The organism is Pantoea sp. YU22 (genome assembly GCF_003970755.1).
GTDB classification, from domain to species: domain Bacteria; phylum Pseudomonadota; class Gammaproteobacteria; order Enterobacterales; family Enterobacteriaceae; genus Pantoea; species Pantoea piersonii.
The window spans coordinates 1-57,671 of sequence record NZ_RYDU01000006.1; the positions used below are offsets into that span (position 1 = coordinate 1).

Here is a 57,671-nt window from a genome sequence, read left to right on the forward strand (position 1 = left end):
AACAGATGTCACCGACAGAATATGAAAACCAGTATTATCAACGGCTCGGAAGTGTCTAGATTATCCGTGGCGATTCATGCTGCTTCTTAACCGGAAGGTTAAAGCAGGCTCCAGAAGAAAAGGAGCCTGCTGGTGGCATCACGTTGGCGAGGACATCGCTTTAACGAAGCGGCGCGTAATCTGTTGCGGACGTGTTATTGCTCCGCCAACCACAACCGCATGCGCGCCCAGCTTCAGACAATCCGCCGCCATCTCTGGCGTCGCAACATTACCCTCTGCGATGACAGGAACCTTAACGGCCTCGATAACCTCCTGAAGAAAGGCATAGCCCTTGTCCGCCAGGCTCTGTCCCTCTGTCTCCCGGGTATAACCATGCAGCGTAGTGCCTATACAATCAAAGGCAAGCGATGCCGCATGGCGGGCTTCTGCGACAGTCGCGATATCGGCCATCAATAACAAATCTGGATAACGTTCGCGTATGGCAGCGACCAGTTCGGATAACTGCAGCTCACCCGGACGCCGACGCATGGTTGCATCCATGGCGATCATCGGTGGGTTCGCCGCCATCAGCTCATCGACTTCTTGAAGAGTGGCGGTAATAAATACCTCACTTCCGCTGTAATCCCGCTTGAGGATAGCAATCACTGGCAAGTCAACCGCCTCCTGAATTTGCTGAACGTCAGGCAGGCTGTTTGCTCTGATAGCCGCTGCGCCTCCCTCAGCTGCTGCCACGGCCATGCGCGACATAATCCAGGGACTGTGCAGCGGTTCATTTTCCAGCGCCTGGCAGGAAACGATCAGCTGACCCTTAATTTTAACCAACATGTCTGCTTTCATAGCGCAAGTAACTCCTCAACTTCATTTTTAATAATGGTGACGTGAGGACCATAAATTACCTGCACGCCATTTCCGTGCTGAACGACAGCGCGTGCACCTGTCTCTTTCAGAGCAACTTCATTCATTTTCGTGACGTCGACCAGCGTGATGCGCAGACGGGTGGCGCAACAATCCAGCTCCGCGATATTCTCTTTGCCCCCCAATGCCGTGATGACCTTTTGAGGACGTTCTCCTGTCTGCATCTGCGCGCTTTCTGTTTCTGCTGTTGCATCTTCGCGCCCCGGCGTTTTGAAATTGAATCGCGTAATCACAATACGGAAAGTGAAGTAGTAAAGGAGAAACCAGGGAACGCCGACCAACGGCACGTACAGCCAATGCGTTTTGTCCTCGCCCTGCAGTACGCCGAACAGAATGAAATCGATCAGGCCGCCAGAAAATGTCTGACCAATCGTGATATGGAGGATATGCGCGATCATGAACGCCAGACCGTCAAACACAGCATGGATCACATACAAAACCGGCGCGATAAACAGGAAAGAAAACTCAATAGGCTCAGTGATACCCGTCAGGAACGACGTCAGCGCAGCTGACAGCAGCAGCCCGGCCACCCGCTTGCGGTTATCCGGTCTGGCGGTGTGGTACATGGCAAGGCAGGCACCGATCAGGCCGAACATCATGGTGATAAAACGCCCGGACATAAAGCGCGAAGTGCCGATATAGAATTCATGCGTAGCAGGGTCGGCAAGCTGTGCAAAGAAGATGCGTTGCGTACCTTCAATTAATTGACCGTTAACCATTTCGCTGCCGCCGAGCGCGGTAGTCCAGAATGGCAGATAGAAAATATGATGCAGGCCAAACGGGCCAAGCATACGCAGTACAAAGCCGTAGATGAAGGTGCCGAGGTAGCCGGTAGCATCGACCAGATTCCCCAGTCCGAAAATCAGCTTTTGAAAATGCGGCCAGACCACCGTCATTGCTGCGCCAACCAGAATTGCGACCAGTGAACTGATGATAGGCACGAATCGCGATCCGCCAAAGAAACCCAGGAACTGTGGCAGCTTAATCTTGTTATAACGGTTATGCAGCCACGACGTGATTAGGCCAATAACCACACCACCGAACACGCCCGTTTCCAGTGTCTGAATACCGAGCGCCATACCCTGGCCCACAGCGCCGATATTCGTCGTCGCCAGCACACCTGTCAGCGAGAGCAGGGCATTAATGGTGGCGTTCATTACCAGGTAGGCCAGCAGCGAAGCCAGACCCGCTGTGCCTTTATCGCTTTTCGCCAGACCGACACCAACACCAACAGCAAACAGGACCGCGAGATTAGCAAAGACCACCGAGCCCGCGCTCGCCATGATGGTAAAGATCCCCTGCAACCATGCCACGTCCAGGAAGGGATAAGCCTTGATTGTATTGGGATTAGAGAGTGCGCCACCCATGCCGAGCAGTAATCCTGCGGCGGGTAACACCGCGATCGGCAGCATAAACGATTTTCCAAAGCGCTGCGCTTTTTCGAACCAGCCGCCTGATAAAGCACCACTGAAGATCGACATAAATTTCCCCGATGTATTGTTGTGATGAAAATTATTATCACAAATACATTTATTAGGTGAAAATTATCATCATTATTGTGATAGCGATTACTTATAATGGAATCTTCTGGCTTAAACGAGGGGCTTTACGCACACTATGCGCAATGCATATCGGGTATAGGGACAGGTCCAATGACGGAAAACGAGAATATCTTGCTGCACCTGCGACAAGGCCTGCCGGGCTTTAGCCCGACGCTGCAAAAGCTTGGGGATTTTATTCTCACTGAGCCGCAGAGGGTGCTGTATCTGACCATTACAGAGCTGGCTAAGGAGAGCGAAACCAGTGAGGCGAGCGTTACCCGTTTGTGTCGTCATCTGAGATGTAAAGGCTATACAGAATTCAAAATGGCGCTGGCGCTCGATATTCAGCAGAGCCATCCGGACACGCCTGATGGCGGCGACAACATTGATATTTTGGTAGAAGAATCGGTACAGGCGCTGAGAGACACCGGAAAGTTCATTAACCGCGAGGTGCTTCGTCAGGCAGGCCTCGCTTTGCATCAGGCTTCTTCGATTCAAATCTACGGCGTCGCGGCCAGCGCGATTACCGGTGATTACCTGCACTACAGGCTGCTCCGGTTGGGTAAATCCGCGCTGCTGTTTAATGATATGCATCGGGCCGCAATGAATGCATCTACTGTGAAGGAAGGCGACCTGGTGATTGCCATCTCCAGCTCTGGCTCAACGAAGGATCTGATGTATGCGGTAAAACTTGCCAGCAAGCAAAAGGCTCGCGTACTGATGTTGAGTAATACGCTGAGCAGCCCGTTAGGGAAACTTGCCGATATGCTGCTGGTTGCTGCAAGGCCGGAAGGGCCGCTAAATGCCGGATCACTGAGCGCCAAAGTAGGGACCATGCTGCTGGTTGAGGTGCTTATACGGGAGCTTATGACGCACGACAGTCGGTATTCTACATTGAGCCAGCAGACCGCCAGCGCGACACTGCCGATGCTGATTTGATACAAAGAACCGACCGGCATCCGCCATTCCACTGACTGAGACAGGCCGGGAGAATATCGTTAAAACACGATATTTCTCATCAAACAGAGCGCCTGTCATCGCTGTGTGCCGCGGCTGCGTACGGGCAAAGTGAGAAGGGGTTTCGAAGGACATGAAAAGCAATTGCTACAGGGGTTAACCTTTTATGAGCAATGTGATTACTGGCTTTATAATGGCCCTTCGATTCCTTCTCAAATAATCATTTCAAATTCACTGAGTCAGTCATGGCACTGGATTAATGTGTAATGGTGCGCACAATGTCATTAACGATCCTTTGCCCATCAATGTTTGTGCAAACTCGAACATTAGCAGGCTTATTCCGTAATGGAACGGTCTGGCCAACCGTTAAATGACCGGTTGTTTCAATTCCGATCGCCATCTCTTCGAAGACGCCAGCCGACGCATCCGCTGCAACGACTACTGCCAACGGATCGTACAGGACGCATCCTTCTGACCAGTCAAACATTGGGGCGTCGAAATAGCTGGCGCAAACCTGTTTAAACAATGTATTGAGCGGCTTATCTTCTTTAACGCGGGCAAGATGTTCATGCGTCAGTACTAAACCGGTCGCAGCATTGGTCACATCAAGGCTTACCATAGAAAGTGGGATACCGGAGCGAAAGACGATATCTGCCGCCTGCGGATCAAACCAAATGTTGCATTCTGCCACGGGGGTAATGTTGCCACGCCCCCATGTCGCATCCATACCCAGCGCGCCGGCCATCATCACGACTTCTTTAATCAATGGCGCAATTTCCGGCGCTTTGATTAAAGCCAGCGCCAGATTACTTTGCGCGCCGATGCAGACCAGCGAGATCTCCCCTGGATACTTGCGCACCATGTCAATAATCAGCTCGCTGGCATGTTGACCGCAATGCGACGCTTCCGCCTCAGGCAGAGTAATACTTCCTTCGCGTCCGCGTGGGCCTTGATACGCTTTTTGCAACAGTTCAGGCAAGGTACCGCTCAGGGGAAGCGCCTGGCCCACGGCAACCGGTATATCGGTCCGTTGCGCCACCTGTAATATACGCGTGGCGCAACGTGCGCCCAGCAGCGGTGGGCAATTGCCAAATACGGTGGTAATTGCCACCAGCTCCAGTCGCGGATCCTGAAGGGCCAGCATAATGGCGATGGGGTCATCAGCGTCAGTACCGGGAATGCCTGTCGCCGGATCGGTATCAATAATGATTTTACGTGCGCTCACATCGCCTCCTTACAGGCCCATTTTTATCAACTTTTTCATGTTGTTTTTATCCAGGCTCTCCAGGCTGTCGCCAAAAAGCGTATGGCTGGCGCTATCAACACGTAGCTTGCCCATCCCTTCAATTTGAGTGCCTTGCTGGATGGGTTGGTTTTCCGCCACCCTTTTTCCGATACGTACAAACAACTCACCAGCTGTCATGGGGTTCCAGATATAGCCGCCTTTGATATTGTCGCTGCGCACCAGCGACGCGGCCTGGCTTGGGCTATAAGCCCCTACCACACAGACTTTGTCTTTGGCTCGACGGTTTGCCACAGCACGCCCCGCACCGACCGGGCCAGGCGATCCAAACGCCATCATGCCTTTGAAATCAGGATACTTATTCATCATCTCGTTGGTCACGCGCATGGATTCATCCACCGACTCGCCTGTACCAAAGAGATCCCCCACTTGTTGCATGTTGGGATAGTGCTGTTTTTGATAATCAATCGCCGACTGTGCCCATACACGATGCAACGGGATGGTAAGGCTACCGACAATGATGGCGTATTGCCCCTGCTCATGCATGCACTGCGCCATAAGCTGCATGTGTCGTTCGCCAAAGGTTTTGGCATCGACGAGTTCAAAATCCCAGTCGGCATATTTTTGCGACGGGGACTCATGAGTGATCACTTTAATGCCTGCCTGCTGGGCTTTCTTCAGCACGGGTTCGAGCGCCGCCGGGTCGACAGGCACGACACCGATGATATCGACCTTTTGAGCGATAAGATCTTCAATAGCCTTGACCTGTTGCGCCGGATCCTGTGCGGTCGGCCCGACCTGCCAGGCATTGATTCCCTCTTTTGCCGCCTCTTTTTTAATCCCTTCTTCCATGGAATTAAACCAGGCGTTGCCGCCTACTTTGACAACTACCCCCATTTTAAGAGGTTCGGCTGCCAGCGCATGGCCGCATAGCGTCAGAGAGATCAGGGCAGCAGCAATTCTTTTCATTTTTATCTCCGGTTTTTATTTATATAGGGTAGGGTGAGGGCGGATGCGCGCACCGTTACAGCTGTTACGTTGCTTCGGCGCTAACCTGTTCAACGAAGGTAACCGCCAGTTCCGGATATTGCTGCATGCGTGCTATCGCATCGGAGTAGAGCGGCATCGCATTGGCCGCGCCTGCCCGTTCAACACAGACCGAGGCGTAGGCGGATGCAAAGAGTGCCGCTTGTTCCAGTGGCTCCCCGGCCGCAAGCCTTGCCGCCAGCGCGCCATTAAAGGAGTCGCCCGCGCCGGTGCTGTCGACCGGCTGCGCCGGATAAACAGGAATGTGGGCAAGATATTTTTCGGTCGATAACAGCGCGCCCTGCATTCCCAGGGTAATGATCAATTGACGGACACCCGTTGCGTGCAGCGCTTCCGCTGCACGCTGTGCGCTGGCGTAATCCTTTACCTCAATGCCGGTAAGCTGAGAGGCCTCCGTGCTGTTTGGCGTCAAGAGATCGATGTTTTTCAAAAACGCCGCGCTCACTTTTTGCCAGGGCGCAGGATTGACGATTACATAGGTTCCTGCCTGACGCGCGTTTCTCACCATGCGCTGGATGGCGCTAAGGTTATTTTCCAGCTGCACCAGCAGAATATCCGCGGCGGCCACGGTTGGCTGACAGCGGTTAACTTCGGCGGTGGTTACGGTGAGGTTAGCGCCGGGATAGACTGAAATCATATTTTCTGCATCGTCGCCGGCCACATAGATCATCGCATTGCCGGTGGGCTTCTCTTTGCAGGTAAACAGAGTGATAGCGTCGAAGCCGGTTTTCTCCAGATGACGTCGCGCAAACTGCCCGAAATCATCATTGCCCACCTTACCAATATAATGAACGCGGGCGCCGGCACGCAGCGCGGCCGTGGCCTGATTTGAACCCTTACCGCCGGGGCCCATCATACTGCTATGGGCCACTAAAGATTCACCGGGCAGCGGAAAGCGCGACATTTTGGTGACAATATCCAGGTTAAACGAGCCAAAAACACACACTTTTCCTTTCATTATTGCCTCCCGAACCGGCGCGCGGCGGCCAGACAGGCGCCGCGGCCCCCGGTCTGGTCGGTGGCGTGGCTGATGATAATTTTCAACTCGCTTCGCGTAACCGGTGGACGCAGATAGCGCTCAATCTGGCTTTGCAGCCACGCCAGTGGGAAATCGTTCATTGCCAGCACGCCGCCGCCCAGAATCAAATACTGCGGGTCCAGTATGTTCATCTCGCTGCCGATAATTTTTGCCAGCCGGGTAACAAACTGCTGTAACTCGGAATGATTGCCATACAGCGTAAATAATTGCGACATATCGGTATGGGGAACGTTGCGCTGCGCCCACTGACTCAACCAGTGGCCAGAGGTCAATGTTTCAGCGCAGCCCTGGTTGCCGCACGGGCAAGGCAGATCGTTATCTGCCCATGGAATGTGCCCAATTTCTCCTGCGCCGCCGTGTTCACCATGATAAAACTGGCCATTAACCCACAGGCTGTTGCCCATTCCTGTACCCAGATAGAGTCCGACCGCGTTATCCGGCATCTGCTCCAGCTGGAGCAGATCCCACAGCATGAGGTGATTCACATCCTTATCCATCGCAACCGGAACGCCTGTCATCTCGCTAAGGCGGGCTGCGACATGAATGTTATTTAGCGCCTGGATAAAAGGGAGTGAGATCACCTGCTGTCGATTTCGGCTGAGAATGCCGGGCAGTCCCAGCATCACGCCAGAAACTTTTTGCTCAGCCAGTACCGCTTTTATCAGGCCCGCCAGCGCACCTAACGCATCGGGCATCGTCGCCCAGCTTGCGGTAGGAACTTTTTGAAATCCTCCCCACTCATCACCTCGAAGCGTCAGCAAGCGGGTGCTGGTACCGCCAATATCTATCCCCAGCCAGGTTTCACTCATGCTGACTCCTGTAACGTACCTTTCGCCTGTTCGAGGTGATTCACCATCATGTCCCAGCCTGTCTCCAGGTTTTCATGGAGGTTAAACAGTCCGGACGTCCCGACAATCAGCACTTCCGCGCCCGCGCCCAGTAACAGGTTGTAAGTGCGTTGGTTGCAGGAGCCATCAATTTCAATCAGGTAGCGATAGTCGTGACGGTTTTTAAGATCGCGTAGCTCTTCAATCTTTTTGAGCATCTCCACAATAAAGGGCTGGCCGGCATAGCCTGGATCAACCGTCATCACCGTGATCTTGTCCAGCAGGTGGATGTAACTCTGGATAAAGGACACCGGCGTGGCGGGATTTAATACCACGCCCACCTTTTTACCCAGCGAGCGAATCTGGTTAATCACGCGAAAAGCATCACGGTTAATCGTTTCCGCGTGAGGGCAGATATAATCGGCGCCCGCTTTGGCAATGACCTCGATAAAATCGGTAGGCTCTTCCACCATCAGATGCACATCCAGCGCCACCTGGGTAAAAGGCCGTATTTGCTCAATAAAGAACGGCGAAAGCGTAAGATTTTTAACGTAGTGACCATCCATGATATCGATATGCAGAAAGTCAGCGCGTGCGTCGAGTACGGCCAGCTGCTGCTTGATTTCCATCAGGTTCATGCACATCAGAGAGGGAGATATAAGAGTACGCATCAGACTTCCTTCTTTTTTGTCAGGCCGGCCTGGCGCGCAAGTAAGGTACTGCGACGCACTGCACGGGAATGGAAAAATCGGGTTTTAAAGAATTTCAGGCCCAGCACCACAATCAGCAGCGCCCCCCACATCGCCAGACTAAAATGCTGGCTGATGTTCAGGAGGTTGAAGCCGGTAGAGAGGATTTGCAGGGTAATTAACGACAGCACGACGCCCGTGACGCGGCCAAATCCGCCGTTGGGATCGGTACCGCCCAGAATAATCGCCAGTACGGTAATCAGCAGGTATGAATCGCCATAGCCAACACGGGCAGAATTGAAGCGCGCCATCATGACCAGACCCGCCAAAACACAGAGCAGGCTGGAAATGACATACACCAGAATCATCAGGCGGTGGGTGTTCACGCCACTGAACCAGGTCGCATTAATATTGCTGCCGCCCATATAGATATATTTACCGGCCCGGGTTTTACCCAGGAACAGCGCCATCGCGCCGGCGGTAAAAAAGAACAGCCACATCGGCAAAGGAATGCCAAGGAAGATATCTGCACCCAGCGCGCGCACCACGTCCGGCATGCCGCTGACGGCCGCACCGCGCGTCAGCCAGATACCGATGCCGTTGACCGTCATCATGGTCGCCAGCGTCACCAGAATGGGATGGGCGCCAACCCGGCTTACCATCAGACCCGTGATCACGCCAATCAGGGTGGCAATCAAGGCCGCGCCCGTCAGTGCGATAAACAGCCACAGCAACTGCATGCCGGTTCCGGCATCGGCAGGCATCCACCGCAGCAGCACCCAGGCGATAAAAAGTGCCGTCAGGTTCGCAGTGGCGATGATGCACAGATTCAGGCCGCCGCTCAGGATGGCGATAAACATGGCCAGGGTCAGCAGCCCCAGTTCGGGTAACTGAAATGCCATACTCATAAAAGTGGAGCCGGTCAGAAAGCGACCCGGTAACAGCAGGCTAAAGGCGGCTATCCCCAGCGCAATCAGCAGCAACAGGCCAGGATGCGCCTTTTCGCTGGTCAACAAATGGTTCAGTTTCATGGCACTCTCTCTCGTTAGACAAAGCTGACATCGGTCTCTTTGCGCTTTTTGTAATGGGTGACGGTGATAGCAACCATGATCACCACGCCTATTACGATGTTCATGAAATAGCTGGAGACACCCACCAGGTTGAGGCCGTTTTTCAATATGGCGATCAAAAAGACGCCCATCAGCGTACCGGTGACAGTGCCTTTACCACCCATCAGGCTGGCGCCGCCCAATACAGTGGCTGCCAGGACGTCCAGCTCTCCGCCGACTAAGGCGTTTGGCACGACTTCTCCTACGCGATAGACTTGAACCAGACCGCCAATAGCGGCCAGCGCGCCAAGGTAGCCATAGGCAAGAATATGAATCAGTCCTACTCTGATACCGATGCGGCGCGCCGATTCTTGATCGCCGCCGGTGGCGTAAAGCTGGCGTCCCAGGTGAGTTTTGTTGAGCAGAAGCCAGGTGAAAGCGGCAATGATGAGCATGATGGTCAGCGGCAAACCAACCTGGTAAGTCTGGCCGCCAACGCTGAAGGGCAGCACGTTATGCAGCGTTGTCCACCATTCCGGCAGGTTATAGAGGCTGCGCCCTTCGGTGAGCCACATCAGCATGCCGAACAGCAGCGCTTGCATACTGATAGTGATGATGATGGAGACGATCCGCAGCCAGTAGATCAGCACGGCGTTAATCACCCCGAACAGCATGCCGCAGGCGATAGCCAGCACAATACTGAGCGGCGCATTATCGAAACCGAACTGGATAAACAGCGACGCGATAATGTACTGCACCACTGAAGCCACGGCCGCAAAAGAGATATCGATGCCGCCTGTCACCAGCACCACAAACAGCCCGAGAGCGAAAATGCCCGTCACCGCATAGGTTTCTGTGAGATCGAGCAGGTTTTGCAGCGTCATAAACTGATCGCTGGTAAAGGAAAACAGCACGATAAAAAACAGCAAAACCCAGGCCAGCCAGCCCTGACTGGAGCGGGGTTTGAGGAAAGAGAGGTTAAGCATTGATCACCTCCGCCAGTTGCCTCTGCTCGACCAGCTGCGGCTGGTATTCGGCGTGGACCGTCCCGTCCCGGAAGTGCAGGATGCGGTCGCAGTTGTAATAGACTTCCGGGATCTCATCAGAGATCAAAATGATGGACATGCCCTCTTGCGCCAGCTGGTGGATCAGGCTGTAGATACTGGCCTTGGCGCCGACGTCAACGCCAACGGTGGGGGAATCAAGAATGAGGATTTTCGGATTCGTAAGTACCCATTTTGCCAGCACGATCTTTTGCTGGTTGCCGCCTGAGAGCGTAGAAATAGCATGCTCTGGATCGGCGACACGGACGCCGAGTTGCTGGATCCAGTTATGGATTAACTTGTTTTTTCGGTATTCATCAATCAGGTGGAAACGGTTGCGAAGCTGGTCGAGAATTGACAACACCATGTTATCCGCCACCGATTGTTGCTGAATTAGCCCCAAAGTCAGCCGGTCTTCCGAAACGTAACCAATACCGGATTTAATCGCGTCCTCGTGATTGCGAAAGCGCACCGGTTTGCTGTCGAGCCAGATTTTGCCGCTATCGGGTTTCGTCATGCCAAACAGCGAAAGCGCAAGCTCGGTACGGCCTGAGCCCAGTAAGCCACACAGGCCCAGCACCTCTCCTTCACAGAGTGAGAAGTTCACGTCGTGATACTGTCCTTTACGGCTGAGGTTCTCCACTTCCAGCATTTTGCGCTGGGGGTTAAAGCAGGGGGTTTTGAGGTGGTAATCCAGTTTGAGGCCGGTCATTAGTTCAGTCAGGCGATGTCCGTCCATTTCCCGGGCGGGCCAGGTACCAATCTTGCGGCCATCACGGATCACCGTCACACGGTCGGAGATTTCGAGTACTTCATCCAGACGATGGCTGACAAAAACGACGCAGATGTTCTTTTCTTTCAGGTAACGTACGGTGCGCAGAAGCTGGTTCACTTCGGTACGGGTCAGCGATGCGGTAGGCTCATCCATAATCACCAGGCGCGCGTCTGCCACCAGCGCACGGCAGATCGCTACCTGCTGTCGCTGGGCAATCGACAGCTCTGCCAGTCTGGCATCAAGTTGCAGATCAAACTTCAGTTCGCTGATGATGCGTTCTGCGCTTGCACGCAGCTTTTTTGCGCTATACCAGCCAAACAGGCTACCGAGGTTCTGTTCGAACGCGATGTTTTCGGCCACGCTGAGGTTGGGAAACAACGACAGATCCTGATAAATCACCTGTACGCCAAAATCGCGCGCCTGTTTTGGCGTCAGGCGCGGAAACACATCGCCATTCTCCAGCGTAATAGCGCTACCGCTGTCCGGGGCATGCACCCCGGAAATCACTTTAATCAGGGTGCTTTTACCACAGCCGTTAGTCCCGGCGAGGCAATGCACTTCGCCTGCCATTAGCGTTAATGAGATGTTGCTTAATGCCCGATTGCCTGCGAATGTTTTAGAGAGGTTGTCGACAGCAATCAGCCTCTTTTCTTCAATAAGTTGCATATTACAGCCCCAGTTTGACCAGCCGTGGCAGATTGGTTTTGTCCAGGCTTTCCGTGTTGTTGCCAAGAATGGTGTGGGTGCTTTCATCAACCTTCACCTGACCGAGGCCCTCTATCGACATACCGTTGGTGATGGGTTCGTTTTTCTGCAACATGCTGGCCAGACGGACAAAAACTTCGCCTGCTGTCATCGGGTTCCAGATATAGCCGCCTTTGATCGCGCCACGGTTGACTAACATCTGTCCCTGTCCAGGACTGAAAGATCCAATTACGCAAACCGCGTTAGTTTTATTACGCGACAGCACAGCGCGGCCTGCGCCGATGGGGCCTTGTGAACCGAAGGCGATAACGCCTTTAAGGTCGGGGTATTTGGACATTAATTCGTTGGTGGTTCTGATGGAGTCATCCAGTGATTCGCCGACGCCAAATTTGTCGCCCACCATTTGCATGTTGGGGTAGTGCGCTTTCTGGTAAGCAACTGCGGAATCCACCCAGGCGTTATGCAGCGGTACGGTTAAACTGCCCACATAGGCGGCATATTTACCCTCTTCATGCATGCACTGAGCCAGCGCTTTCATATGGTTTTCGCCATGTGTTTTGGCATCGACCAGTTCAAAATCCCAGTTGGCATACTTTTGATCAGGCGACTCATGCACCAGCACTTTGATACCCGCATCGCGGGCGCGCTTGAGAACCGGCTCCAGCACTTTTGGGTCATTGGGGACAACGCCAATAATGTCCACTTTCTGGGCGATAAGATCTTCAATCGCACGAACCTGTAAAGCCGGGTCGGAAGAGGTCGGCCCGACCATCCATGCATCAATTCCCTCTTTTGCTGCTTCGCTTTTGATGCCCGCTTCCATCGCATTAAACCAGGGAATGCCTCCGACCTTAACAACCACACCCATACGCAGTTTGTCAGCAGCATGAAGAGAAGCCGTAGAGAAGAGGGCAAGCAGGGAACAGACGAGAAGTGTTTTTTTCATTATCACGATTCCTGATGATTTATTAATTGCATCGTTTGTTGACGTTGAGAACAGTCAATAATATTGACGCCGTTCCATGCCAGTTCCTGACGTAAAGCCTCATCCTTAAATGTGTCCGTTATTAAAAAATCAACATCCCGGTAGTGGCATATCCGCGCAAAAGAAGGGCGCAGGAACTTACCCGCATCAATCAGGAAATATTTCCTTTCTGACGCCAGCAGCATTTGCTGTTTTAAATGTGCGTTATTTTCATTTGTGGCGCGCAAATAACCATCGCTTCCTAAACTGCTACAGGAAAAAAAGATTTTATTGATCAGGAAATCTTTTAGCGGTTGCTCTGCCACAACGCCGTTGAAATCTTCATTGTGATCTGAATATTCACCTCCTAAACAGATGGTACGGATGTTTTTCTTCGCTGCCAGTATCTGCACCACCCGCAGCGAGTTCGTTAAGACTGTCAGCTCGATATCAGGCAGTTGCCGCGCCAGAAACCAACAGGTTGTGCTGCTGTCCAGCAGGATACAGTCACCGGGGCTGATAAAATTCAGCGCGCGTTTGGCTATCAAGGTTTTCGCCTGCGTATTTTCATTCATTCTCAGACGAAAGGGAGATTCATGTTCACTGGCTTTATTATTTTTGCCAGGTAAGTTTCCCTGATGCCTGTGGGCCAGTATTGCGCCGCCATGACTACGCTGAATTAACCCTTTCTTCTCAAGTTGAGATAAATCCCGACGAATTGTTTCTTGTGAAACACGACAGGATTTTACTAACTCTTTTACCAGGGCTCTGCCATTAAGTGTTATTTCCTCCAAGATCTGTTTTTGGCGCTCAACAGGTAACATGATGACCTCCGATGTAAATAAATTAGGGGATTAACGAAATGTAAAATGTGCACCAGACTGAAATGTGACAAGGCTTTTTAACATCATGGAAAAGAGTGATTTAAATCACCTTGTTTTTTGCAACGCCCAGAGAAGTAGAGAGCTATGTGTGATCGGTGCATCAATTTAAAGTGGAAAGTTGAAGGGATGAGCCAAACACACATTTCTACCATACCTGTTTTCCCACTCAGCCTTAATGACCGAAGTTGACCGTTTCTGTGGGAATGACCGTTTTGCGCGCGTGCAAAGGCTGTTTTTCGGAAAATGACCTCTGTTCTGTTAACACCGCGCAGCAGTAACTCATCCTTACTTTCCTTCAGGCGCTCATTAATGATCCGTTTTCGGCAACCACCGGCCGTTGCGCAGTAGATGCGGGCAGGCTACTTACTTTCACTGAGGAACGTTAATGGCGCGCTGACAGCTAACCGGTTGCGGTTGCCTGCGGTATGTTGGGGGACGTGGCGTCAAGAGGAGTAAATCATGAAGGCGCTGTGATAGCAGTTATACACCCAGCAGAAAGTGGCCCCAAAAGGGGCTTTTTTATCTCAGCCATTGGGCACGACTTTCGCTAAGGCTACTTATTTAAACCGGAGCTGCCCGGTTAAACAGCGCTGATGACCTGTAAAAATCCGTTATCTTACGGGGATGACGGATTTATCAGGCTGTTTTACAGTGGCGCCCTTTATGAGGACTACATGACTTCGCGAAAGTAGGTCGTCTCGCGCATATCCTGCAAGAGTCCCGGTCCGCCTGGCTGCCAGTTAAAGGCCTGGCGCGTCCATGCGCTGGAAGCCGGATTATCCATCGAGGCAAAGAAGGCCATCCAGCCCAGCCATTCTCTGGCTTCCTCCAGCGTCAGGCTTTTTACCGGTAGTGCTAAACCGGCACCGATGGTTTCCGCAATGTGGCGAAATGGAATACCTTCTTCCTGCACCGCATGCAGAATCGTACCCGCTGCGGCATGTTCAGCGGCCAGGCAAAACAGCTCGGCAGCATCGTCACGATGCACCGCAGGCCAGCGGTTTGCGCCATCGCCAATATAGACCGCCGCGCCTTTTTCCTTTGCCATATTAATAATCATGGGTACAAAGCCGTGATCGCCCGCGCCGTGCACCGTGGGGGGCAAACGCACCAGCGAAACGCGCACCCCGCGATCGGCCAGCGTCAGCGCAGCCACATTGGAATTTGAACGCGGATGTGGGCCGATAGCGGGGCGCGTCTGCTCAACGGCGAGCTGACCTGGCGATACCAGCGCGGTGCCGCTTGTCACTACCAAAGGACGATTTGAACCCGCCAGTACCTCGCCCATCGTCAGAATCGCGCGTTCATCAACCTCTGCAGCATGATCCATACGACTGAAATCATGAATATAACCCACATGAATCACGCCATCGCTCTGTTCAACGGCGCTGCGCAAGCTGGCGGTATCTTCAAGATCCCCACGAATCACCCGCACCTCTTGTTGTTGCAGCTTCTCCGCCGACGCATCGCTACGCGCCAGACCCAGCACGTCATAACCGCGCGCCTGCAATTTTTTCACAATGGCGGAGCCAATAAAGCCGCTCGCCCCGGTCACAAAAATTCGCATATTCGTGCTCCTGTCATTGGGTGTAAAAGCACTATGATAAAAAGCGAGCGCGGCGAACAGCCGAGATCTTATACAGGTATACGCACTAACAGGCTCACACTATGACCATTCAGGACGACAATCTGCTCGGCAGCTTTCTGCGTGAGCGCCGCCAGCGACTCGACGCCGCTAAACTTGGCTATCAGCTGCTGCGCCGCCGTACGCCGGGATTACGGCGCGAAGAAGTGGCAGTACGTGCCTGCGTCAGCACGACCTGGTACACCTGGTTAGAGCAGGGCAGAGGCGGCGCGCCATCGGAAGAGGTACTGGAACGTCTGGCCAGAGCGCTGGAGTTAAGTGCTGCCGAACGCGATCACCTGTTTTTGCTGGCGCAAAATCGCCTGCCGGGCGTGACCTGGCAAGCGGGTGCTGATGTGACGCCTTCGCTGCAGCGCGTTCTCGACTGCATGACGCATACCCCTGCGCTGGTGAAAACCGCCGAGTGGCATGTCGTCGCCTGGAATCGCGCAGCGACCAAAGTATTTGTTGATTACGCTGAATTGCCGCCGGAGCAGCGCAACATTTTGCTGATGATGTTCCGCGATGAAAACATGAAAAAACGCCTGCCGGACTGGCATAACGTGACGCGACACATGGTGGCCAATTTTCGTGCCGACGTCGCGCGTACCGGTGCCAGCGAGCATGTGCGCGCGCTGGTGGAGGAGCTGAGTAACATGAGCGAAACCTTCCGTCAGCTGTGGCAATCGCAGGAAGTCAGCCAGCATGGCGAAGGAATTAAAACGCTGTGGCTGCCGGATGAAGGCGTACTGGAACTGGAATACAGCACCTTTGCGGTAGAAGGTAAGCCAGGGTTGAGTCTGGTGGTGTTTAACCCGCGTCAGTCGCAAGATCGGGAGAAAGTGGCGCGGTTGATGGCGCGTGAGTAGCCGGGTTCGCTGACAGTAGATCGCTACGCACCGTTTAATGCACACTTCTCAGCTTCTCTGAGGTTCAAGAGGCAGTATCACCGCGGCTGAGAGCTTCTGCCTGGTATTAATGAAAAGGCAACAAAGAGGGCCTCTCGCAACGTTCTCTGTGGTGACATCGTTATACGTAAAGCTCGCCTTACACTATGTAGATCTCTGTTCATTATGTGTAAAGTCTCCTCGTTAATATACGGAACTGCTTATTACATTAACTGCCCATAAAAAGCTTGCCTGAAGTATCAGCGTGCATCTTTCTCACCCTCCTTAATTTATTAAGATGCGATTAATTCAATTACAACCTGCTGCATTAAATCAGTGCGATATTTGCACTGAAAGCAATCATACGTAATATCAATAAAAAATAATTTTCATTAATTACCTTATAAAACAGGTGATTATACATTTGGCATGCTTTATGCCTTATGAATTCCATCTTGTATACCAGATGGAATTTATACATGGCTTACACGTTCGGTTTTACCCTTCAGGACTGGCAACGCTGTTATCAGCAAGATCCGCACTCTATTTCTTCACTGCTGGCGGCACATCTTGACGCTATTGATCAGCAGGATAATGCCTGGATTTACCTCGCTACACCTGAACAATTGCAGGCGCAAATCGAGCACTTACTGCCGAACTACCTGCGCAATCCGGCTGCACTGCCGCTGTTTGGCGTACCCTTTGCAGTAAAAGACAATATTGATGTGGCAGGCTGGCCCACCACTGCAGCCTGTCCTGCTTTTGCCTATACCGCAGAAGAGGACGCCTTCGTCGTCGCGCAGCTGAAGGCAGCGGGTGCAGTCGTCATCGGTAAAACCAATCTGGATCAGTACGCAACAGGACTGGTCGGTACACGCTCTCCATTTGGTGAGGTAAGCAATACCTTTAATCCCGCCTATGTCAGCGGTGGATCAAGCTCTGGTTCCGCCTCGGTGCTGGCGCGTGGGCTGGTCGGATTCTCTCTCGGCACCGATACTGCCGGTTCTGGCCGTGTGCCTGCTGGTTTCAATAACATTGTCGGTCTTAAGCCAACGAAAGGCTGGTTCTCTGCCAGGGGCGTGGTTCCCGCCTGTCGCCTGAACGACACAATTTCAGTGTTTGCCTTAACGGTAGAAGATGCCTTTACTGTCGCTACTGCCGCAGGCGGCTACGATGCCGATGACGCCTATTCACGCAATAACCCGCAAACTGCGCCCGCCAGTTTCAAAACAAAACCAGACTTTGGTATCCCGGCAACGCCGGAGTTTTTTGGTGACAAGCAGGCTGAAGCCGCCTGGTATAGCGCCCTCGAGCAGCTAAAGGCGAGCGGCGCTACGCTGCACCCTGTCGATTTTACTCCCTTCCATCAGTTAGCTGAGCAGCTTTATTACGGTCCGTGGGTTGCCGAGCGCACCGTGGCGGTAGGCGAGATGATCAACCGCCCGGAAGAGATGGACCCAGTGGTGTACGGCATCGTCAGCAACGGCCTGAAATACACAGCAGTAGAGGCCTATCAGGCGGAATACCTGCGAGCCGAACTTACGCGTCAAATCCAGCAAACGATGGCGCAGTTTGATGCCGTGGTCGTGCCAACGTCTCCCACCATCCATACGCTGGAAGAGATGAAGCAGGAACCGGTCTACTACAACTCTCAGTTCGGCACCTACACCAACTTCACCAACCTTGCCGATCTCAGTGCGCTGGCATTGCCTGGCCCGTTTCGTGCCGATGGACTGCCTGCCGGGATCACGCTGATTGCGCCAGCCTGGCAGGATCGTGCTCTGGCCTGTTTTGGGCTGCGCTGGCAGCAGCAGATGGCACTGCCTCTGGGTGCGACTGGCAAACCACAGCCCACACAACCGGCCGCGTTACCCGATTCCAGCGATCATGTGCGTGTAGCGGTCGTGGGCGCACATCTCACCGGCATGCCGCTTAATTTCCAGCTTACCAGCCGCAACGCCGTTTTGTTGGAAGAGACATGTACGGCCAGCCATTACCGCCTGTTTGCCTTGCTCGACGGCCCAATTAAGAAGCCTGGCCTGCTGCGCAGTGATAGCGGCGCGGCGATTACCGTAGAGCTATGGGATATCCCCCTGGCGCGTTTTGGCGAGTTCGTGGCGGAAATCCCGGCCCCGCTCGGCATTGGCTCACTCACGCTGGCAGATGGCCGCATTGTAAAAGGCTTTATCTGTGAGCCAGCGGCGCTGTCGCAAGCGCTGGAAATTACTGAGTCTGGCGGCTGGCGCAACTGGCTGGTCTCACAAGGGAGTAAATAATCATGTTCAGCACCGTTCTGATTGCTAATCGTGGTGAAATCGCCTGCCGCGCCATTCGTACCCTGAAGCGCCTCGGCGTGAAAAGCGTGGCCGTCTATTCTGATGTTGATCGCAACGCGCGCCACGTCAAAGAGGCCGATGTGGCGATCGCGCTCGGAGGGGAGAAAGCCAGCGACAGCTATCTGTGCATTGATAAGATCCTTGCCGCCGCTCAAGAAGCCGGTGCGGAAGCCATCTGGCCGGGCTACGGTTTCCTTTCTGAAAGCCAACCCTTTGCCACCGCCTGTGAAGAAGCGGGTATCACCTTTGTTGGTCCAACAGCCCAGCAGATAGGTGAATTTGGTTTGAAACACCGCGCCCGCGAACTGGCCGCCAGCGCAGGCGTACCCATGACACCAGGCACACCGCTGCTGACTTCACTAGAAGAGGCGATTAACGCAGCAGAAATTATCGGCTATCCGGTGATGCTGAAAAGCACAGCAGGCGGCGGGGGCATTGGTTTGAACCGCTGTGCGGACGAAGACGCACTGCGCAACGCATGGGAAAGCGTGCGCCGTCTGGGCGAGCAGTTCTTTAGCGATGCCGGCGTATTCCTTGAGCGCTGTATCGATCGCGCCCGTCACGTTGAAGTGCAAATTTTCGGTGATGGCCGCGGCAAGGTGGTCGCCCTGGGCGAGCGTGACTGCTCGCTACAGCGCCGTAACCAAAAAGTGGTGGAAGAAACCCCTGCGCCCAATCTTCCGGCGGCCACGCGTGCAGCGCTGCTGGCTTCCGCGGTACGTCTCGGCGAACGGGTCAGCTACCGCAGCGCAGGCACCGTTGAATATATTTATGATGCTGAACAGGACAGCTTCTATTTCCTCGAAGTAAACACCCGCCTGCAGGTAGAACATCCGGTGACGGAATGCGTGACCGGTCTCGACCTGGTTGAATGCATGCTTCAGGTCGCGGCGGGTGATGCCATTGACTGGACGCGCCTGCAAAAAGCCCCAAATGGCGCCTCTGTTGAAGTTCGTATCTATGCCGAAGATCCGCTGAAAAATTTTCAGCCGAGTCCTGGCGTATTGACCAACGTTACGTTCCCCGATGACGTACGCATTGATAGCTGGATCGACACCGGTACCGAGGTCTCTGCATTTTACGATCCGATGATCGCCAAAGTGATTGTTCATGCCGACACGCGTGAAGCTGCCCTGAAGAAGATGCAACAGGCGCTGGCTGCCACGCAGCTACACGGTATCGCCACTAACCTCGACTACCTCCGCCAGGTTGTCGCCACTGAGGCCTTCCACACAGGCGATGTCTGGACGCGTTTCCTCGACAGCTTTACCCCTTCCGCCAGCGTGATTGAGGTGCTGCAACCCGGGACTTTCAGCACTATTCAGGATTTCCCTGGCCGTCTCGGCTACTGGGATATTGGCGTACCGCCTTCCGGCCCGATGGATGATTTAGCCTTCCGCCTTGCCAACCGCATTGTCGGTAACCACGAAAGCGCTGCCGGACTGGAGTTAACTTTGCAGGGACCGACGCTGCGTTTCCATAGCGACGCCGTAATTGCCCTTACTGGCGCGGATTGCCCTGCTGACCTGGATGGAGAAAGCATACATTACTGGCAGCCAGTTACAGTCAAAGCCGGTCAGACGCTGACATTAGGCCGCGCACGAAGTGGCTGTCGCACCTATCTGGCTGTGCGTAACGGCTTTGACGTACCAGAATACCTCGGCAGCCGCTCAACCTTTTCACTTGGCCAGTTTGGCGGCCATGCCGGACGCACTTTACGTGTAGCCGACATGTTGCCGATCTCCCAGCCGCAGCTGCCTGCCTGCACCACGCCTGCGCCAGTCAGCGAACCGCAGGCGCTCGATGATGCGCTGGTTCCCCATTACGGCACAGTATGGCGCATCGGGGTAGTGTACGGACCACATGGCGCGCCGGATTTCTTTACACAGGCCGCTATCGATGAGTTTTTTTCCAGCGACTGGCAGGTGCATTACAACTCTAACCGACTTGGCGTACGTTTAGTCGGGCCTAAGCCTGGCTGGGCGCGCGCCGACGGTGGCGAAGCCGGGCTGCATCCCTCCAATGTGCACGACTGCGAATATGCGATTGGGGCAGTGAACTTTACCGGCGATTTTCCGGTGATCCTGACGCATGATGGCCCAAGCCTTGGCGGTTTCGTCTGTCCGGTGACCATTGCTAAAGCCGAACTGTGGAAAGTCGGTCAGGTGAAGCCAGGCGACCGCATCCGTTTCCATCCCATCAGTGTTGAAGAAGCGGTGGCGCTGGAGAAAGCGCAGACGCACAGCGTGGAGACCCTGCGCAGCACCCACGTACCCGCTTTTGAAGTGCCGTCGCTGACCGCAAGTCCTACTGGCTCTGCCGCCTTGCTGGCTGCCTTACCGGCTACTGCCGCCACGCCTGCCGTCGTTTACCGCCAGGCCGGTGACAAATATGTGCTGATTGAATATGGCGATAACGTGCTGGATCTGGCGCTGCGTCTGCGTGTGCATCTCCTGATGAATGCGCTGCGCGCGCGTGCGGTTCCGGGTGTTGAGGAGTTATCGCCTGGCGTGCGCTCGCTGCAGGTACGCTATGACAGCCTGCACCTCAGCCAGCAACAGTTAATGCGCTTGCTGCTGGAGCTGGAGGCGGGGCTGGGCGATGTCAGCGAGCTGAAAGTACCGTCACGCATTGTCTGGATGCCGATGGCATTTGAGGACAGCGCCACGCTCGGCGCGGTGCAACGCTACAAAGAAACCGTACGCGAAAGCGCGCCATGGCTACCAAACAACGTCGATTTTATTCAGCGTATCAACGGGCTGGAGAGCCGGGAAGCCGTACGGGATACCCTTTTCGATGCCAGCTACCTGATCCTCGGTCTGGGTGATGTTTATCTTGGCGCGCCATGCGCGGTGCCGGTCGATCCCCGCCATCGCCTGCTCAGTTCTAAATACAGTCCGGCGCGAACCTTCACAGCGGAAGGTACCGTGGGCATCGGCGGCATGTACATGTGCATCTACGGCATGGACTCACCGGGCGGTTATCAGCTGGTCGGCCGTACGCTGCCTATCTGGAATAAATTCCTCAAAAACGATCAGTTCCTGGCGGATGAGCCATGGCTGCTGCGCTTCTTCGATCAGGTACGTTTCTATCCGGTTAGCGAAGAAGAACTCACACAGCTGCGCGACGACTTCCGTGAAGGGCGTGCAGCGATACGCATTGAAGAAACGGTATTCGACTTCGCCGCACATCAGCAATTTCTCACCGAGCATGCCGACTCAATTGCTGCCTTTCGACAGCGCCAGGCCGCTGCGTTTGAGCAGGAAGTCACGCTTTGGGCGCAGGAAGAAGAGAGCACGCCACCTTCTGCTACAGAGACGCTGGTGGCCGTTGACGAGGATGAAGATGCGCAGGGAGTGTGCGCTGACATGAACGGCAACATCTGGAAAGTGCTGGTTCAGCCGGGCGATACGGTGGAAGCGGGGCAGACGCTGATCATCGTGGAAGCCATGAAAATGGAACTGGCAATTGTTGCGCCTCAAGCCGGCACAGTAAAACGCATCGCCTGTCAGGCCGGACGTCCCGTCAGCCCGGGCGACACCTTGCTGTGGCTGGAACAGGGGGGTGCATGAAGCAGGGGCCACGTAGCAGAAACCGTCCGGAAGCACTGGCGGAAAAGGTTTATCAGGCACTGAAACAGGACATTTTTGCGTTCCGTTTAATGCCGGGCGATCGCTTCAGTGAAAACGAGATCGCCGAGCGGATGGAGGTGAGCCGCACGCCTGTACGCCAGGCGCTCTTCTGGCTGGAGCGAGAAAACTATGTGGAAGTGTGGTTCCGCAGTGGCTGGCAGGTGAAGCCGTTTGACTTCGAATATTTTGAGGAACTGTACGACTTGCGCACCGTACTGGAGCGGGAAGCGGTACGCCGTCTGTGCGCACTGCCACCGAGCGCCTGTGCCGAAGTGCTTGCCGCCTTGAAAAGGTTCTGGATTGACGCGCTACGGCTGGAGGATGGCCAGGCGATGTCGGCACAGGACGAAGCATTTCACATAGCGCTGGTAACGGCCGCTGGCAATCAGGAAATGGCGCGTATCCACACTGAGTTAACTGAAAAGATCCGCATTATCCGCCGTCTCGATTTTACGCGTGACGATCGTATCGATGCGACCTACCGGGAACACGCTCAAATTTTACAGGCAGTTTTCCAGCAACAGACTGAGGAGGCGCAGCGCATTTTAACCAGCCACATTGCCGTAAGTAAGGCAGAGGTCAGAAAGATCACATTGCATATGTTGCAGCAGGCCCGACTTCAACCTGTTGAATAAAAAAACCAACACACTTAGGGAGTTAATAATGGAAAGACGTTCGTTGCTTAAAGCTTTAGCGCTCTCTGCTACCCTGGCCACTCTTGGCTTTACCTTTGGCGCGCAGGCTGCCGACACCATCAAAGTGGGCATTTTGTCTTCGCTGTCCGGCACCATGGCGATCTCGGAAACACCGCTGAAAGATGTGGCTTTAATGACCATTGATGAGATCAATGCTAAAGGCGGTGTCCTGGGCAAAAAGCTGGAACCGGTAGTGGTCGATCCGGCCTCTAACTGGCCACTGTTCGCTGAAAAAGCCCGCCAGCTACTTACGCAGGATAAAGTCGCCGCGGTGTTTGGCTGCTGGACTTCAGTTTCACGCAAGTCGGTGTTGCCAGTGTTTGAAGAGCTAAACGGACTGCTGTTCTATCCGGTGCAGTATGAGGGTGAAGAGATGTCGCCCAATGTGTTTTACACCGGCGCCGCGCCAAACCAACAGGCGATCCCGGCGGTGCAGTATCTGATGAGCGAAGAGGGTGGCAGCGCGAAACGTTTCTTCCTGCTCGGGACCGATTATGTCTACCCACGCACCACCAATAAGATCCTGCGTGCCTTCCTGCATACCAAAGGGGTTCAGGATAAAGATATTGAAGAAGTCTATACCCCGTTTGGGTACAGCGATTACCAGACTATCGTGTCCAACATCCGGAAATTCTCAGCCGGTGGTAAAACTGCGGTGATCTCCACCATCAACGGAGACTCCAACGTACCTTTCTATAAAGAGCTGGCCAACCAGGGCATTAAAGCTACCGACATTCCGGTGATCGCCTTCTCGGTAGGTGAAGAAGAGTTGCGCGGTATAGACACCAAACCGCTGGTCGGTCAGCTGGCAGCATGGAACTACTTTGAATCAATCGATAATCCAGCGAATACCCAGTTCGTTGCTGATTATCGCGCCTATGCCAAAGCACATAACCTGCCGAATGCAGATACGGTGGTGACCAACGACCCGATGGAGGCGACCTATGTAGGGCTGCATATGTGGGCACAGGCAGTCGAGAAGGCAGGCACGACCGATGTGGATAAAGTGCGGGCGGCGATGGCCGGACAAACCTTCAATGCGCCAGATGGCTTCACGCTGACCATGGATAAGGTCAATCACCACCTGCATAAGCCGGTAATGATTGGTGAAGTGCAAGAGAACGGCCAGTTCAATGTGGTGTGGCAGACCGAACAGCCAGTACGCGCTCAGCCGTGGAGCCCGTACATCGCCGGTAATGATAAGAAGCCTGATTATCCGGTGAAGACGTCGAATTAAAATGATGCCCCTCAGGATCCTGAGGGGCACTGAGCCATACACAGAAGGCCGCAATAATGAATTTTAAACGCTACATCTGTTGTTTGCTGCTCCTGCTCCTTCCCTGGCTTACTCACGCTGGCGATGGCGCTGATTTTGCCGCCGCCAGCCGCACGCAGCAGGCAACGTTACTGCTACAGTGGGCCGCTGCGCCTCAGACCAATCGCCTGCCGCTGTTACAGGCGCTGCGTAAAGAAAGCGTAGTAATTGACCAGAACAAGCAGCCGTTCAGCAAACAAGACGGCAGGCTTATTCCGCTGGACAGCGCTCTGCAACCCAGCGGCGATACGAAAAAGCTGTTTATGAATAACCGGCTGCGTCTCCTGATTGCCAGCGCTCTGGCCGCACACCAGTTGGTGAGTGACGATCCTGCAATCCGATTAAGTGCCGCACAGCAGCTACAGAATGACGGCGCTGCCGATCAGCTGCCGCTGATTGAACAACGCCTTGCAGTAGAAAAAGACCCGCAGGTGCATAGTGCGCTGATCATGGCAGCCGCTAACCTGCAACTTGCCAGCCCCGATGCGGCAGTGCGTCTCAGAGCCGTTACGCTGCTTGGCGGATCTACCGATCCCACTATGCAGGCCAGCCTTAATCGTTTGACCCAGACCAGCAACGAACCTGACGCCAGGGTGCGCGCCGCTGCCGCTGACAGCCTGCAACAAATCAGGCACCGACTGATGTGGGGTGAGCTGTTTGGTCAGGCCTTTACCGGCCTCTCACTGGGTTCCATTCTGCTGCTGGCTGCGCTCGGTCTGGCCATCACCTACGGTCTGCTCGGCGTGATCAATATGGCTCACGGCGAGATGTTAATGCTGGGGGCTTACGCCACCTGGTTTGTCCAGCATCTGTTCCAGCAGTTCGCACCTGAGTGGCTGGCGTGGTATCCGCTGCTGGCGCTTCCGGTGGCGTTTACTGTGACCGCCGGGATGGGCATGCTGCTGGAGCGCACCATTATCCGGCATCTGTATGGTCGTCCACTGGAAACGCTACTCGCCACCTGGGGCATCAGCCTGATGCTGATCCAGCTGGTGCGCATGCTGTTTGGCGCGCAAAACCTTGAGGTAGCCAATCCAGGCTGGCTCTCTGGCGGGCTTCAGGTGCTGCCCAACCTGGTGCTGCCGTATAACCGTATTGCGGTGATCCTGTTTGTGTTTGCTGTACTGGCGCTCACCTGGCTGCTGCTGAATAAAACGCGCCTGGGCCTCAATGTCCGGGCCGTAACGCAAAACCGGGCGATGGCGGATTGCTGCGGCGTCCCGACCGGACGCATTGATATGCTGGCATTTGGCCTCGGTTCAGGAATTGCCGGGCTTGGCGGCGTGGCACTGTCACAACTTGGTAATGTGGGGCCTGAACTCGGCCAGGGCTACATCATCGACTCTTTCCTTGTGGTGGTTCTGGGTGGCGTAGGGCAACTGGCGGGCACCGTAGTAGCAGCCTTTGGGCTGGGCATTCTTAACAAAATACTGGAGCCACAGATTGGCGCGGTACTGGGAAAGATCCTCATCCTTGTGTTGATTGTGCTGTTTATTCAGAAACGCCCACAGGGCCTGTTTGCCTTCAAAGGGAGGGTAACTGACTAATGAGCCAACCCATAACCTTAACGCTGGCGCGTAAAATGCCGCGCCTGAGCATCAGCCTTGGCGCAGCCTTCACCGTCCTGCTGCTGGCGCTGCCATTCTGCGCACTGTTACCCGCCGCGCATCCGCTGGCTATTTCAACCTATACGCTGACGTTGTTCGGCAAAATACTGTGCTATGCGGTTGTTGCCGTGGCGCTGGATTTAGTGTGGGGTTACGCCGGTTTACTGTCGCTCGGACATGGTCTGTTTTTCGCGCTGGGTGGCTATGGCATGGGCATGTACCTTATGCGTCAGGCTTCGGGCGAGGGCTTACCCGCTTTTATGTCCTTTTTGTCATGGAGCGAGCTACCGTGGTTCTGGGCAGGTACTCAGCATTTTGCCTGGGCACTGTGTCTGATCATCCTTGTGCCTGGCGTGCTGGCGCTGGTGTTTGGCTTCTTTGCCTTCCGCTCGAAAATCAAAGGGGTGTACTTCTCAATCATGACGCAGGCGCTGACTTATGCGGGCATGCTGTTGTTCTTTCGCAATGAAACCGGCTTTGGCGGCAATAATGGCTTTACCGGTTTCACAACCTTGCTCGGCTTTAATGTCACCGCCACCAGCACACGCATTGGGCTGTTTATCGCCACGCTGTTGCTGTTGTTGTTCAGTCTCGGTATTGGCTTTGCCCTGGCGCGCAGCAAGTTCGGCCGCGTGCTGACAGCGGTACGTGATGCAGAAAACCGGCTGATGTTTGTAGGCTATGACCCCAGAGGATTCAAACTTTTTGTCTGGACACTCTCTGCGGTGTTATGTGGGCTGGCTGGCGCGCTCTATGTACCGCAGGTCGGCATCATCAACCCCAGCGAAATGTCGCCGACCAACTCCATTGAAGCGGCCATCTGGGTTGCGCTCGGTGGCCGCGGCACGCTGATTGGTCCGCTGTTGGGCGCGGCGATAGTGAACGGTGCTAAGAGCTGGTTCACCGTGGCTTTCCCGGAGTTCTGGCTGTTCTTCCTTGGCCTGATGTTTATCCTTGTCACGCTGTTCCTGCCGCGTGGGGTAATTGGCCTGCTGCGTCGGAGGCGTAATGACTGAAAAACTTTTTACTCAACCTCACCCGGCAGATCGTCATCGGGGGAAGACAGACCCCGTTTTACAGCTGAACAACGTTAACGTCTCTTTTGATGGCTTTCGGGCGCTGACCGATCTGTCACTGGAGATCGGGGTTGGCGAACTGCGCTGTGTGATAGGGCCTAATGGCGCAGGCAAAACCACGCTGATGGATGTGATCACCGGAAAAACATGTCCTGACAGCGGGCTGGTGATCTATGACCAGGACAAGGATCTGACCAGAATGTCGTCAGTCGAGATTGCGCGTGCCGGCATCGGCCGCAAATTCCAGAAACCCACGGTATTTGAGGCGTTAACGGTGTTTGAAAACCTGGAGATCGCGCTGAAAAACGATAAGTCTGTGTGGGCCAGCCTGCGCGCCAGGCTGGATGGTGAGCAGCAGGATCGCATTGATGAGGTGCTCAAACTGCTGCGCATCGGCGGCGAACGCCAGCGCAAAGCCGGGTTGCTGTCTCACGGTCAGAAGCAGTTTCTCGAAATCGGCATGCTGCTGGTGCAGGAGCCACATCTGCTGCTGCTCGACGAGCCGGCTGCTGGCATGACCGATGCGGAAACCGAATACACAGCCGAGCTATTTCGCAGTCTTGCAGGCAAACATTCGCTAATGGTAGTCGAGCATGATATGGGCTTCGTGGAAGCCATTGCCGATCATGTCACGGTACTTCATCAGGGCCAGGTGCTGGCTGAGGGGTCGTTACGCGAAGTACAGGCGGACGATCGGGTTATTGACGTTTATCTGGGGCGCTGAAATGCTGCAAGTATCAAAACTGCATCAATATTATGGTGGCAGCCATATTCTGCGTGGTCTCACTTTTGAGGCGAAGCCAGGCGAAATTACCTGTCTGCTCGGACGCAACGGCGTAGGCAAAACGACCCTGTTAAAATGTCTGATGGGGCTAATCCCGGCTAAATCGGGTGAGATTCGCTGGCAGGATAAGGTGATTAACAGCCGTAAGCCGCACCAGCGCATGCAGTCAGGCATTGCCTATGTTCCGCAGGGACGCGAAATTTTCCCACGCCTGACGGTAGAAGAAAATCTGCTGATGGGCCTGGCACGCTTCTCCGGCTCAGAGGCTAAAAAAGTGCCGGAAGAGATTTATCAGCTGTTCCCGGTGCTGCGGGAGATGAAAGCGCGACGGGGAGGGGATCTGTCCGGAGGTCAGCAACAGCAACTTGCCATTGGTCGTGCGCTGGCCGGAAAACCAGAGCTGCTTATTCTGGATGAGCCTACAGAGGGTATTCAGCCCTCTGTTATCAAAGAAATCGGTGAAGTTATTCGCCAGCTGGCAAAAAAAGGCGATATGGCAATTCTGCTCGTGGAGCAGTTTTACGATTTTGCAGCCGATCTGGCAGATAGCTATCTGGTAATGTCGCGGGGAGAAATTATCCAGCGAGGGAGAGGCGAGGATATGGAAAGCGAGGGTGTGAGAAATCTCGTAGCAATCTGACTCGTCTGGCGGGTGATTACCCCGCCTTACAACGGGAAGGGGGGCCTATCCCCCGCTTTGTACCAGAGGCGGGGGTTATGACAGGGGCTGATTAACGTATTACGCTTCCTGTATCTAATGCCCACGTAAGGCCAGATCTATTAAAGAGCGTTGCTCTGTTCAGCAATGATTCATTTTTATATGATTTGAAAACCTGAATCCTCACTGCACAGATGCCCTTATGGAACAGATATCTATTGAGCGACTGACAGGCCTTATAGCCTTTACTCGCGCGGCATCACTTGGCAGCTTTTCCGCAGCCTCCAAAGCCCTGGGTATTTCTCCTTCAGCCGTCAGTAAAAGCATTGCCCGGCTGGAAAAGCAGATGAACCTGTCGCTTTTTACCCGCACGACGCGCTCCCTGCATCTGACTCAGGAGGGCAGAGTACTCTATGAAAAAGCCCTGCAGCTTTTGCAGGAGGCCGAAAATATTCAGCAGGCAGTTATTTCTGCCAGAAGCCGGCCCTCTGGCTTGCTGCGAGTGACGGCGCCCTGGCCCATTGCAGTCCATATCCTTGCCCCGGCTCTCCCCGCTTTTCATGAACGCTATCCAGATATTTTTATAGATATTCGTATCAACGATCAGGTCAGCGATATGACGGCAGAGGGCATTGATGTGGCTCTCAGGGTAGGGAGTATTCCGGATTCACGGTTAATTGCTCGACGACTGGGCCACCACCGTATTTGCGCATTTGCCTCTCCCTCTTATCTGAAACGTAAAGGCACGCCTGTGCATCCTGACGAGCTAAAAGATCATGACTGCGTTAATTTCCGCTTTCAAAGCACAGGCCAGGTATTTCGCTGGGCATTCAGTATCGATAATGAAATAGAGGAATATCCCGTTAATGCCTGGATGATGGCGGACGCCAGCGAGATCGTTTCGGGCGTTGTCATATCGGGCGGCGGAATCGGATTTTTGCCCACCTATATGAGCGCGCAGCATGTAAGAAACGGAACCCTTGTTCCTGTGATGCCAGCCTTTGCTTTCAATCGCGCCTGGATCACCGCCTTATGGCCTGAAAGCCGGCGTAACAGCATAAACGTGAGGGTATTTATCGATATGCTGAGCGAAATTTTCGCCTCCCCGACACCCTGGGAGAATGACCTGAAAACAGTGGAAGAAATAACAAACCCGCCACGCTAAAGCTGCATAGCTGCCATGCTGAAAGTGAGATTCACGATGATTACTAAACACGTCAGCCTGTAAGCCTGCAATTTTTTAGTGACCTCTCTGCTTTGTTACCTGAAAGTTCCAGGCTTTTGCTGTTATTTGTTCCATCATGGCACTTACAGAGTGAGCATTAGCGCCATTAAATCAGCAAATGAAATCCCCTAGTATGTTCGTGAACGGTCATTTACCGAATCCAACTTTCCCGGAGTTAATCATGAACACAACAGAAGCGCTGTCCGTCACGTCCAGACCAAACGGCATCACAGGTAGTCACGTAATGATTTTTGGCGGAAGCTCCGGCATCGGCCTGTCTACAGCGATTCAGGCAAAAGATGCCGGAGCAAGAGTCACCATCATCGGCTCAAATCCTGCTCGTACTGCCAGCGTCGCGATGCAATATGGTTTTAACTGGCGCAGTGCGGATATTACCGACAGGGAGGCCGTCAACGCAGCCTTGTCAGACGTTGACGTTGTTGATCATCTGGTACTTCTGGCAGGCTCCTTTGTGGCAGGAAAGATAATGGAAGCCGAACCCGACTATTTGCGCCGCGCTTTTGACGAGCGCATCTGGGCCTCAGTCGATATTCTTCGAGCGCTTGGCGACCAACTCAGCGAAACTGCATCCGTCACGTTTATCTCCGGCGTCCTGGCTGACCGCCCCAACGCAGCGGGCACCGCTGTGCTAGCCGCGGCTTCTTCAGCTATGGAAGGCTTTGCCCGCGGTCTTGCCCTGGAGTTAGCGCCACGCCGCTTTAATACCCTTTCACCAGGCACCACAAATACTGTTCTGCTCGGGCGTACGCTCGGTGCAGCGCGCGACGGTTACATCGCTTCCTTAAGTGCGCAGCTTCCCTTAAAGCAAATTGTTTCCGCAGATGCGGCGGGCGCCGCCGTGTTGTTTCTGATGCAGAACCCTTTTATGAATGGCGAAGTAGTGCATATCGATGGTGGACAGCGACTCGTCTGAGCCGACCAGCCTTTAACCAGGAGGAAGAGAATAATGAGTATGCTTTTTGAGCCTCTGCAGCTGGGCGCCATTATGGCACCGAATCGTTTCATCATGGCGCCAATGACGCGCGCCCGTGGCACAGAAGATAACGTGCCCACCTCGATAATGGCCGATTATTATGCTCAGCGCGCTTCTGCTGGTCTGATTATCAGCGAAGCTATTGGTATTTCCCGGCAAGGTCTGGGCTGGCCCTATGCCACAGGCATATGGAATGCGGAACAGATAGCGGGCTGGCAGCGCGTCACCTCAGCAGTGCATGCCGCAGGCGGGCGGATCATTGCGCAGCTCTGGCATATGGGCCGCGTGGTGCACTCCAGCATGGGTGGGGAACAACCTGTTTCGGCGTCAGCCACCACTGCGCCCGGACATGCTCATACCTATTCAGGAAACACGGCATATGAACAGGCGCGCCCGCTCGAACTCAGCGAAATCCCGGTGATTATCAACCAGTACCGACAGGCAGCCAGAAATGCCATAAACGCGGGTTTTGATGGCATTCAGCTTCATGCCTCGAATGGCTATCTTATCGATCAGTTTTTACGCGACAGTGATAATCACCGAACAGACAACTATGGCGGTTCAAAAGAGAATCGCATTCGCCTGCTGGCCGAAATTACGCAGAGTGTTTCAGATGAGATTGGCGCAGACCGCGTTGGCGTACGTCTTTCCCCCAATGGCGAGACTCAGGGCATACGCGACTCCGATCCTGTTCCACTTTTTCGCATGGCGCTGGGCATGCTTTCAGAAATAGGGATTGCTCACCTTGAGTTAAGGGAACCACCGGTTGATGGCACCTTCGGCGTGGGGGAGCAGCCTCCGCTGGCTGAGGAGCTGAGACCTTATTTTCGCGGCCCCTTAATCCTGAACTCAGACTTTAGCGTCGCTCGGGCTGAGCAGGCTCTGAAAAAGGGAATCGGTGATGCAGTAAGCTTTGGCCGACCCTTTATTTCAAACCCGGACTTTCCAGAGCGGGTCGCCCGGGCGATGCCGCTAACCCCAAACGATCGCAACACCTGGTTTACTCAGGGTGCAAAAGGGTATATCGATTACGTCTGAAATTAAGCCTGGCCTGAACAGCAACGACTTATTGTAGTGAAAACTAAAACATATCCTCGTGCAGCGGTACCGGCAGTGCCCTGCAAAGGGGTATTCAGGCGGCAACGTCGGCGGTGCAGGGTCTGGCGGGTGGTAATATTGGGCAGGCTGTGACCGGCGCGGCTGCGCCTTATCTTGCCGAAGTCATTCACAACATGACCACCACGAAAGGCCCGGACGGCAAAGAGGTGGTGAACACCGAAGCGAACCTGATGGCACACGCGGTGGTGGGTGCGGTCACGGCGTATGCAGCAGGAAATTCAGCGCTGGCGGGTGCATCGGGCGCAGTAATGGGCGAGTATATCGCGCAGCAGCTTTACCCAGACGTTAAGCGGGAAGACCTGAGCGAGGAGCAGCGGCAGACGATAAGTGCGCTGGGCACGCTGGCGGCGGGTCTGGCAGGCGGCGTTGCCGGAGACAGCATGGCGGATGCGGTTGCCGGAGCGCAGGCGGGTAAAAATTCGTTGTAAAACAACAACCTTTTATTACTAAGGCCAGCGCCGGTACTTGTTCCGGGGCTCCCGCTGAGTCCAGGCGATAAAGTTGTTCAGGATGCGAATAACAACATCGCATCGGAGCTGGATAAGGCGCTGAAAGGAACGGGAACGAAGGCAGATACGCCGCCGATCACGGATGGCCCTTCGATCGTTGAAGCGCGCGATGAAGCTGCAAAATCCCGCGATCCGAATGTGTCGAAAGATCTGACTGACGCAGAAAAAGCGGAGCTGGGCGGTTCAGGATCGGGAACGCCGGGCGGCTGGGAACCTCAGGATGAGGAGAATGCGAGAAATAATGAACAAAAGACGACTGTTGATGAGCTGATGTCTTCATCATCAAAAGGTCAGGAAACGACAGGTCGATCAAAACTTTTTGAAAGAACAGGTGGGAGTGAAGCTGCTAACAAAGAGTTCGATCTGTTAAGACCTACTGAAATTAAAGATATTCCTGGTGGCCGAGTTGGTAAACTTACTGATGGAAGAACTGTAGTTGTCAGAGAGCGTAGTACAGATGGTAGGCCCACTTTGGAAATACAATCTGGTAAGAATAGAGTTAAGTTTAGATATGATGAGTGATGCCATATGACTGAGAAAATTTTAAGTATTGATATCGGAGTTCATTCCTTTAAAAATAGTTATTTAAAGGATGTTAAGTATTTTTCTGGAGCGCTCGAGCTGACTTTTTCCTTATTTGATGGGGGTGTTAAAAGTGATTTTCTGGTTACTTTTGAATGGATACACTCTTTTCGTGTAACAGATGAAGGCGACTTGCTAAAAATGCAAGATGACCTGAACGGTCAGATGATTACAGGAATTTATACAGTAGAAGGATCTCATTATTTATCATGGTTTAATGAGCAAAGCGCCAATATCCATGATGAGGGTTCTATAAATCATTACTTAATAGTTACAGGTGATGATGTTATTGAAGTACTGTCTTCTGTTAGTCCAACAATAATATCTTGTTAATAGAAAGCCCAGCTTCCACGGCTCGGTTTTGCTTTATAACCAGTCAGTTACCTGATAAGGGCCGCTATTTTATTAACCTTATCATCACCGCCACCGACAGCACCAACACACCAACAGCAGCAGGGGCGGCAGTGTCGGCATCGGTATCGGCGTGGGATCGGGTGGCGAGCGTCAACGCGGCGAAGGGCAGTGAAAAAGGCAACAGGCTGACACACAGCGAGACCACGCTGGATACGGGCAACCAGCTCAGCCTGACCAGCGGGCGCGACACGACGCTCACGGGCGCGCAGGCAAACGGCGGAAGCGTGAAGGTTGACGCGGGCCGCAACCTGACGCTGCCCTCAGAACAGGACAGTGACCGCTACGACAGAGCGCCAGCGTGGGCGGCAGCTTCACCTTCGGTTTGATGACCGGGGCGGCGAACGTGAACGTGAGCCGGGATAAGATGCACAGCAACTGGTAGAGCGTGGCGGAGCAGACCGGTATTTTGCAGGCAGGGACTGCTTTGACGTGAAGGCCGGTAAGCACACGCAGCTGAACGGTGTGGTCATCAGCTCGACGGCGACGGGTTGCAGCGGGAACATGGCAACCGCTCGGGAAAAGCCATTCCAATAAATCCGATGAAAACCGGAGTATTGAATGATGACGGGAGTGTGCAGGGAGCAGCCAGTAAAGTTATAGTAACTAACAATAGCAAGGGGTTAACTATTGCAGAAAAGATAGGGATATTACGTGATGCAGCTAAAAGTAATAAAGGTAATTTTGGTTTAGGAAGTGCTACGGCTAAAGAAGCAAATACTCTTGGTGAGGCAGGGTTGGGCCTGGGTATAGAGTATCAAAAGACGGAACATCATGGGTCAATGTTGATGGACTTAGAATCTATCGACTGCCCTCAGCTAAACCAAACAGTACTAAAGCTACAACAGGAATGCAGGCAAATTTTGAGCAAAAAATTGAACCGGGAAACGTCCCATCAGTAACGGTCATTTGGATATAACTCAATGAAAGCGATCTTAAAAGAAATCCGATCATTAGAAATAGAAGATATTCTTATTAATTATTGGCCAGAAGATCCTGAAGTTTTCGGTAGCTGGATCAGAGCAATTATTGGACCAGATGATCAAGAGGGAGGCGAGTTTTTTGATATGTTAATTTGTACGCCCAAATGGTTACAAGGTGAAGTCGAAAGAAATGGCATTTTTTTAGGTAAAGGAACAATTATTATCGATGAGTATAATTTTGATAAAATTATTGTTTTTATAAAACAACAGATCAGTAATAGCTGTGCAGATGATTGGCTTGGCATAACACAAAAACTGAGCCGCATTAGTTTTTGGGAATATGAAGATTATGATTCTAATTGAATGAATAAAGTTAAATGATTACTGAGAATGAACTCCATGAATTTAAGTAGTCAATATTTACCGGAGTTACGGTGGGGATAGGATCTTTGGTTCTGCTTTTCTCATCAGGAACACGCATACTGATCCAGCGCCACATTTAAATGTGGGGAGGGAAAATATTTCCACATCGGACATGGCGAGGATTTATCAACATGTAATCTTCTTTTTCCATATCTTAATCAAGAAGTTGAGTTATGATCTTTATTAAATGGAGAAATGCTAAAATTGTTTTTTGGTGACAAGAAGTATATATGTTATCCCTGAAAGGAATAGTTTTGAGTCGTATGTAATTACTACAAGTCAAGGTGATTGTCCCGTAATCGCTTATTGATAAAATCCTGGTCAGCAATCCGATCTTTATGGAAGAGGAAAAGCAGTTGCTCTTTTTTACCGTCACTTAGATTTGCTGGCCGGTTCTGAAATCTGCCTCGGCCAGCCAGTTTCCCTTAAAGTTCTTGTATGTGACCCGGGCTGAGCAGACCCTAATAAATGGAACCAGTGATGCAATAAGTTTTGGTCGGCCCTTTATTTCAAATCAGGACTTTCTAAGCAGATCGCTCAGGCGATGCCGTTAACCCCAAACGATCGCGACACCTAGTTTACTCTGGGAACAAAAGGTATACCGATTACGTCTGAAAATAAGCCTGGTCTGAACAGCCGCGCCTCATTGTAGCGAAAGCCAACACATCTCATGCAGCGGTACCGCTAGTACATGAAAATAAAAATATAGTGCTATTAATCGTTCAGGGAGAAAAGGAGAGAAGGAAGTATCCAGAACAGCCCACGCTACGTATTACTGATATCTAATTTAACATAATCATGATTATGCGCACTTAAGCTATCCGAAACCACTCTTAAGGATAGCCGTTAATATTAAGCTTCACATCAGCAAAACGCCTTGCAGCCGCACCAGATTAATCCTTGCGTCCTGACTACCTCAGTATGAAAATGAGAATCATTACTCAACAAAATAAGGATGTTGCCGTGAGCAGAGTTTTAGCCCGCCGCTGGTTGTTGTTCCTCACTAGTTTGCTTTTCATTCATAACGCCGTTGCCCAGGATGAAGCCTGGCCGCGTCAGTTTCAGGATCGCCACGGCGCCCATACCCTGACAAAGGCTCCGCAGCGTATTGTTTCAACGAGCGAGACCCTGACCGGCTCGCTGCTCGCCATTGATGCTCCGGTTGTCGCCAGCACGTCCACTACGCCTTCCAGCCAGATTTCCGACCCACAGGGCTTTTTCCGTCAGTGGGGAGATATTGCGCATCAGCGCGGAGTCGCCAGGCTTGGCTGGGGCGAAATCAGCGTGGAAAGAGTTGCGATGCAAAGGCCGGATCTTATCTTGATAAGCGCCACGGGCGGCGACTCTTCGCAGGCGCAGTACGATCAGATGGCAGCCCTGGCCCCGGTTCTGGTGGTCAGGTATGACGATAAAAGCTGGCAGCAGCTCTTAATGCAGCTGGGCAGGATCACCGGCCATGAAGAGCAGGCGCAGCAGCGCATTCAGGAAGCAGAAAAAGCGTTTGAGAAAATGAAGCAGGAAATTAGCCTGCCTGCGCAGCCGGTAAACGCCATGGTCTGGGATGAGATAACACAGTCGACCAGGGTTTTTACAGCGGATTCAGCGCAGGGGCAGTTCCTGATCAAGGCGGGGTTCAAACTGGCGTCGCTGCCGGAAAATGTTCAGCCGCGCGCCACGCAGGGTAAACGCCAGGATATCGTCCAGCTTGAGGGAGAGAGTCTCGTCAACGGCCTGACCGGAAAAACGCTGCTGCTGTTCGCCGCTGACGAAAGCGATAAAAAAGCCCTGCTCGCCAGCCCCCTGCTCGCCCACCAGCCCGCGGTGAAGGCTAAACAGGTTTACGCCATGGGATCGGAAACGTTCCGCCTCGACTATTACAGCGCGATGGGGCTTATTGCCCGGATGAACGCTTTGTTCGGCACAAAGCCCTGATTTGCGCGTCGTCGAACAGCATGGCTGAAGCCGGCCGCGCCCGCGTAAAGCGACCCTTTAGTTGAACGCAGCGGCCTTAGGATCCGGCTGGCGCGTCTGCATGAGATGCTGTCCGAGCAGCCAGCAAACGCCATCAGTTAAGCCTCCGCGCCAGCACAGCACGTCATGACCGCCGTGGTAGCTGCGGTAATGTACTTTATGCCCGGCCTCAAGCAGCGCCTGACGCATTTGCTGATTCACAAAAAGAATGTCCTGCTCAAGCAGCCCGGCTTCCTGAAATATGCGCAGCGGAACGGCGTTCGGCCGCCGTGAAACCTGCTGAGTGAGATAACCTTTCTCGTGCTGCTCGCGCGCTTCGTAGTGGGTCATAAACTTCATGTTTGGCCACCAGAAAGAACCTGACTGAGTGAGCACGCAGCCGAACCGCTGCGGCCAGTTAAGCCCGGCGTACAGAGCAGCGAGACCGCCATAGCTCTGCCCGGCCACCACGGTTGACGCGGGATCGTCAGTAAAGGGAGCGATCTCTTTGGCAAGAGGGAGAAGCTCTTCCTGTACCGCCAGCCAGAAATCAGCGTTGCAGGCCAGCTCGCGGGAACGAGTGACGTCGTCAATAGCGTCAATCATCAGCCACGCCGCCGCAGGCAGATCCCCCTGCCGGGTTTGCTGTTCCAGCACCGGAAGCAGCGACATGCTGATTGCCCAGTTCTGCCCGTCCAGCACCACTACCAGCGGCAGATCTGCCTCTTCTGCCTCTTCGGGTCGCCAGAGCCAGCAGCGTCGCCGATTACCCAGCCGCGTGCTGTTCCATTCAAGGCGAAAACGTTTTTCATCAACCTCAGGCGCGCGCCCGGCATCAACTGCAAGCCATGCCTGCTGGCTGAGAGCCTCAGGCAGATGAATGCCGGACAAGCGCACCCCGCGAGCGTTGCCATGCGGCGCGCAAGGATTTAGCGGGTCAGCAATTGCGAAAGGAAAAAGCGAGCGCCACCACGCGCGCTGCTGGTTGCACTGCTGTTCGGGCGTCCCCTTCGGCTGCGGCGGAAGCTGCGCTTCACCGATCGGAATCAGGCTGTAGCTGCCGCGCCAGTCACTGGCTTGCTGAACCGACCCGGTCCAGATATCGCTACCGGGCAGACGCTTAAGACTAACGGGCGAAAAACTGTGATGATTTGTTACGCCGTTTATATCGAGGTAGACCCGGCAAATGGAAGAGGCAATTTTATTGCCCTGCGGATCGCGCCAGAAAAAGGTCAGCTTCAGGCGTGATGCATCTGACGTCTCTTCTACAATCGGCGTGCCGATCTCCGCTATCAACTGCCACCACGCCTGGCTTCCTGCCTCGTTTTCTGCCAGTAAAGCGGCGGCCGCTCCAGCTGAAAATGGCACCATATTCCCTCCTGCTATGTCTGCAAAACGCGTTACTTGTCGGTGTTAAATAACGAATGTATTGGCACCAGATAATAACGCAAATGATATTGATAATAATTTACTCTTACAATATGGTTGTTGACGTTTCGGACAGGAGCGCCGTTTCAGTTCAATGCATTACCGATTGGTTTCGCTCAGAGAAGCGGCAAAAAAGCCCCGCCGACTCATCATTACGCACTGAGTTTTAGAGCTTCTTCAGAAACGGATACTTCAAGAGACAATGATGATGATAAAAAACAAACAGCTGGCGGCGGCAAGCGCCTCGCCCTACACCAGTAAGCGTGGTTTTACCCTGCTGGCCACGCTGCTGGCTTCCTCTTTCCCTCTGTACGCAGCCGATAAGCAGGATGAAACGCTGGTAGTGACGGCGACTTCGTCTGAGGTTCCCTCCGCGCCGCTTAAGGGCATCGTCGCCAAAAGCAGCGACGCTGGCACCAAAATGGCGGCCCCGCTGGTCAAAACGCCGCAGAACATTTCGGTTGTGACGCGTGACCAGATGGATGCGCAGGGCGCCAAAACGGTTGCCGATGCGCTGAACTATTCCAGCGGCGTGTTCACCAATTACCGTGGCTCCTCCAACCGCAACGATGAGGTGATAGTGCGAGGCTTTCGCTACGCCCCAAAATTTCTTGATGGATTAAGCTACGGGCTGGCTGGTCAGGGCAGCACAACCGGGAACATCGACCCGTGGCTGCTTGAGCGCGTGGAGCTGGTGCACGGCCCAGCCTCTGTGCTCTACGGCCAGGTTAATCCGGGCGGGATCATCAATATGACCAGCAAACGCCCAACCGCTGAGCCAATTCACAAAATTCAGGTGCGCGGCGGTAATAAGCATCTCGGCGAAGCGGCGTTTGATTTCGGCGGCGCGCTGAACGATGAACGCACCCTGCTCTACCGCCTGAACGGGATCGCCAGCACCCAGCACCAGTTCGTTAAGGACTATAAACAACAGCGGCTGGCGATTGCTCCCGCCCTGACCTGGCTGCCAAACAGCGATACCAGTTTTACCCTGCTGGCCAGCTACCAGAACGATCCTAAAGCGGGCTACCGTAACTTCCTGCCTTCCCTCGGCACCGTCACCGCGTCCGCTAACGGTCAGTATATTCCCTATGATATGAACGTTAGCGATCCCTCATGGAATCAGTCGAAGCGCGAACAAACGTCGGTGGGTTATCTGTTTGAGCACAGCTTCAATGAAAACGTTACGCTGGTGCAGAACCTGCGCTATTCGAATATAAACAGTAAATACAAATATCTGGTCTACACCTGGAACAACCCGGAAATCTCCGACACCAATATCGGCCGCCGCGCCCAGCGTGAAAAAACCAGTACCGATGAGCTCGCCTTCGACAATCACCTGAACGCCAGATTTGATACCGGCGCCCTCTCCCATAACCTTGTCGCCGGGCTCGATTACAAGTGGAATAAAAGCACCAGTGAACTGTGGCGCGCAGGGGGAGATAAATATAACTTCGACTGGGCTAACCCGGTTTATGGTATCTCTGTCGATGAAAGCGAGCTTTCCAAAACCACCGACAGCGTGAAAAAGCTCGACCAGATAGGTCTCTACCTGCAAGACCAGCTGGAGTGGAAAAACTGGAATCTGCTGTTGTCCGGACGTCACGACTGGAGCGAAGTCCGCACCCTGGATCGCACCGACAGTAGCCTGTCTCAACAAAACGACAATAAATTCACCGGCCGCGCGGCGTTGCTCTATGCCTTTGACTTTGGCCTGTCGCCTTACGTCAGCTACAGCACCTCGTTTGAGCCTAACCTCGATTCAGGCGCGCCGGGTTCCGCGGCGTTTAAGCCGACAACCGGCGAACAAAAGGAAGTGGGCCTGAAGTTCCAGCCGAGAGGCAGCGACACGGTGTTGAGCCTGGCGCTGTTCGACATCGATCAGAAGAACATTACTTCGTACAACAGCGTGACCGGCTATAACGAGCAGATTGGGAAGACGCGCTCAAAGGGTGTGGAAACGGAACTGCACTCGCAGCTGACGCCAGAAATCGCCGTCATAGCCAGCTACACCTTTACCGACGCGGTAATCAAAGAGAGCAATACCACCGCTCAGATCGGTAAAGCGCCCGCCGCGATCCCGCGCCATATGGCCTCGCTCTGGGGCAGCTACACCTTCCAGCAAGGGCCTCTGAAAAGTTTCACCCTGGGCAGCGGCGTGCGCTACACCGGCACCAGCTACGGCGACAATACCGAAGCGTTCAAGGTGCCTGCCTATACCCTGTATGACGTGATGGCCCGCTACGATCTGGGCGAAGCCAGCTCCGCTCTGAAAGGCACTACCGTTCAGTTCAACGTCAACAACCTGACCAACAAGCACTACGTCTCTTCCTGCAGCGGCACGACAGCGTGCTTCTACGGCTCCGGCCGGACGCTGTTCGCGACGCTCAGCTACAGCTGGTAATGCTTTGCGCCCGGACTTCTCAGCCCGGGCGCACCTACTCCGCCTGGCCTCTATTCATTTGTGCTCAGCTAAAAAAGTGGTGAACCGCAAAGTTAATCAGCCCCCCGCCCAGGATTAACCAGATAAACAGCATCAGGCCCAAAAGCAGCGGGCGCAGCCCTGCTTTTTTCAGCTGACTGATGTGGGTCGTCAAACCCAGCGCCGCCATCGCCATCGCCAGCAGCACATTGTCGGCTTGATTAATGACGGCAATTGTCGGGGCTGAAATCAGATGAGCAGAGTTAAACAGCGCGACCAGAATAAATCCGAGCGCGAACCACGGGAAAATAAGCGGCTGTTTTGCGCCGTTTTGCGCAGACGAACCGCGACGCACCATCAGACCGATAATCACCAGGAACGGCGCCAGCATTAATACGCGCAGCATCTTGGTAATCACCGCTGCATTTTCGGTTTCACCGCTAATGGCATGGCCTGCCGCCACTACCTGCGCGACCTCATGCATAGTTGAACCGGTGTAAATACCAAATTCCGTCAGGCTGACGCCCGGCAGAAGCGGCGCAACCTGATGCCAGATAAACGGATACAAAAAAATGGCGGCGGTACCAAAAATAACCACCGTCGCAACGGCGACGGCAACTTTTGAGGCGGCGGCTTTAATGACCGGCTCAGTAGCCAGTACGGCAGCCGCGCCACAGATGCTGCTTCCGGCGCCGATAAGCCATGCGGTTTCGCGATCCAGCTTTAAGATCCGGCGGCCCAGGCAGCAGGCGAGCATAAAGGTGCTTGTCAGGGTCAGCAGGTCAATGATGACGCCGCTGATACCCACATCAAGCACCTGCTGAAAGGTGAGGCGAAAACCGTACAGAATGATCCCAAGGCGCAACAGCTTCTGTTTGGCAAACTGCACGCCTTCATCGCAGTGCGAATGCAGAGCGGGATAAAGCGTATTACCGAGGATAATCCCGCCGATGATCGCCAGCGTCAGCGCACCCAGCCCCAGCTGAGCCACAGACGGCAGGTTGCCAAGCCAGGCCGTAATCAGGGCGATAGCCGCGGTAAGCAGCAGACCGGGGGCAACATGCCTTAACCCGTTTTGGCATTTATGTAGCGTTAAAGTAGTCATATCTTCTCCTCTGTCCACTGATCATGGAGAAAAACGGCTACTAAGAAAAATTCATTATATTGTTAGAACAAATCTGAATAAGTGGTAAAGCGCGTCAAAAAGGGTGATATGGACTTCAGACCAGGTTAAAAATTATCTGAACGACCACTATTCTGAAACGCGCGTCTCCGGCCACGCAGTGCCGCAAAGCGCTTTCACAAAATCCAGGGAGAACAGAATGCGTTCCGTTGTCATTAGCGCGATCGTTGCCGTTGCAGGCGGCATTGCTGGGGCAGCTCTGACCCAAAGCGATATGCTGCGGCCTGCAAAGCCGACGCTGTCGAGGTCAGTTGATCCGGATCTGGGCTGGACGGCGCCCGCGGTGAGCGGCTATGGCAAAATCCACTACGAAGCGAACGCCGCGTTTCAACCGAACGCCGCGCTCAGCAACAAGGTGGTTTTCAAGGTAAGCCGCGGTGCGGAAAAGCGAGACCAGGTTAACCCGGCGCTGGAGCAGGTTGCGCAAGTGGTGAATACCTACGTAGCGGCGGGCGTACCGGTGCAGCAGTTGAAATTTGTGGTGGCGGTAAACGGCGAGGCAACCCCGGCGATGCTGGATAACGCTCACTTTAAGGCGCGTTTTGGTATGGATAACCCCAACCTCCCGCTTATCTCTGAACTGAAAAAACAGGGCGTTCAGGTCACCGTATGCGACCAGGCGCTGGCCTGGCACCGCTATGACCCGCACTGGATTGCCGAGCCTGTGATCCACACTCTTTCGGCGCTCACAACGGTGACCACGCTGCAAAACCAGGGCTACGCACTGCTGAGCATGTAATGACTTCCAGGCGATCACGCGCTACAAACGGATCGCCTGCGCATTCGGCTGGCTGGCACGCGTGGAGGCGCTTTAGCCTCTGCAGTCAAATGCACCTCCCTGGCTAATAACGCCTGTAAAACGCCTTATTACACTCTTTTCGTTAAGTGACCTTATTCCCGCTACCTAATAGCAGGTGAAATAACGTGCGGCTTATGTGGTTATGTTTTCTATAAGCAATTATCCCACTCCGAAATAAATGTACCCCCCTGTTGACGATGAATTAATCGAATAACGTAAGTAAAACCGCGGGTCATCATTAACCGCAGTAATAGTGGAAAATTTAATGCCGGGTTACGCGGATAGAGAGCAGAAAGCCATTATCAGAATCAATGAACTGTGTTATCTAAACAGGGTTAAATTTAGAAAAAGGTAACATCTATGTTGTCGCACAACCTGGCCCACAGAGTTAAACACCTGCAATCATCTGCAATACGCGAGCTGCTGAAGCACAGCAAAATGGAAGGCGTTATATCCCTTGGCGGCGGTATCCCCAATCCGGATCTGTTCGATACCGAGGGGCTACAGATAGCGATGGACCGCCTGATGACAACAGAGCGGCGCGACGCGTTTCAGTATGGACTCAGTGAAGGCGATCCGAAATTAAGAGAGGCGATCGCTCAGATTATGTCTGAACGCGGCATCGACTCGACGCCCGATGATATCGTTGTGACGTCTGGCTCTCAGCAGTCGCTGGATTTACTGGCGAGAGCGTTAATCAACCCAGGCGATACAATCGTTGTTGAGCGCCCAACCTATCTGGCCGCGCTCCAGGTCTTCCAGCTGGCCGAAGCCCGTCTGGCCTCTGTCGGCACCGATGGCGAAGGGATGATCGTTGACGAACTCGAAGAGCTGGTGAAACGGCAAAAGATTAAAGCCGTCTATATTGTGCCGACTTTTGGCAATCCGAGCGGGGTGACCCTCTCCGCCTCCCGCCGTCAGAAGCTGGTTGCGTTAGCGCAAGAGCACGATTTTATTATCTTCGAAGACGATCCCTACAGCGAAATTAACTTCACCAACGAAACGTTCAGGCCACTCAAATCTTTTGCGCAAGAGATGAAGGCAAGCGATCGCGTCATATATACCTCGACCTTCTCAAAAATCCTGGCGCCAGGCGCACGCGTTGGCTGGATTTCATTGCCCGACTGGCTGAAACAGCAGGTGGTCATCCTTAAACAGGCGACAGACTTACATACCAGTTCCCTGTCACAGTCTCTTACGCGTCACTATTTAGAAACCGGCAGATTAACGTCGCAGATAGATTTAATCCGTACGGAATATAAAAAGAAATGCGATGCGCTTTGCGCGGCGCTTCAGTCTGAGATGGGCGAGCGTATTCGCTTCCATCGTCCGCTTGGCGGAATGTTTTTGTGGGCCACGTTTAATTATGAATTTAATACCACTGAATGGTTAAAATCGACCCTGCAAAACGGTGTGGTATATGTGCCTGGGGAATTCTTCTACTGTGATAATCCTGACAAATCAACGTTACGGTTATCTTATGTCACCGTTTCTGAAGATAACCTGCTAAAAGCAGCCCAGCGACTTAACGCTTCGCTGCCGTAATCTAATCGCTAGCGGAAACCCTTATTTTTTAATAAGGGTTTCACCCTCCTCGCCCGCGCTTTTCTGTATCCGCACAGCTCTGTTAGATACACTGGGCGCACAGGCACCTTGCTTCGGTTAACCATGGCATCTGATACCCCGATTGAATTAAAGCATCTGCACACGTTGCTGGCCCTTAAGCGTACCGGCAGTCTGACGCGTGCCGCGATGGCGTTGCACGTTACGCAGTCTGCACTGTCACAGCAGATAAAATTTCTGGAAGATCACTACGGCATTACGCTGTTTTTAAGAAAAACATCGCCGGTTATCTTCACGCCTGCCGGTAAACGCCTGTTGCAGCTGGCGGAACATGTCGTCCCTGCCTTGCAGGCGGCCGATCGCGATCTTTATCAGTTTGCAGACGGCCAGCGCGGTGTGCTGCGCGTTACGCTAGAGTGCCACACCTGCTACGAATGGCTAATGCCGGTGATGGATGCGTTTCGAAAAAAATGGCATGACGTTGAAGTAGAAATAGTCTCAGGGTTTCAGTCCGATCCTGTGGGGCTACTGCTGCAAGATCGGGCCGATGTCGCCATCGTGGACGAGGTTGAAGAGACTGAAAATCTGGTTCACCACCATCTGTTTGAATACGAGATGCTGGGCGTTCTGCCGGTAAACCACCCTCTGGCCGCCCGGCCCTGGCTGGAAGCGGAAGACTTTGCTGATAAAACCTTGATTACCTATGCGGTGCCGGAGGAGCGTATTGATGTCATCAGAAAGCTGCTTAAGCCAGCCGGCATGGCTGTTCGCCGTAAAACAACGGAGCTGACAATGGCCATCGTTCAGCAGGTTGCCAGCGAGCGCGGGATCGCAACCCTGCCCGTCTGGGCCGTGGCGAACTATGCACAAAAAGGCTATGTGACGATCTTACCTATCACCGAGCGCGGGCTCTTTTCCGACATATGGCTGGCGGCGCTGCCTGAAAAGTCCGGTATCGACTATGTGAATGATTTTGTTGCCATAGTAAGAGAGCATCACGCTGGAATGCGTTCGCATTAATCCGCTTCGCCTCTGGCTCGGTTTCAGGAAAGCCCTTTCCTCAGGCCAGGGATACTGTCAATTACGGGATAACCAGGATATAAATGAAACGCTGTTTTACTTTTATTTGATCCGTTCCAGATGACAGTTGCAAGGAGAGAGGATGTCAAAGAAAGCTGCACTCTTACTGGCGCCTGGCTTTGAAGAAGCCGAGGCCTTTATTACCCTCGATATACTTAGCCGCCTGGGGATTGAGGTGAAGACCATTGCCTGCCATCCCGATCGTCAGGTGGTCAGCTATCACGGCGTGGTCACGCTTGCCGATCTGCTGCTTGAAGAAAAGCAGCACCCGCTGTTCGATGCGGTGATTATTCCCGGCGGCCCGGAAGGTACCACCAGCCTTGCCGCGAATCCGGCAGTCAGCGCGTTTATCCAGCGCCACGACGAGGCGGGCAAGCTCATTGCGCCCATCTGTTCTGCAGCAGCGCGCGTGCTGGCGGGTAATGGGCTGTTGAAGGGACGTCGTTATACCTGCTCCGGCGAGCTCTGGATGCACTACGAGGATGGCGAGTATGTGATGGCGGACGTGGTTGAGGATGGCAACCTGCTCAGCGGCAGAGGGCTGGGCGTCGCCTTCGATTTTGCTTTTACCCTGGCCGTTCGCCTGACCGGCAAAGCGGGCGCTGCGGATTTCCAGGCGGAGCATATCTACTATGACCGCTGGCGCAGCGCGCGAATGATTTGCGGGTAAAAGCGGCATCCCTGCTCGCTTCTCCTGCGCGCCTTTGCGCGACAGTTTACCCTGTGGCCTGTAGCGCCAGCCAGGGCGTTACAGGCTGGGGAAGGTTACACTGTTGCCCGGCGCTTCACGATGCAGATGGATAAAGTTCAGGTGACGCTCGTACTGATCGAGAATATTGATAATCACCTGCTCTTTGCTGTAGTCCATCAGGTCGTTGCCCTGGCTCCCTTCCAGCAGGAAGGTTTCCAGCCGGTAATAGGTCGATTTACCGCTGCGCGCGCGATAGGTAAAGCCCGGTACCGAATACTGCTGCGGCCACACCTGATAAACAAAATCCTGCTCTTCGCCCAGGTTTACGCGCAAATCGATATAGCCCAGCGCGTTATCTTCTGTCTCCATGCGATTGAGCGTGACGCGGCCGCCGCGCAGTTCCAGCTCTTTCGCGACCTCCTGCATCGCAGGGAAGATCACGCTGTCCATCATCTGCTGGGTATAGCGCGAGCCAGGGTAGTTCATCAGACGCGACAGGCGCTTTTTCCAGCTCAGGCGATCGCTGCTGGCCGCCAGATAGGGCGCCGTATCGCGGCTGGCGCTGGCGCGGCGATAATCTTCCACCTTCAGCGATTTATAAAGACCGGCCATAACAAAGAAGATCACGAAGCTGAACGGCAGACCCATAATCACCGTGGTGTTTTGCAACGCGGAGATGCCGTTGGTCATCAGCATGCTCAGCGTCAGCACGCCGATGGCGACAGACCAGAAGATACGCAGCCAGTTCGGCGCATCGCTGTTGATATCTTTCAGCTTAGAGGTGAAGTTGCCGAGCACCAGCGAGCCGGAATCCGCCGACGTGACGTAAAACAGCATCCCGGTGATGGTCGCCACCGAAGCGCTCAGCTTAAAGGCGGGATACTGCTCCAGCAGCAGATAGAAGCCGCGCTCCGCATGCGCCATCACTTCCTGCGCAAATCCGGCGTTGCCGTGAATGATCTCATAGAGCGCGGCATTGCCGAATACCGACAGCCACAGCAGCGTGAAGGTAAAGGGAATAATCAGCGTGCCCAGCACGAACTCGCGAATGGTGCGCCCGCGTGAAATGCGCGCCAGAAACAGGCCGACGAACGGCGACCAGGCGACCCACCATGCCCAGAAGAAGAGCGTCCAGCTGTTCATCCACTGCGTGGGGCGATCGAAAGCGAACGTATTGAGCGTCATGCCCATAAAGCGATTGATATAGTCGCCGACGTTGAGCACCAGCGCGTTAAGCAGAAAATCGGTTTTGCCGAAAAAGAGCACGAACAGGATCAGGCCGAGCGCCAGCGCCACGTTCAGTTCGGAGAGAATGCGAATGCCCTTGTCGACGCCGGACGTGACCGAAATAGTAGCGATAACGACCGACAGCACGATCAGCGCGGTCTGCGCGCCCAGCCCCTCTGGAATATTGAACAACACGTTCAGGCCGTAATTGAGCTGTACGACGCCGATGCCGAGCGTGGTGGCGATGCCGAATATCGTACCGACCACCGCGGCGATATCGACGGTATGTCCGATGGGGCCGTTAATACGTTTGCCGAAGATAGGATAGAGCGCCGAGCGGATGGTAAGCGGCAGGTTGTAGCGATAGCTGAAGTAGCCCAGCGCGATGCCCATTAGCGCATACATCGACCAGCCGGTCAGCCCGTAGTGGAAAAGCGTCCAGACCATCGCCTGACGCGCGGCTTCAAAAGTCTGGCCTGCCCCTTCCGGGGGCTGCATATACTGCGTTACCGGTTCCGCCACCGAGAAAAACATCAGGTCGATACCGATGCCCGCGGCAAACAGCATGGCGGACCAGCTCAGCAGGCTGAACTCCGGCTTTGACTGCTCCGGGCCGAGCTTAATCGCGCCAAAACGCGAACAGGCCATAAACAACACGAATACGATGTAAAGCGTAGCGGCCAGCATGTAATACCAGCCGAACGTAGACGATACCCAGTTCACTGCCGTCTGGATCCATGCGCCGGCCTGTTCGCTGTAGAGAATCGTCACCAGTGAAAATGTCAGAATCAGCCCGGCCGAAATATAGAACACTACGGGATTGATTCTGTCCTTTTCACTTGCAGGTGGATTAATCATCAGTTACCTCTGGTTTATAATAAATTCAACAGGTTATATTGTCCTCCGCGTGTTAACGCGTCTCCTTTATTTTTCTCCTCCTGACAGTTAAGCGTAGCGGTAAAGCGTGAAGCGATACGTTGCGCTTTGCAACAATCAAGGAACAGTATCCTAACAACATTCTTTTTTATATTGAACGTTCAATCAATAAAAGTTCTAATAGTGCACTTGTGTTAGGGCGGAGCGCTTGTCATGCCAAAGGTGGGAATGCAGCCGATACGACGTCGGCAGCTGATTGATGCAACCCTGGAGACGATTAATGAAGTCGGGATCAACGACGCCACTATCGCGCAGATTGCGCGGCGCGCAGGCGTATCGACCGGCATCATCAGTCACTACTTCAAAGACAAAAACGGCCTGCTGGAAGCCGCTATGCGCGATGTGACGCGCCAGCTGCGTGACGCGGTAGCGAGCAGGCTGAAGCCGCTGGCAGGTGCCAGCACCGAAGCCCGTCTCTGCGCCATCGTTGAGGGCAACTTTGACGAAAGCCAGCTGCATAAGGCGGCAATGAAGGCCTGGCTCGATTTCTGGTCGAGCAGCATGCATCAACCCCAGCTTAACCGGCTGGAGCGCGTCAGCAGCAGCCGTCTCTTCTCATCGCTGGCTGCGGAGTTTCGTCGCGAGCTGCCGCGCGAGGCGGCGCGGACCGCCGCTTACGGGCTGGCGGCCCTGATCGACGGCCTCTGGTTGCGCGCGGCGCTGGGCGGCAAGCCGTTCGATTTACAGCTTGCGCGTTCGCTCACTACTCAGTTCATTCGCCAGCAGTTAGCTGGCAACACTCATTCCTGATAAGGAGAAACCATGTCCCGATTCGCAGAGCAGCACCTCTATATTGATGGCGCTTATGTCCCCGCAGCGGCTGGCGACACCTTTGACACGATCAACCCCGCTAATGGCGAAGTGCTGGCGAAGGTTCATGAAGCGGGCCGCGCTGACGTCGACCGCGCCGTCGCAGCGGCGCGTAAAGGCCAGAAAGTCTGGGCGGCGATGACCGCCATGCAGCGCTCGCGCATCCTTCGCCGCGCGGTGGATATTCTGCGCGCGCGCAACGACGAGCTGGCTGCGCTGGAAACCCTGGATACCGGCAAGCCGCTGAGCGAAACCGCCAGCGTGGATATCGTCACCGGCGCAGACGTGCTGGAGTATTACGCGGGTCTGATCCCGTCGCTGGAGGGGCAGCAGATCCCGCTGCGCGACACCTCTTTCGTTTATACGCGCCGCGAGCCGCTCGGTGTGGTCGCGGGCATCGGCGCGTGGAACTACCCGATTCAGATTGCGCTGTGGAAATCCGCGCCGGCGCTGGCAGCGGGCAACGCGATGATCTTTAAGCCGAGCGAAGTGACGCCGCTTACCGCTCTGAAACTGGCGGAGATCTACAGCGAAGCTGGCGTGCCGGACGGCGTTTTCAACGTACTGCCGGGCAGCGGCGCGGTCACCGGCCAGCTGCTGACCGGGCACCCCGGCATCGATAAAGTCTCTTTTACCGGCGGCGTCGCCAGCGGTAAAAAAGTGATGGCCAACGCAGCAGGATCGACCCTGAAAGAGGTCACCATGGAGCTGGGCGGGAAGTCGCCGCTGATTATTTTCGACGATGCCGATCTCGATCTGGCCGCCGATATCGCCATGATGGCCAATTTTTACAGCTCCGGCCAGGTCTGCACCAACGGCACGCGCGTCTTTGTACCGACCAGCCTTCAGGCGGCGTTTGAAGAGAAAATCCTGGCGCGCGTCGTGCGCATCCGCGCTGGCGACCTGAACGATCCAGAGACAAATTTTGGTCCGCTGGTGAGCTTCAGCCATCGCGATAACGTTATGCGCTACATCGAGAGCGGCGTTGCGGAAGGCGCGCGCCTGCTGTGCGGCGGCAAGCGCATGCAGGGCGCGGACTTCGACAACGGCGCCTGGGTCGAACCCACCGTCTTTACCGACTGTCGCGATGAGATGACCATCGTGCGCGAAGAGATCTTCGGGCCGGTGATGTCGATTCTGACTTACCAGAACGAAGAGGAAGTGGTGCGCCGCGCCAACGCGACGGAGTATGGCCTGGCGGCCGGTCTGGTCACTCAGGATCTCAACCGCGCGCACCGCGTTATTCACCAGATTGAAGCGGGTATCTGCTGGATCAATACCTGGGGCGAATCAGCCGCAGAGATGCCGGTTGGCGGCTATAAGCACTCCGGCGTCGGCCGGGAAAACGGGCTGATGACCCTGCAGAACTACACCCAGGTGAAGTCTGTGCAGGTCGAGCTGAGCCGTTTTCAGTCTGTATTTTGATTAATGATTAAACCTGAGGAGCGACGAATGGAATTTGATTACATCATTATCGGAGCCGGATCCGCAGGAAACGTTTTGGCTACCCGACTGACCGAGGAGAGCGACGTCACGGTTCTGCTGCTGGAAGCGGGCGGCCCTGATTACCGTATGGATTTTCGCACGCAGATGCCTGCGGCGCTCGCTTACCCCTTACAGGGAAAACGTTACAACTGGGCTTACGAGACCGAGCCGGAACCCTATATGAACAACCGCCGCATGGAGTGCGGCCGCGGCAAAGGGCTGGGCGGCTCATCGCTGATCAACGGCATGTGCTATATCCGCGCCAATGCGATGGATCTCGACGGCTGGGCGGAGGCGCCGGGCCTGGAGTCCTGGCGTTATCTCAACTGCCTGCCCTACTACCGCAAAGCGGAAACGCGCGATATCGGGCCGAATGACTACCATGGCGGCGATGGACCCGTCTGCGTGGCGACGCCGAAGGCTGGCAACAATCCGCTGTTCGCCGCTATGGTTGAAGCGGGCGTCCAGGCGGGCTATCCGCGCACCGAAGATCTTAACGGTTACCAGCAAGAGGGCTTCGGCCCGATGGATCGCACCGTTACGCCGCAGGGACGCCGCTCCAGCACCGCGCGCGGCTATCTCGACCAGGCGAAAAACCGGCCGAACCTGAAAATCGTTACCCATGCCATCACCGATCGCATTCTGTTCGACGGCAAGCGCGCCGTCGGCGTGCAGTATCTGCTGGGCGCGAGCAACACGTCGCATCAGGCGCATGCGCGGCGTGAGGTGCTGCTCTGCGCTGGCGCCATCGCATCCCCGCAAATCCTGCAGCGCTCCGGCGTTGGCGCCGCCGACCTGCTGGCATCCTTTGACATTCCCGTGGTACACGACCTGCCCGGCGTGGGCGAAAATCTTCAGGATCATCTGGAGATGTATCTGCAGTACGAGTGTAAAGAGCCGGTTTCGCTCTACCCCGCGCTGAAGTGGTGGAACCAGCCGAAGATCGGCGCAGAGTGGATGTTTAACGGCACCGGCATCGGCGCCAGCAACCACTTTGAGGCGGGCGGCTTTATCCGCAGCCGCGAAGAGTTCGCCTGGCCGAATATTCAGTATCACTTCCTGCCGGTCGCCATTAACTACAACGGTTCGAACGCGGTCAACGCCCACGGTTTCCAGTGTCACGTCGGCTCAATGCGCTCGCCGAGCCGCGGCCATGTGCGTATCAAATCGCGCGATCCGCGTCGTCATCCGGCCATTCTGTTCAACTACATGTCCAGCGAGCAGGACTGGCACGAATTCCGCGATGCGATCCGTATTACGCGCGAGATTATCAATCAGCCTGCGCTGGATAAATTCCGCGGCCGCGAGATCAGCCCCGGCGTGGCGTGCGAAACCGACGAGCAGCTGGATGAGTTTGTGCGTAACCATGCGGAAACCGCCTACCATCCGTGCGGCACCTGCAAAATGGGCAGCGACGAAATGGCGGTAGTGGATGCGGAAGGACGCGTGCATGGTATGGAAGGACTGCGCGTTGTCGATGCGTCGATTATGCCGCTGATCATTACCGGCAACCTGAATGCGACGACCATTATGATCGGCGAGAAAATCGCGGATAATATTCGCGGTCGCCAGCCGCTTCCCGCCTCGACGGCTAGTTACTTTGTCGCTGGCGAGATGCCGGTGCGCGGGAAACCGCTGCGTCAGTAGTCCGTGTTAGCCCGCTACGGCGGGCTTTTGCATTTACATCATCTGCGGCTCGCGGATCGCATTACCTCTGGCGAAGCGCGCCAGCCGATAGGGCGTAATATCCGTAAAGAGCTGATGGTTAGTCATTAGCTGCGCGCACAGCAGGCCCGCGCCAGGGCCGATGCCAAAACCGTGTCCGCTAAAGCCTGACGCGATAAACAGGCCGGGCACGCGCTGCATTTCGTCGATAACCGGCACCAGATCCGGCGTGGTATCTATCCAGCCGCCCCAGGCGTGATCGATTTTTATACCTTCCAGCGCAGGAAAAGCCTTAACCAGCGTGCGCAGCGCTTCGTCCAGAATGTGCCGATCGGGTTTGGGATCGAGTACGCGAATTTTCTCGAACGGCGAAACCGCGTTGTTCGACCAGGAGCCTGCTGCCTCCGGCCCGTTAAAAAAGGAGCCGTTCAGGCGAAGTTTGAGCTTTTTGGCGATCTTGCTGCGGTACATGGGATAGAACTTTGTCGCGTAGCGGATATTTTGCGGTGCGAGATCGAGCTGGCCGCGACCGGGAATGGCCACGGTATAGCTGCCGTCCAGCCAACGACGGATACAGAGCTCCGGCATGCTCAGACAGCCCTGAATCACCTCCGGCGCCGCCGTGGTTTTAAACGCGGTGCCGAGGATATTGGCGCTGGGCAGTTCTATGCCGTACTGCTTGCAGAAGCGAGAGCTCCACGCGCCGCCGCAGCAGATCACCTGGCTGGCGCGCACGCGGCCGCGCTCGGTCCAGACCCCGGAAACACGTCCGGCGCTGATATCCAGCCCGCGCACTGCGCAGCGCTGATGAACAGAGGCGCCTAGCTTTTGCGCGCCGACGGCGATAGCGGGCGCGGCCAGCGAAGGCTCGGCGCGCCCGTCGGTCGGCGACCAGATGCCGCCTGCCCAGCGCGCCTGATCGCCCAGCCGTTCACGCACCTCTTCAGGCGAAAGCAGCTGGCTGACGAAACCGATCTGCTTTGCCTGCTTGCCCCACTTTTCCCAGCGCGCGACGTCCGCTTCGTTCTGCGTGCCGTAAAGAATGCCGCTGCGGCGAAAGCCGAGATCCAGCCCGATTTCGCCGCCCAGCTCCTCCCAGCGTTGCAGACTGCGCATCGCCAGCGGCAGTTCGTAAAGATCGCGGTTCTGCTGCCTTACCCAGCCCCAGTTGCGTCCGGACTGCTCACCGCCGATCGCGCCCTTTTCAAACAGCGCCACGGAAACGCCCTGCTTCGCCAGTTCGTAAGCGACGGAGGTGCCGATAATGCCGCCGCCGATAACGATAACGTCAACCTGCTCAGGAAAGGTCGGGCTGTCCGTAACGGCATTGATTTTTATGCGCATAGAAGAACCTTTATATTCAGGGCGTTCAGAGATGCTGCTCAGGCGGGATATGCATAATCCACAACACTCTGGCGTCGCTGTCCGTATGGTTGAAAATGTTATGCGGCAGGTGGCTTTTGAACTGAAAGCTGTCGCCGGTCATCAGGCGCGCAGTGTCGCCACTGATTTCCAGCGTCAGTTCCCCTTCCAGTACGATGCCCGCCTTCTCGCCTTGCCCAATCAGTATCTCGTCGGAGCGAACGCCCGCAGGGAGATGAATCACCATAAACTGCATATCGTGATCGCCCGACGGCGACAGCATCTCTTTGGCGATGCCGCGTTTGCCGACGTTAAAGTGCGGCCGTTCCGCGCGGCGGCGGACGTAATGCTCCGCGCCGCGCAGTGATACGTCGCTCTCTTCCAGAAAGGCCGTCAGCGGCACTTTCAGCACCTGTCGAAGCTGTTCCAGCACCCGAACGGTGGGATTGGTCAGGTTGCGTTCAATCTGGCTGATCGCCCCAGCGGAAACGTTCGCCAGCAATGCCAGTTCGGTAATGGTCAGATTGCGCGCCTTGCGCAGGGTTTTCAGCCGCGACCCGATATCCGTTTCGGCGGCGCCAGGTTCCGCCTGATGTTGCGTTGCATTCTTCATCTGATGATCTTCCGTTGCCGTCACGCCTGGCGGTCGCCCTGCGCTTAATTAAGGCATGCCCCACTTCTCTTTGATGGCCTGAAGCGAGCCGTCCTGCTTCATCGCGGTTAAGGCGCTGTCAATTTCCGCCAGCAGCTTATCGTTTCCTTTTTTCACACCGAACGCCATGGGAGAGACATGCTCAGGCTTATAACCCTCCACAACATGCATCCCTTTTAGTCCGCCCGCTTTCACCTGTGCTTTCAGAATGGGATAGTCGTTCATGCCCGCCGCAATGCGGCCCAGCGAGAGATCGCGCGTCATATCCGCGGGACTATCATAGACCTTCACCTCTTTGGCGATACCGCTCTGCATCAGGCTTTGCGTATAGTCCGTGCCCGCCATGCTGCCTACGATTTCGCCTTTCAGATCCTGCACCGACGCATATTTTTTGGTGTTGTCGTCACGCACCACTAGCCCTGCGCCGAAGGCGGTAACCGGCTGCGAAAAGCCGATGCGTTTCGCCCGCTCAGGCGTCGGCGTCATACCGGCTACGATCATATCGATCTTTCCCGCGATGACTGACTGAATCAGCGTGGGGAACGGCACGGCGGTAAAGTTCATCTCCAGATGCTGGCGCCTGGCCACTTCCGCCGCAACGTCAGGCATAAAACCTTCAATTTTGCCGTTCTGCGTATTCAGGAAAGTGGTCGGCGCGCTGGAGGGAGGCGAACCCGCCGTCAGCGTGGCCGCCTGAGCGCTCACGCTGACGGCGGCAGCCATACTCATCGCCATAAAGAGATTTAGCAGGCGCTTTTTAGGGGCAACAGACATAACTCACTCCTGTATCGATATGAAAAGGGCGAACGTCTTTTTCACTATAATGAAATTAATGTTGCCGCTGTCAACGTTTTATTTTGTGAAAACGCCATATCTCACATATTGCGGATAAAGCCGTTGCTTTCCCCCTTTCGCCCATCTATAGCTGTTTCTTATAGGGGTAATAAGTAATAGCTATCTCCTTTGCCTGAGTATTTATTGACAGCGCTTTGCCAACAGCGATATTCATTATAATGAAATAGCGTTGCCCCGACACGCATTGTGCGGAACGATCAGGAGCTTAAGATGGACTGGAGCAGCCTCCACACCTACCTGCCCTTTTTGTTGAAAGGGGCCGAAATGACGATCGCCATCACAATATTGTCGCTGGTGATCAGTACGCCGCTGGGGCTGATATTTGCGGCGGCAAAGATGTGCCCATGGAAAATTATTTCCTGGCCGGTTGCGACGATAATTAATATTACGCGCGGCCTGCCGATGATTGTGGTGCTGTTTTATATCTACTTTGTCTTTCCTGACATTGGAATAACCCTGACCTCGTTTCAGGCCAGCGTCACTGGCATCGCCTTTTGTTTTTCGACCTATATCGCTGAGATATTTCGCGCCGGCATTGCGTCTGTCGATCGCGGCCAGTTTGAAGCCGCGCGCTCAATGGGCATGAGTTTTACTAAAGCAATGCGTCGCGTGATTTTACCGCAGGCGTTTCACGTTGCGCTGCCACCCTACAGCAACACGCTGGTAATGATGCTGAAAGACTCCGCGCTCGCTTCCACTATCGCCGTCACGGAAATGACCCGCCAGGGACAGCTGATCGCCGCCTCAACCTTTGACAACACTACCGTTTATACGCTGGTGGCGGTGCTCTATCTGCTGCTATGTATGCCGCTGATGGCCCTGACCAAACGGCTGGAAAAACGTCAAATGAAAGGAGCCTGAGATGATTGAAATCGACGAGGTGCATAAAAAATTCGGCCGCGTTGAAGTGCTGAAAGGCGTGAGTTTTACCGTTAACGCTGGCGAGGTGGTTTGCCTGATAGGCCCCTCCGGCTCCGGCAAGTCGACCATTCTGCGCTGCATCAACGGGCTGGAAAGCTATGAAGGCGGCGAGATCCGCGTGCTGGGACAGCGCGTCGATAGTCGCCATAAAAGCATTAACGATCTGCGACGCCAGATCGGTATGGTATTTCAGCGCTTTAACCTTTTCCCGCACCGCAGCGTGCTGGAGAACGTGATGGAAGGCCCGATTCATGTAAACGGCGAGTCGCGCTCGGAAGCGGAAAAGCGCGCCAAATCCCTGCTGGCGCTGGTGGGGCTGGCGGACAAAATCAATGCCTGGCCTGCTCAACTCTCTGGTGGGCAGCAGCAGCGTGTGGCGATTGCGCGCACGCTGGCGCTGCAGCCAAAAGCGATTCTTTTTGATGAGCCTACTTCAGCGCTCGATCCCGAACTGGTCGGCGAGGTGCTGCAGGTCATGCGCACCCTGGCGCAGGAAGGTATGACAATGATTGTCGTCACGCACGAAATGCAGTTCGCGCGTGAGGTTGCCGATCGCGTCTGTTTTCTGCATAGCGGGCAGATTGTCGAACAAGGACCCGCGCAGCACATTTTGCTGCAGCCTCAGGAAGCGCGCACACAGGAGTTCTTACGTCGCGTGCTGGGCGACAGCGAGAGCCACTTTTGTCGCCACTGTCGCGAGGCGGTTTAGCGCCGCCGGACTCTGCGATTCTGTGGTGCTAAACGGCATACGCTGACGCAGAGCCAGCGCGGCGGCGGCGCGTAAACGCAGGGCCTTTAATCTCAGAAAGTTATACGGGTTTTCTCACTTTATTTACTCTTCAGGTTGCCGCTTTGCTTTTTTCTTTTTCTTCAATTACTTGTGAGAAGACAGCGCGGGGTTATACTTCGATCAGCAGTGATTGCTCACTGAAAATAACAACCTTCTATTTCCTTTTCTCTGCGTGCGGGATAACGCTTTTACTGCGGCCAGGCCTGGCCAGTCGCGATCAGCTTTATTTCCAGACACGGAATTCACAACAGCAACGTTGACCTCATTAGCTGTTCCATCCTGATTGCTATGCCGGGGAGTCCCCTGCCTGCGCGACAGCATGGACTCTTTTTATCCTGAATTTTAAACAGGAGGATACGATGTTGCCTTTTTCTAGCTTCTGGCAGGCCGGGTACGAAGGCGCCGACCATATTAATACGGCAGGCCAGCGACTGGTCATGGATGCTCTGACCGACCATCAAACGCAGTTCCGCAGCGACTACGCCGCTTTACAGCAGTTTGGCATTCGCACCGTACGCGAGAGCATCGGCTGGCGTCAGGCGGAAGAGGATCCTGAACAGACTTACGCCATCGTGCGGGCCAAAATGCAGGCGGCGCAAGAGTTGGGCATACAGATCAACTGGACGTTTTGTCACTACGGCTGGCCGGACGATCTTGATCTCTTTGCCGACGATTTTATCCCGCGCTTTGCAGATTTTTGCCAGCGCTTCGCCGCCTTCCTGGCGCCGTGGTATAGCTCTCCGCCGGTCTATTCGCCGATGAATGAGATCTCTTTTCTCAGTTGGGGACTCTCGGTCGGGCTGTTCGGCAACCATCGCGATGCGGAGCCGGATGCCATTAAACGCCAGCTGGTGCGCGCGACGATAGCGGGCTGCGATGCGATCTGGCTGGCCGATCCGCGGGCGCGCTTTCTTCATTGCGATCCCATTATCTATCTGGTTCCCGATGAAGAGAGCGAAGCCTGTTACCAGCGCACCGCCGATCTTAACGCCTCACAGTTTCAGGCCTGGGATATGTTGGTCGGCAAGCGCGAGCCTGAACTGGGCGGCGCGCCTCGCTATCTCGATATCGTTGGCGCTAACTACTATCACGCTAACCAGTGGGAAACGAACTCTAATCAGCGGCTGGCGTGGCATCTGGGTGATGGACGAAGAATGCCGCTGCATAAGATGCTGACAACTTTAGCGCAGCGCTATCAGCGACCGGTATTGCTGGCGGAGACCAGCCATGTCGGCAGCGGACGTCCCGCCTGGATGACGCATATCGCCGCGCAGATCGCTCAGGCGCAGCTTGCTGGCTGCGACATCCTCGGCGTCTGTATCTACCCCATTATTGAAAGTCCTCTCTGGGAAGATCCCCATCACTGGCCGCGCA

The 57,671-nt window shown here is 54.6% G+C and carries 49 protein-coding genes and 1 pseudogene (1 of these 50 running past the window's edge); 31 read left to right on the forward strand and 19 right to left on the reverse strand.

Annotated elements, in window-relative coordinates:
• Positions 1–138: 138 nt before the first annotated feature.
• Positions 139–837, reverse strand: coding sequence for an N-acetylmannosamine-6-phosphate 2-epimerase (locus tag EKL29_RS10660; protein ID WP_126689632.1), 699 nt, complete (start codon positions 835–837; stop codon positions 139–141).
• Entirely contained in the window at positions 834–2,396 is a 1,563-nt protein-coding gene (locus EKL29_RS10665) for a maltose/glucose-specific PTS transporter subunit IIC (protein ID WP_126689633.1), read from the reverse strand. The genes EKL29_RS10660 and EKL29_RS10665 overlap by 4 nt, the downstream gene beginning before the upstream one ends.
• Before the next feature lie 171 nt (positions 2,397–2,567).
• Here EKL29_RS10665 and EKL29_RS10670 point away from each other — a divergent pair, with 171 nt between their 5' ends.
• Positions 2,568–3,395, forward strand: coding sequence for a MurR/RpiR family transcriptional regulator (locus tag EKL29_RS10670; protein WP_126689634.1), 828 nt, complete (start codon positions 2,568–2,570; stop codon positions 3,393–3,395).
• A 274-nt stretch (positions 3,396–3,669) separates the two neighbouring features.
• Here EKL29_RS10670 and EKL29_RS10675 read toward each other — a convergent pair whose 3' ends face one another.
• The 11 genes from EKL29_RS10675 to EKL29_RS10725 form a co-directional block, all read right to left on the reverse strand.
• Positions 3,670–4,638: a nucleoside hydrolase gene (locus tag EKL29_RS10675; RefSeq protein WP_126689635.1), complete on the reverse strand. Its 969-nt coding sequence runs from the start codon at positions 4,636–4,638 to the stop codon at positions 3,670–3,672.
• Between the two features lie 9 nt (positions 4,639–4,647).
• Complete coding sequence (locus tag EKL29_RS10680; RefSeq protein ID WP_120456237.1) at positions 4,648–5,631, reverse strand: substrate-binding domain-containing protein; 984 nt, start codon at positions 5,629–5,631, stop codon at positions 4,648–4,650.
• Between the two features lie 58 nt (positions 5,632–5,689).
• Complete coding sequence (gene rbsK, locus EKL29_RS10685) at positions 5,690–6,661, reverse strand: ribokinase (RefSeq protein WP_126689636.1); 972 nt, start codon at positions 6,659–6,661, stop codon at positions 5,690–5,692.
• On the reverse strand, positions 6,661–7,551 hold the full coding sequence (gene alsK / locus EKL29_RS10690) for an allose kinase (protein ID WP_126689637.1): 891 nt from the start codon (positions 7,549–7,551) through the stop codon (positions 6,661–6,663). The genes rbsK and alsK overlap by 1 nt, the downstream gene beginning before the upstream one ends.
• Positions 7,548–8,240 carry a D-allulose 6-phosphate 3-epimerase gene (gene alsE, locus EKL29_RS10695; RefSeq protein ID WP_120456243.1) on the reverse strand — a complete coding sequence of 231 codons (693 nt, stop codon included), beginning with the start codon at positions 8,238–8,240 and terminating at the stop codon, positions 7,548–7,550. The genes alsK and alsE overlap by 4 nt, the downstream gene beginning before the upstream one ends.
• Positions 8,240–9,289 (reverse strand): ABC transporter permease, encoded by a 1,050-nt coding sequence (locus tag EKL29_RS10700; protein WP_126689638.1) that lies wholly within the window; start codon positions 9,287–9,289, stop codon positions 8,240–8,242. The genes alsE and EKL29_RS10700 overlap by 1 nt, the downstream gene beginning before the upstream one ends.
• Positions 9,290–9,303: 14 nt before the next feature.
• Positions 9,304–10,293 carry an ABC transporter permease gene (locus EKL29_RS10705; RefSeq protein ID WP_126689639.1) on the reverse strand — a complete coding sequence of 330 codons (990 nt, stop codon included), beginning with the start codon at positions 10,291–10,293 and terminating at the stop codon, positions 9,304–9,306.
• Complete coding sequence (locus EKL29_RS10710) at positions 10,286–11,791, reverse strand: sugar ABC transporter ATP-binding protein (RefSeq protein ID WP_126689640.1); 1,506 nt, start codon at positions 11,789–11,791, stop codon at positions 10,286–10,288. Before EKL29_RS10710 ends, EKL29_RS10705 begins: the two co-directional genes overlap by 8 nt.
• A gap of 1 nt (position 11,792) precedes the next feature.
• A complete protein-coding gene (locus tag EKL29_RS10715; RefSeq protein WP_120456251.1) occupies positions 11,793–12,776 on the reverse strand; it encodes a substrate-binding domain-containing protein in 984 nt (327 codons plus the stop codon).
• Positions 12,777–12,778: 2 nt separating this feature from the next.
• The gene (locus EKL29_RS10720; protein WP_120456253.1) at positions 12,779–13,618 is read right to left on the reverse strand and encodes a DeoR/GlpR family DNA-binding transcription regulator; all 840 of its coding nucleotides are present in this window, start codon (positions 13,616–13,618) and stop codon (positions 12,779–12,781) included.
• A 730-nt stretch (positions 13,619–14,348) separates the two neighbouring features.
• Positions 14,349–15,245, reverse strand: a complete 897-nt coding sequence (locus EKL29_RS10725; protein ID WP_126689641.1) for an SDR family oxidoreductase — start codon at positions 15,243–15,245, stop codon at positions 14,349–14,351.
• A 101-nt stretch (positions 15,246–15,346) separates the two neighbouring features.
• Here EKL29_RS10725 and EKL29_RS10730 point away from each other — a divergent pair, with 101 nt between their 5' ends.
• The 19 genes and pseudogenes from EKL29_RS10730 (at position 15,347) to fepB (ending at position 36,410) form a co-directional block, all read left to right on the forward strand.
• Positions 15,347–16,171 (forward strand): helix-turn-helix transcriptional regulator, encoded by an 825-nt coding sequence (locus tag EKL29_RS10730; RefSeq protein ID WP_126689642.1) that lies wholly within the window; start codon positions 15,347–15,349, stop codon positions 16,169–16,171.
• Positions 16,172–16,668: 497 nt separating this feature from the next.
• Positions 16,669–18,465 (forward strand): allophanate hydrolase, encoded by a 1,797-nt coding sequence (gene atzF / locus EKL29_RS10735; protein WP_126689643.1) that lies wholly within the window; start codon positions 16,669–16,671, stop codon positions 18,463–18,465.
• Between the two features lie 2 nt (positions 18,466–18,467).
• Positions 18,468–22,097 (forward strand): urea carboxylase, encoded by a 3,630-nt coding sequence (gene uca / locus EKL29_RS10740; RefSeq protein ID WP_126689644.1) that lies wholly within the window; start codon positions 18,468–18,470, stop codon positions 22,095–22,097.
• A complete protein-coding gene (locus EKL29_RS10745; RefSeq protein ID WP_126689645.1) occupies positions 22,094–22,792 on the forward strand; it encodes a GntR family transcriptional regulator in 699 nt (232 codons plus the stop codon). The genes uca and EKL29_RS10745 overlap by 4 nt, the downstream gene beginning before the upstream one ends.
• 28 nt (positions 22,793–22,820) lie before the next feature.
• Positions 22,821–24,089, forward strand: coding sequence for an urea ABC transporter substrate-binding protein (gene urtA, locus EKL29_RS10750; RefSeq protein ID WP_126689646.1), 1,269 nt, complete (start codon positions 22,821–22,823; stop codon positions 24,087–24,089).
• 56 nt (positions 24,090–24,145) lie between these two features.
• Complete coding sequence (gene urtB / locus EKL29_RS10755) at positions 24,146–25,714, forward strand: urea ABC transporter permease subunit UrtB (RefSeq protein WP_126689647.1); 1,569 nt, start codon at positions 24,146–24,148, stop codon at positions 25,712–25,714.
• On the forward strand, positions 25,714–26,790 hold the full coding sequence (gene urtC, locus EKL29_RS10760; protein ID WP_126689648.1) for an urea ABC transporter permease subunit UrtC: 1,077 nt from the start codon (positions 25,714–25,716) through the stop codon (positions 26,788–26,790). Before urtB ends, urtC begins: the two co-directional genes overlap by 1 nt.
• Complete coding sequence (gene urtD, locus EKL29_RS10765) at positions 26,783–27,574, forward strand: urea ABC transporter ATP-binding protein UrtD (RefSeq protein ID WP_126689649.1); 792 nt, start codon at positions 26,783–26,785, stop codon at positions 27,572–27,574. Before urtC ends, urtD begins: the two co-directional genes overlap by 8 nt.
• A 1-nt stretch (position 27,575) precedes the next feature.
• Positions 27,576–28,274 carry an urea ABC transporter ATP-binding subunit UrtE gene (gene urtE, locus EKL29_RS10770; RefSeq protein WP_126689650.1) on the forward strand — a complete coding sequence of 233 codons (699 nt, stop codon included), beginning with the start codon at positions 27,576–27,578 and terminating at the stop codon, positions 28,272–28,274.
• Between the two features lie 220 nt (positions 28,275–28,494).
• Positions 28,495–29,457 (forward strand): LysR family transcriptional regulator, encoded by a 963-nt coding sequence (locus tag EKL29_RS10775; protein WP_126689651.1) that lies wholly within the window; start codon positions 28,495–28,497, stop codon positions 29,455–29,457.
• Positions 29,458–29,698: 241 nt separating this feature from the next.
• A complete protein-coding gene (locus tag EKL29_RS10780; protein WP_126689652.1) occupies positions 29,699–30,451 on the forward strand; it encodes an SDR family oxidoreductase in 753 nt (250 codons plus the stop codon).
• A 39-nt stretch (positions 30,452–30,490) separates the two neighbouring features.
• Positions 30,491–31,549 (forward strand): alkene reductase, encoded by a 1,059-nt coding sequence (locus EKL29_RS10785; RefSeq protein ID WP_311779011.1) that lies wholly within the window; start codon positions 30,491–30,493, stop codon positions 31,547–31,549.
• A gap of 65 nt (positions 31,550–31,614) precedes the next feature.
• Positions 31,615–32,055: pseudogene (locus tag EKL29_RS10790) on the forward strand (VENN motif pre-toxin domain-containing protein); the annotation flags it as partial.
• Between the two features lie 222 nt (positions 32,056–32,277).
• Entirely contained in the window at positions 32,278–32,661 is a 384-nt protein-coding gene (locus EKL29_RS10795; protein ID WP_126689655.1) for a hypothetical protein, read from the forward strand.
• A gap of 6 nt (positions 32,662–32,667) precedes the next feature.
• Positions 32,668–33,054: a hypothetical protein gene (locus tag EKL29_RS10800; protein WP_126689656.1), complete on the forward strand. Its 387-nt coding sequence runs from the start codon at positions 32,668–32,670 to the stop codon at positions 33,052–33,054.
• A 131-nt stretch (positions 33,055–33,185) separates the two neighbouring features.
• Positions 33,186–33,461: a hemagglutinin repeat-containing protein gene (locus tag EKL29_RS10805; protein ID WP_158618930.1), complete on the forward strand. Its 276-nt coding sequence runs from the start codon at positions 33,186–33,188 to the stop codon at positions 33,459–33,461.
• Between the two features lie 213 nt (positions 33,462–33,674).
• Positions 33,675–34,034: a hypothetical protein gene (locus tag EKL29_RS10810; protein ID WP_126689658.1), complete on the forward strand. Its 360-nt coding sequence runs from the start codon at positions 33,675–33,677 to the stop codon at positions 34,032–34,034.
• A 21-nt stretch (positions 34,035–34,055) separates the two neighbouring features.
• Entirely contained in the window at positions 34,056–34,418 is a 363-nt protein-coding gene (locus EKL29_RS10815) for an immunity 8 family protein (protein WP_126689659.1), read from the forward strand.
• A gap of 1,023 nt (positions 34,419–35,441) precedes the next feature.
• Positions 35,442–36,410, forward strand: a complete 969-nt coding sequence (fepB, locus tag EKL29_RS10820) for a Fe2+-enterobactin ABC transporter substrate-binding protein (RefSeq protein WP_376749682.1) — start codon at positions 35,442–35,444, stop codon at positions 36,408–36,410.
• A gap of 57 nt (positions 36,411–36,467) precedes the next feature.
• Here fepB and fes read toward each other — a convergent pair whose 3' ends face one another.
• A complete protein-coding gene (gene fes / locus EKL29_RS10825) occupies positions 36,468–37,799 on the reverse strand; it encodes an enterochelin esterase (protein ID WP_126689660.1) in 1,332 nt (443 codons plus the stop codon).
• Between the two features lie 259 nt (positions 37,800–38,058).
• On the opposite strand from fes, the gene EKL29_RS10830 reads away from it, so the two are divergent.
• Positions 38,059–40,260 (forward strand): TonB-dependent siderophore receptor, encoded by a 2,202-nt coding sequence (locus EKL29_RS10830; RefSeq protein ID WP_269950385.1) that lies wholly within the window; start codon positions 38,059–38,061, stop codon positions 40,258–40,260.
• Between the two features lie 64 nt (positions 40,261–40,324).
• Here the strand turns inward: EKL29_RS10830 and EKL29_RS10835 are convergent, their stop codons facing one another.
• Positions 40,325–41,383, reverse strand: coding sequence for a YeiH family protein (locus EKL29_RS10835; protein ID WP_126689661.1), 1,059 nt, complete (start codon positions 41,381–41,383; stop codon positions 40,325–40,327).
• A gap of 217 nt (positions 41,384–41,600) precedes the next feature.
• Between EKL29_RS10835 and EKL29_RS10840 the strand changes: the two genes are divergently transcribed.
• The 4 genes from EKL29_RS10840 to EKL29_RS10855 all read left to right on the forward strand — a co-directional run bounded on the left by EKL29_RS10840 (position 41,601) and on the right by EKL29_RS10855 (position 45,573).
• Positions 41,601–42,200: a DsrE family protein gene (locus EKL29_RS10840; RefSeq protein ID WP_120456286.1), complete on the forward strand. Its 600-nt coding sequence runs from the start codon at positions 41,601–41,603 to the stop codon at positions 42,198–42,200.
• 420 nt (positions 42,201–42,620) lie between these two features.
• A complete protein-coding gene (locus tag EKL29_RS10845; RefSeq protein ID WP_120456288.1) occupies positions 42,621–43,805 on the forward strand; it encodes a PLP-dependent aminotransferase family protein in 1,185 nt (394 codons plus the stop codon).
• A 123-nt stretch (positions 43,806–43,928) separates the two neighbouring features.
• Positions 43,929–44,843: a LysR family transcriptional regulator gene (locus tag EKL29_RS10850; protein ID WP_126689662.1), complete on the forward strand. Its 915-nt coding sequence runs from the start codon at positions 43,929–43,931 to the stop codon at positions 44,841–44,843.
• 142 nt (positions 44,844–44,985) lie between these two features.
• Positions 44,986–45,573, forward strand: a complete 588-nt coding sequence (locus EKL29_RS10855; protein WP_126689663.1) for a DJ-1/PfpI family protein — start codon at positions 44,986–44,988, stop codon at positions 45,571–45,573.
• Between the two features lie 78 nt (positions 45,574–45,651).
• Here the strand turns inward: EKL29_RS10855 and EKL29_RS10860 are convergent, their stop codons facing one another.
• Complete coding sequence (locus tag EKL29_RS10860; RefSeq protein ID WP_126689664.1) at positions 45,652–47,679, reverse strand: choline transporter; 2,028 nt, start codon at positions 47,677–47,679, stop codon at positions 45,652–45,654.
• Between the two features lie 231 nt (positions 47,680–47,910).
• Between EKL29_RS10860 and betI the strand changes: the two genes are divergently transcribed.
• The 3 genes from betI to betA are packed head-to-tail and all read left to right on the forward strand — an operon-like array spanning position 47,911 to position 51,699.
• Positions 47,911–48,507 (forward strand): transcriptional regulator BetI, encoded by a 597-nt coding sequence (betI, locus tag EKL29_RS10865; RefSeq protein WP_120456295.1) that lies wholly within the window; start codon positions 47,911–47,913, stop codon positions 48,505–48,507.
• 12 nt (positions 48,508–48,519) lie between these two features.
• Complete coding sequence (gene betB, locus EKL29_RS10870; RefSeq protein WP_126689665.1) at positions 48,520–49,992, forward strand: betaine-aldehyde dehydrogenase; 1,473 nt, start codon at positions 48,520–48,522, stop codon at positions 49,990–49,992.
• A gap of 27 nt (positions 49,993–50,019) precedes the next feature.
• The gene (gene betA, locus EKL29_RS10875) at positions 50,020–51,699 is read left to right on the forward strand and encodes a choline dehydrogenase (protein ID WP_126689666.1); all 1,680 of its coding nucleotides are present in this window, start codon (positions 50,020–50,022) and stop codon (positions 51,697–51,699) included.
• 33 nt (positions 51,700–51,732) lie between these two features.
• Here the strand turns inward: betA and EKL29_RS10880 are convergent, their stop codons facing one another.
• The 3 genes from EKL29_RS10880 to EKL29_RS10890 are packed head-to-tail and all read right to left on the reverse strand — an operon-like array spanning position 51,733 to position 54,505.
• Positions 51,733–53,061 (reverse strand): FAD-binding oxidoreductase, encoded by a 1,329-nt coding sequence (locus tag EKL29_RS10880; RefSeq protein WP_126689667.1) that lies wholly within the window; start codon positions 53,059–53,061, stop codon positions 51,733–51,735.
• Positions 53,062–53,086: 25 nt separating this feature from the next.
• Positions 53,087–53,692 carry a helix-turn-helix domain-containing protein gene (locus EKL29_RS10885; RefSeq protein ID WP_120456304.1) on the reverse strand — a complete coding sequence of 202 codons (606 nt, stop codon included), beginning with the start codon at positions 53,690–53,692 and terminating at the stop codon, positions 53,087–53,089.
• A gap of 48 nt (positions 53,693–53,740) precedes the next feature.
• Positions 53,741–54,505 (reverse strand): ABC transporter substrate-binding protein, encoded by a 765-nt coding sequence (locus EKL29_RS10890; protein ID WP_271153186.1) that lies wholly within the window; start codon positions 54,503–54,505, stop codon positions 53,741–53,743.
• 291 nt (positions 54,506–54,796) lie between these two features.
• Here EKL29_RS10890 and EKL29_RS10895 point away from each other — a divergent pair, with 291 nt between their 5' ends.
• The 3 genes from EKL29_RS10895 to EKL29_RS10905 all read left to right on the forward strand — a co-directional run.
• Entirely contained in the window at positions 54,797–55,447 is a 651-nt protein-coding gene (locus EKL29_RS10895) for an amino acid ABC transporter permease (protein WP_120456306.1), read from the forward strand.
• 1 nt (position 55,448) lies between these two features.
• Entirely contained in the window at positions 55,449–56,216 is a 768-nt protein-coding gene (locus EKL29_RS10900; protein ID WP_126689668.1) for an amino acid ABC transporter ATP-binding protein, read from the forward strand.
• Between the two features lie 440 nt (positions 56,217–56,656).
• On the forward strand, positions 56,657–57,671 hold the 5' end (the start) of the coding sequence (locus tag EKL29_RS10905) for an FAD-dependent oxidoreductase (protein WP_126689669.1). Its footprint extends 2,741 nt past the window's final position; only the first 1,015 of its 3,756 coding nucleotides appear in the window; the start codon lies at positions 56,657–56,659; the stop codon falls past the right edge of the window.

Excerpts from the sequence above, each read along its gene's own strand:
- fes (WP_126689660.1), bottom strand. The coding sequence starts at position 37,799 with ATGGTGCCATTTTCAGCTGGAGCGGCCGCCGCTTTACTGGCAGAAAAC.
- urtB (WP_126689647.1), top strand. The coding sequence starts at position 24,146 with ATGAATTTTAAACGCTACATCTGTTGTTTGCTGCTCCTGCTCCTTCCC.
- EKL29_RS10720 (WP_120456253.1), bottom strand. The coding sequence starts at position 13,618 with ATGTTACCTGTTGAGCGCCAAAAACAGATCTTGGAGGAAATAACACTT.
- EKL29_RS10800 (WP_126689656.1), top strand. The coding sequence starts at position 32,668 with ATGACTGAGAAAATTTTAAGTATTGATATCGGAGTTCATTCCTTTAAA.
- EKL29_RS10785 (WP_311779011.1), top strand. The coding sequence starts at position 30,491 with ATGCTTTTTGAGCCTCTGCAGCTGGGCGCCATTATGGCACCGAATCGT.
- EKL29_RS10745 (WP_126689645.1), top strand. The coding sequence starts at position 22,094 with ATGAAGCAGGGGCCACGTAGCAGAAACCGTCCGGAAGCACTGGCGGAA.
- alsK (WP_126689637.1), bottom strand. The coding sequence starts at position 7,551 with ATGAGTGAAACCTGGCTGGGGATAGATATTGGCGGTACCAGCACCCGC.
- EKL29_RS10670 (WP_126689634.1), top strand. The coding sequence starts at position 2,568 with ATGACGGAAAACGAGAATATCTTGCTGCACCTGCGACAAGGCCTGCCG.
- EKL29_RS10715 (WP_120456251.1), bottom strand. The coding sequence starts at position 12,776 with ATGAAAAAAACACTTCTCGTCTGTTCCCTGCTTGCCCTCTTCTCTACG.
- urtD (WP_126689649.1), top strand. The coding sequence starts at position 26,783 with ATGACTGAAAAACTTTTTACTCAACCTCACCCGGCAGATCGTCATCGG.
- urtE (WP_126689650.1), top strand. The coding sequence starts at position 27,576 with ATGCTGCAAGTATCAAAACTGCATCAATATTATGGTGGCAGCCATATT.
- EKL29_RS10895 (WP_120456306.1), top strand. The coding sequence starts at position 54,797 with ATGGACTGGAGCAGCCTCCACACCTACCTGCCCTTTTTGTTGAAAGGG.
- EKL29_RS10725 (WP_126689641.1), bottom strand. The coding sequence starts at position 15,245 with ATGCGAATTTTTGTGACCGGGGCGAGCGGCTTTATTGGCTCCGCCATT.
- betA (WP_126689666.1), top strand. The coding sequence starts at position 50,020 with ATGGAATTTGATTACATCATTATCGGAGCCGGATCCGCAGGAAACGTT.
- EKL29_RS10815 (WP_126689659.1), top strand. The coding sequence starts at position 34,056 with ATGAAAGCGATCTTAAAAGAAATCCGATCATTAGAAATAGAAGATATT.
- EKL29_RS10850 (WP_126689662.1), top strand. The coding sequence starts at position 43,929 with ATGGCATCTGATACCCCGATTGAATTAAAGCATCTGCACACGTTGCTG.
- EKL29_RS10730 (WP_126689642.1), top strand. The coding sequence starts at position 15,347 with ATGACCATTCAGGACGACAATCTGCTCGGCAGCTTTCTGCGTGAGCGC.
- EKL29_RS10830 (WP_269950385.1), top strand. The coding sequence starts at position 38,059 with ATGATGATGATAAAAAACAAACAGCTGGCGGCGGCAAGCGCCTCGCCC.
- EKL29_RS10880 (WP_126689667.1), bottom strand. The coding sequence starts at position 53,061 with ATGCGCATAAAAATCAATGCCGTTACGGACAGCCCGACCTTTCCTGAG.
- EKL29_RS10835 (WP_126689661.1), bottom strand. The coding sequence starts at position 41,383 with ATGACTACTTTAACGCTACATAAATGCCAAAACGGGTTAAGGCATGTT.
- EKL29_RS10845 (WP_120456288.1), top strand. The coding sequence starts at position 42,621 with ATGTTGTCGCACAACCTGGCCCACAGAGTTAAACACCTGCAATCATCT.
- EKL29_RS10855 (WP_126689663.1), top strand. The coding sequence starts at position 44,986 with ATGTCAAAGAAAGCTGCACTCTTACTGGCGCCTGGCTTTGAAGAAGCC.
- urtC (WP_126689648.1), top strand. The coding sequence starts at position 25,714 with ATGAGCCAACCCATAACCTTAACGCTGGCGCGTAAAATGCCGCGCCTG.
- EKL29_RS10860 (WP_126689664.1), bottom strand. The coding sequence starts at position 47,679 with ATGATTAATCCACCTGCAAGTGAAAAGGACAGAATCAATCCCGTAGTG.
- EKL29_RS10665 (WP_126689633.1), bottom strand. The coding sequence starts at position 2,396 with ATGTCGATCTTCAGTGGTGCTTTATCAGGCGGCTGGTTCGAAAAAGCG.
- uca (WP_126689644.1), top strand. The coding sequence starts at position 18,468 with ATGTTCAGCACCGTTCTGATTGCTAATCGTGGTGAAATCGCCTGCCGC.
- EKL29_RS10700 (WP_126689638.1), bottom strand. The coding sequence starts at position 9,289 with ATGAAACTGAACCATTTGTTGACCAGCGAAAAGGCGCATCCTGGCCTG.
- EKL29_RS10810 (WP_126689658.1), top strand. The coding sequence starts at position 33,675 with ATGAAAACCGGAGTATTGAATGATGACGGGAGTGTGCAGGGAGCAGCC.
- EKL29_RS10840 (WP_120456286.1), top strand. The coding sequence starts at position 41,601 with ATGCGTTCCGTTGTCATTAGCGCGATCGTTGCCGTTGCAGGCGGCATT.
- rbsK (WP_126689636.1), bottom strand. The coding sequence starts at position 6,661 with ATGAAAGGAAAAGTGTGTGTTTTTGGCTCGTTTAACCTGGATATTGTC.
- EKL29_RS10885 (WP_120456304.1), bottom strand. The coding sequence starts at position 53,692 with ATGAAGAATGCAACGCAACATCAGGCGGAACCTGGCGCCGCCGAAACG.
- urtA (WP_126689646.1), top strand. The coding sequence starts at position 22,821 with ATGGAAAGACGTTCGTTGCTTAAAGCTTTAGCGCTCTCTGCTACCCTG.
- EKL29_RS10775 (WP_126689651.1), top strand. The coding sequence starts at position 28,495 with ATGGAACAGATATCTATTGAGCGACTGACAGGCCTTATAGCCTTTACT.
- EKL29_RS10900 (WP_126689668.1), top strand. The coding sequence starts at position 55,449 with ATGATTGAAATCGACGAGGTGCATAAAAAATTCGGCCGCGTTGAAGTG.
- betI (WP_120456295.1), top strand. The coding sequence starts at position 47,911 with ATGCCAAAGGTGGGAATGCAGCCGATACGACGTCGGCAGCTGATTGAT.
- betB (WP_126689665.1), top strand. The coding sequence starts at position 48,520 with ATGTCCCGATTCGCAGAGCAGCACCTCTATATTGATGGCGCTTATGTC.
- EKL29_RS10705 (WP_126689639.1), bottom strand. The coding sequence starts at position 10,293 with ATGCTTAACCTCTCTTTCCTCAAACCCCGCTCCAGTCAGGGCTGGCTG.
- alsE (WP_120456243.1), bottom strand. The coding sequence starts at position 8,240 with ATGCGTACTCTTATATCTCCCTCTCTGATGTGCATGAACCTGATGGAA.
- EKL29_RS10710 (WP_126689640.1), bottom strand. The coding sequence starts at position 11,791 with ATGCAACTTATTGAAGAAAAGAGGCTGATTGCTGTCGACAACCTCTCT.
- EKL29_RS10780 (WP_126689652.1), top strand. The coding sequence starts at position 29,699 with ATGAACACAACAGAAGCGCTGTCCGTCACGTCCAGACCAAACGGCATC.
- EKL29_RS10890 (WP_271153186.1), bottom strand. The coding sequence starts at position 54,505 with ATGTCTGTTGCCCCTAAAAAGCGCCTGCTAAATCTCTTTATGGCGATG.
- atzF (WP_126689643.1), top strand. The coding sequence starts at position 16,669 with ATGGCTTACACGTTCGGTTTTACCCTTCAGGACTGGCAACGCTGTTAT.
- EKL29_RS10660 (WP_126689632.1), bottom strand. The coding sequence starts at position 837 with ATGAAAGCAGACATGTTGGTTAAAATTAAGGGTCAGCTGATCGTTTCC.